Below are 56402 nucleotides of genomic sequence, written 5' to 3' on the forward strand. Positions count from 1 at the left end.
GGTCCCGGTGGGCGTCCACGCGACCCGTGCCGGGCTGCGGTAGAACTCGATCAGGCCGCCGTACTGCGCCGCGTTCTTGGTGAGGTAGTCGTGGTGGATATCGCTGTCGCGGATAAAGGTCAGGCCGGTGAGCGACTTCTTCAGCGATACCGTCTTCGAGGTCACGAACTGCGCGTAGAGCCACGCCGCCGCGAGTCGGTTGGGATCGGTGTTCTTAAAGAAGGTCCAGGAGCCTACGTCCTGGTAGCCGTTCTGCATGCCCTGCTTCCAGTACGGGCCATAGGGCGACGGCGCCATGCGCCATTTGGGCGTGCCATCGGCGTTGACCACCGGCAGGCCCTTCTTGGTCATATCGGCGGTGAACGCCGTGTACCAGAATATCTGCTGCGCCACCTGCCCTTGCGCCGGCACCGGGCCGGCTTCGGAGAAGGTCATGCCCATGGCCTGCGGCGGCGCGTACTTCTTCATCCAGTCGATGTACTTGGTGAGCGCATAGACCGCGGCCGGGCTGTTGGTGGCGCCGCCCCGCGATACCGAAGCGCCCTCCGGCGTGCACTTGTCGGTGCCCACGCGGATGCCCCACTCGTCGACCGGCATGCCGTTGGGCAGGCCTTTGTCGGCCGAACCGGCCATCGACAGCCAGGCGTCGGTGAAACGCCAGCCGAGCGACGGATCCTTCTTGCCGTAATCCATATGGCCGAAGACCTTCTTGCCGTCGAGTTCCTTGACGTCGTTGGAGAAGAAATTGGCGATGTCCTCGTACGCGGACCAGTTGGTGGGCACACCCAGGTCATAGCCGTACTTGGCCTTGAACTTGTCCTGCAGGTCCTTGCGCGCGAACCAGTCGGCACGGAACCAGTACAGGTTGGCGAACTGCTGGTCAGGCAACTGGTAGAGCTTGCCGTCCGGCGCCGTGGTGAACTTGGTGCCGATGAAGTCCTTCACGTCCAGCCCCGGATTGGTCCACTCCTTGCCGGCGCCGGCCATATAGTCGGTCAGCGGCAGGATGGCGCCATAGCGGTAGTGGGTGCCGATCAGGTCCGAGTCGGAAATCCAGCCGTCGTAGATGGACTTGCCCGACTGCATGGAGGTCTGCAGCTTCTCCACCACGTCGCCTTCCTGGATGATGTCGTGCTTGACCTGGATGCCTGTGATTTCCTCGAAGGCCTTGGCCAGCGTCTTGGATTCGTACTCGTGGGTGGTGATGGTCTCGGAAACCACGCTGATCTGCGTGACGCCCTTGGCCTTGAGCTTGGCGGCCGCGTCCATGAACCACTTCATCTCGGCGAGCTGCTTGTCCTTGGAGAGCGTCGACGGCTGGAACTCGCTGTCGACCCACTTCTTGGCCTCGGCCTCGCCCGCCCACGCGGCGTGGCCGCAGGCGAGCGCCGCCGCGCAGGCCAGCGCCGTCATGCCCAACTTCACGTGCACCTTCATGAACGTCTCCTCGAGAATCCCCCTCCCTGCTCTTTATTTGGGACGCGGTCCGGGGAAGGTGCAGGCCGCCATGCCCATTGACGAAAAATCCGTCGCTTTATTCTTGCCGGCCCGGGTTGCCGGCGAACCGTGCGAGCCTCAGCCCTTGCGCATCACCAATGCCAGCGCAAGCATCGAAATCACCAGGCTGATCCAGATCGAAGGCTCCTCCGCCAGCGAAAACCACACCATCATCTTCTCCCCCAGGCCCACCCAGGCCAGGTTGATCCAGGCGGCGCACATCAGTCCGATGAACAGCCGGTCGCCCCGCGTGGTGGCGATGGGCAGGAAGCCCTTGCGCTCCATGGTGGGCGCGCGCGTCTCCCACACCGTCATGCCCACCAGCATCAGTGCGATGCAGACGAAGAACACGGCCACCGGGGTGGTCCATACCATCCAGCTGAACATGCGTTCTCCTCCTTACACGCGGCCCATCGCGAAGCCCTTCGCGATGTAATGCCGCACAAACCAGATCACGATGCCGCCGGGCACGATGGTCAGCACCCCGGCCGCGGCCAGCACGCCCCAGTCCATGCCGGAGGCCGACACCGTGCGCGTCATGGTGGCGACGATGGGCTTGGCGTTGACCGATGTCAGCGTGCGCGCCAGCAGCAGTTCCACCCAGCTGAACATGAAGCAGAAGAATGCGGCCACGCCCACGCCCGCCTTGATCAGCGGCAGGAAGATGGTCATGAAGAAGCGCGGAAAGGAGTAGCCATCCACATAGGCGGTCTCGTCGATCTCGCGCGGCACGCCCGACATGAAGCCCTCCAGGATCCACACCGCCAGCGGCACGTTGAACACCAGGTGGGCCAGCGCCACGCCCAGGTGCGTATCCATCAGGCCGATCGTCGTATAGAGCTGGAAGAACGGCAGCAGGAACACCGCCGGCGGCGTCATGCGGTTGGTCAGCAGCCAGAAGAACACATGCTTGTCACCGATGAACTGGTACCGCGAAAACGCATAGGCAGCGGGCAGCGCCACGGTGATCGAGATCACTGTGTTCATCGCCACGTAGATCATCGAGTTGATATAGCCCGAGTACCAGGACGCGTCGGTGAAGATGGTCTTGTAGTGCTCCAGCGTGAAATCGTTTGGCCACAGCGACAGCGTGGAGACGATCTCTTCGTTGGACTTGAACGACATGTTCAGCATCCAGTAGATCGGCAGGATGGCGAACACCAGGTACCCCAGCAGGAATACCGCGCGCCAGTAGGTGGCGTTCCGATTGGCTTCACGCATGAGGCATGTCCTCGCTGCCGGCGGTGCCCGCGCGCTGCATCCAGTTATAGAGGATGAAACACGTGAGCAGGATGATCAGGAAGTAGATGATGGAAAACGCCGCGGCCGGCCCGAGATCGAACTGGCCCACGGCCTTCTGCGTCAGGAATTGCGACAGGAAGGTGGTGGCGTTGCCGGGGCCACCGCCGGTCAGCACGAAGGGCTCGGTGTAGATCATGAAGCTGTCCATGAAACGAAGCAGCACCGCGATCATCAGCACACCACGCAGCTTGGGCAGCTGGATGTAGCGGAACACCGCCAGGCGCGAGGCGCCGTCGATCTGCGCGGCCTGGTAGTAGGCATCGGGAATCGCGCGCAGGCCGGCATAGCACAGCAGCGCCACCAGCGGCGTCCAGTGCCAGACATCCATCACCAGCACCGTGAACCAGGCGTCCACCGCGCTGCCGGTGTAGTTGTAGTCGAACCCCATCCCGGCGAGGGCCGCGCCCAGCAAGCCGATGTCGGTACGTCCGAAGATCTGCCAGATCGTGCCCACCACATTCCACGGGATCAGCAGCGACAGCGCGATCACCACCAGCACCGCCGATGCCTTCACCCCCTTGGCCGGCATCGACAGCGCCAGCAGGATGCCCAGCGGGATCTCCACCACCAGCACCGCCAGCGAGAAGCCGAGCTGGCGCAGCAGCGCATCGTGCAGCTCGCCGTCGCGCAGCACCGTGCGGAACCATTCGGTGCCGACGAACACGCGGCGCTCGGGCGAGATGATGTCCTGCACCGAGTAATTGACAATGGTCATCAGCGGCAGGATGGCGGAGAACGCCACGCACAGCACCACCGGGATCACCAGCAGCCAGGCCTTCTGGTTGACGGGCTTCAGCGTGCTCATGCCACCAGCTCCTCGTTGACGTAGTAACAGGTATGATGGTTGAACACGGACAGCCACACGGTCTCGCCCGCCTGCAGCGCCGCGCCCTCGTTGCCGAGCCGCCCGCGCACCGTGGCAGCGTTGCCGGACGCATCCCGCACGGTGGCGGTGACCAGCCAGTAGGTGCCGATGTCCTGCGCGCGCTCCACCCGCGCCGGCACGGCCTGCGGATCGGTGCTGGCGGCCATCCGCAGGTACTCGGGGCGCACGCCCACCTTGAACGTGCCGGCGGCCTGCAGGGCCCCGGCGATGGCCGGCGCCAGCTCGGGGAAATAGCGCCGCCCGGCGATCTCGATGGCTCCGTCGCGCCATTGGCCCGCCAGGAAATTCATGCCCGGCGAGCCGATGAAGTTGCCGACGAAGGTATGCGCCGGCCGCTCGAACAAGGCATCGGCCGATCCCACCTGCACCGCCTTGCCGCGCGACATCACCAGCACTTGCTCGGCGAAGGTCAGCGCCTCGGTCTGGTCATGCGTGACGTAGATCAGGGTCAGCCGGAACTCGTGGTGGATTTCCTTGAGCTTGCGGCGCAACTGCCATTTGAGGTGGGGATCGATCACCGTGAGCGGCTCGTCGAACAGGATGGCCGATACGTCCTGGCGCACCAGCCCGCGCCCGAGCGAGATCTTCTGCTTGGCATCGGCTGCCAGGCCGCTCGCGCGGCGGTCCAGCGAGGTGGACAGGTCGAGCATCTCGGCCACGCGGCCAACGCGCTCCTTCACCTGCGCCGGTGCCACGCCGCGGTTGCGCAGCGGAAAAGCCAGGTTTTCGCCTACCGTCATGGTGTCGTAGATCACCGGGAACTGGAACACCTGGGCGATATTGCGCGCCTGCGGGGTGGCCGCGGTCACGTCGCGGCCATCGAAGGAGACGGTGCCGTGCGAGGGCCGCTGCAGGCCGGAAATGCAATTGAGCAGGGTGGTCTTGCCGCAGCCGGAAGGCCCGAGCAGGGCGTAGGCGCCGCCGTCGTTGAAGGTGAACTTCAACGGCAGCAGCGCATAGTCTTCATCCGATTGCGGTTCGGGCCGGTAGGAATGGGACAGGTCGAGGTCGATGCGCGCCATCTCAGGCTCCCAGCTCGGCAGCCGCCGGCGCCACCCTGCCCGGCCGCCTGGGCGCGTGGATGCGCGCGCCACCGGCATCGAACAGGTAGAGCTGCGCGGGATCGAGATGCAACGTGAGCGGCGCGCCCAGCTCCAGGTCGACCACGCCAGGAAACTGCGCCACCAGGTTGCCCACCGGCGAGTCCATATGCACGAAGGTATCCGATCCGGACAGCTCCGCCAGCGCCACGCGGCCAGCCACCGGCACGGAGCCGGACACGGCATCCAGCCGCAATGCGCCGGCCCGCACGCCAACCGTCACCGCGCCGGCGTGACCCGCCGCTTCGGGCAGCGGGAGAGTAATGCCGCCCGCCAGCGCGAGCGCGCCTGCCTGCATCTCGCCCGCCATCAGGTTCATCGGAGGATCGCTGAAGGCGCGCGCCACGCGCAACGAGGCGGGATAGTGGAAGACCTCCGGCGTCGGCCCGTACTGCAACAGTTCGCCCGCATCCAGCACCGCGGTGTGGCCGCCCAGCAGCAATGCCTCCGACGGCTCCGTGGTGGCGTAGATCACCGTGGCATTGCCATGGGCGAAGAGCTGCGTCAGCTCCTCGCGCAGTTCTTCGCGCAGCTTGTAGTCCAGATTGACCAGGGGCTCGTCCAGCAGCATCAGCGGCGCGCCCTTGGCCAGCGCGCGCGCCAGTGCCACGCGCTGCTGCTGCCCGCCGGAGAGCTCCGCGGGAAGGCGGTCGAGCAGGTGCTCGATATGCAGCCGGGCGGCGAGCGCGCGCACCTGCCCATCGATGTCCTTGGCGCGGCGCAGCTTGAGCGGCGAGGCGATATTGTCGAAAACGGTCAGCGAGGGGTAGTTGATGAACTGCTGGTAGACCATGGAGACGTTGCGCTCCCGTACCGGCATGCCGGTCACGTCCACGCCGTCCACCTCTACCCGGCCGGCGCTGGGCCGGTCCAGCCCCGCCATGACCCGCATCAATGAAGTCTTGCCGGCCTGCGTGGCACCGAGCAGAATAGTCACCGCGCCCGGCACGGGCGACAAAGACATGGGATACAGATACGCCTGCGAGCCTGCCTGCTGGGCGATGGCTTCCAATCTGAGCTGCATCGGGTCTCCGGGTTTCGACATGCTGTTCCGCGCCGCCGGACCTGCATCGACGCAGACGCACAAATCTTTGCTTCCGCTCGTTTTAGTTCAAAAACGAACATAAAACAATCATGCACTGCATCATTTGTTTTCGTTTGTGTTTGAACTAGAATGCCGGCATGACGCTAAATCCACGCCAGACCGCCCTGCTTGAAGAGGTTCGCAACCAGGGCTTCGCTTCCATCGACGAGCTTGCGCGCAAGTTCGGCGTGACCCTGCAGACAGTTCGCCGCGACGTCAACATGCTGGCCGAAAGCGGCATGCTGGCGCGCTTTCACGGCGGCGTGCGGGTCGAAGGCTCGACGGTGGAGAACATCGCCTATCGCCAGCGCCAGGTGCTCAATGCCGAAGGCAAGGCGCGCATTGCGCGCGCCGTGGCCAGCGCGGTGCCCGAGGGTTGCTCGCTGATCCTCAATATCGGCACCACGGTGGAGGAAATCGCGCGCGAGCTGATGCATCACCGTGGGCTGCGCGTGATCACCAACAACCTGAACGTGGCCAGCATCCTGGCCGACAACCCCGATTGCGAGGTCATCGTCGCCGGCGGGGTGCTGCGCTCGCGCGACCGCGGCATCGTAGGCGAGGCCACGGTGGAATTCATCAGTCAGTTCAAGGTGGATATCGGCCTGATCGGCATCTCGGGCATCGAGGCCGATGGCACGCTGCGCGACTACGATTTTCGCGAGGTGAAGGTGGCGCGGACCATCATCGAGCATTCGCGCGAAGTCTGGCTGGCGGCGGATGCCAGCAAGTTCAACCGGCAAGCCATGGTGGAACTGGCGCATCTCTCGGAGATCGACCGGCTCTTCACCGATCAGCCGCTGAAGCCGCCGTTCGAAAGCATGCTGGAAGAAAGCGGAGTGAGCTGTGTGGTCGCGCAGGCGTGAGCACGCCGATCGGCAGCGCCCGAGCCCAGGCTGGCGAGGCGGTGCCGGCGCGGCTGGCGCCGGGCACCTGGTGATGGGCTTACTTGAAGACGACGGTCTTGTGGCCGTTGAGCAGGATGCGGTGCTCGGCATGCCATTTGACGGCGCGCGCCAGGGCCACGCATTCCACGTCGCGGCCCACCGCCGTGAGCTGGTCGGGATCCATGCTGTGGTCCACGCGCTCGATTTCCTGCTCGATGATCGGGCCTTCGTCCAGCGCGGCCGTGACGTAGTGGGCGGTGGCGCCGATCAGCTTCACGCCGCGGTCGTGCGCCTGGTAGTAAGGCTTGGCCCCCTTGAAGCTGGGCAGGAAGGAGTGGTGGATATTGATGGCGCGGCCGGCCAGCTTGCGGCACAGGTCGTCGGACAGCACCTGCATGTAGCGCGCCAGCACCACCAGGTCGATGTTCTGCTCTTGCACGATCTCGAACACCTTGTTTTCCTGCGCGGCCTTCTGCTCGGCCGAGGCGTTCATCATCGGCAGGTGGAAGAACGGAATATCGTACGACGCCGCCAGCTGGTAGAAATCGCGGTGGTTCGACACGATGGCGGCGATCTCCACCGGCAGGCCGCTGGCCTTGGCGCGGAACAGCAGGTCGTTCAGGCAATGGCCGATCTTCGACACCATGATCATCACGCGCGGCTTGACGCTGGCGTCGAACAGGTCCCACTGCATGGCGAACTGGTCGCCGACCGGCGCGAAGGCGGCCTTCAGCGTGGGCAGGTCGGGGCCGCCGGCGGCCGGCGTGAAGTGCACCCGCATGAAGAAGCGGCCGGTGAACTCATCGCCGAACTGGTCGGAATCGACGATATTGCAGCCGTGCTGGAACAGCAGGCCCGAGACGGCATGGACGATGCCCGGCTGGTCCGGGCAGGAGATGGTGAGAATGAATCCGGTATTGCTCATCGTGTGTTGTTCTGTCGTGTGCGCGCCGATCATGGGCGGGGGGTGCCGGGCACGCTCCAGCCGCGGCGGTTGAGCGCATCCAGCGTCACCAGGGTCGCATCGACCGTCATGGCGCCATCCGCCATGATAGCAAGCAATGCCTCCGGCTCGATACGGCGGTGCTCGGCCACCTCGCCGTCGCGGTTATGCGGCACGAAATCCGGCGGCAGCGGCAGGTCGTACACATATACGGCTTCCCACTGCACGCCTTCGGGGATTTCGCGCAGGACTTCGATCACGCCGTGTGCCTCGGCACGCCGCGCCAGCGCCGGCGGGATGCCGGATTCCTCGTCGCACTCGCGCACCAGCGTGGCGAGCGGATCGCTGCCGTGCGGCATGCCGCCTGCAACCAGGTTGTCCCACATCCCCGGATCGACCGCCTTGGCCGCACTGCGGCGTGAAATCCACAAGGCGCGTTCGCCGGCAATCACGCCATTCATGTGCGAGGCGAAGGTCAGCAGCCCGAGAAAACGCGCCGCCGCGCGTTCGATGGTGGCAAAGGCCGGCGTTTCCAGCGCGGGCGTGACGGCAAACAGTTCGTCGCGCCAGCCACGCACATGGCCGGCATCCGCCATCCAGCGCGCCAGCACCGCCAGCGCGGCGCTGCGCGCGGCAAAGTCGCCGCATGACGGCAGCAGCGCCACGCTGCCGCCATGCGAATCGCCCAGTACGCCCGGCACCGCCTCCTGCCCACGCAGGATGCCGGCATGCGCGCGCGGCAGCCAGCCAACCTGGCGCCCTTCCACCGTCAGCCGCAGATGGGCTTCAGCATCGAAGGGGCTGCGCGCGGCGAGCAATCCGGTGATGCGGGAAATGGCGGAAACGCCGGTATCGCGGACTTGGCTGTCGGGCAAGGTATCGGACATGAATGATCTCGGCGGCCAGCAAGGCACGCCTGTAAAAGTATTTCCAGGACAAAACGCATGACGCAAATTCAGCCGCCGGGCCTGCCGCAATTCATACTGGCGCTCGACCAGGGCACCAGCAGCTCGCGCGCCATCCTGTTCGATCACGCCGGCAATGTGGCGCGGGTCGCGCAGCGCGAATTCCGGCAATATTACCCGCACCCCGGCCATGTCGAGCACGATCCCTACGAGATCTGGCAATCGCAGCTGGCGGTGGCGCACGAGGTGCTCAACGATGCCGGCGTCTCGGCCAGCCAGGTACGCGCCATCGGCATTACCAACCAGCGCGAGACCACCGTGCTGTGGGACCGCCAGACCGGCGAGCCGATCGGCCGCGCGCTGGTCTGGCAGGATCGCCGCACAGCGCCGATGTGCGAGACGCTGCAGGCCGAGGGCCACGGCGACCTGTTCCGCGACAAGACCGGCCTGATCCTCGACGCCTATTTTTCCGGCACCAAGCTGCGCTGGATGCTGGACAACACGGAAGGCGCGCGCGAGCGCGCCGAGCGCGGTGAGCTGGCCTTCGGCACGGTCGACAGCTGGCTGATCTGGCAGCTCACGGACGGCAAGCGCCACGTCACCGATGTATCCAACGCCTCGCGCACGCTGCTGTTCAACATCCACACCTTCCAGTGGGACGACGCCCTGCTCGGCCTGCTCGATATCCCGCGCAGCCTGCTGCCCGAGGTAGTGCCTTCCAGCGGCGAGGTGGCACGCACTGCACTGAGGTTGTTCGGCGCGGAGATCCCGATCGCCGGCATCGCCGGCGACCAGCAGGCCGCCACCTACGGCCAGGCCTGCCACGCGCCCGGCATGGCCAAGAACACCTACGGCACCGGCTGCTTCCTGCTGATGAACACGGGATCGCAGCCGGTGACTTCGCACAACCGGTTGCTGACCACCATCGGCTGGCAACTGGGCGGAACGGCGCCGGCCGCCAGCCGCACGCAATATTGCCTGGAGGGCGGCGTATTCATGGGCGGCGCCACCATCCAGTGGCTGCGCGACGGCTTGCAGATCATCAACAGCGCCCCCGAAGTCGAACCGCTGGCGCGCCAGTGCGACGACACCGACGGCGTGGTGCTGGTGCCGGCCTTCGCCGGACTGGGCGCGCCGCACTGGGACCCGTTCGCGCGCGGCACGCTGGTGGGCCTCACGCGCGGCAGCGGACGCCCTCAGATCGCCCGTGCCGCGCTGGAATCGATCGCGCTGCAAAGCGTGGACGTGCTGGACGCCATGCAGAAGGACGCCGGCATCTCCCTGGCCGAACTGCGCGTGGACGGCGGCGCTTCGCGCAGCGATCTGCTGATGCAGATGCAGGCCGACCTGCTCGGCACGGCCGTGGTGCGCCCGCGCGTGACCGAGACCACGGCGCTCGGCGCCGCCTACCTGGCGGGGCTGGCCACCGGCTACTGGAGCGGCGAGGAAGAGATCGCCAGCCAGTGGCAGGTGGAGCACCGCTTCGAGCCCAACCTGTCCGCGGATGCGCGCGCTTACCGGCTGTGGCGCTGGCATCGGGCGGTAGAACGCGCGCGCGACTGGGCCCGCGAGGACGGCGCGCCGCCCCGTTCGGCAAACTGAGCGCGGGCCGCCACATCCCGCGCAACGCAATCAGCGCCCGCCATCAGCATTCGCATCAAACAAGGAATCATGCAGAAACTGTCTACTCCCATCTTGCCGCCAGACCGCGCCGCCCTGCTCGCCACCCTCGAGCGCGAGCCGAAGTGGGATGTGATCGTCATCGGCGGCGGCGCCACCGGCCTGGGCACGGCGGTGGATGCCGCCTCGCGCGGCTACCGCACGCTGCTGGTGGAAGCCGCCGACTTCGCCAAGGGCACATCCAGCAAGGCCACCAAGCTGGTCCATGGCGGCGTGCGCTACCTGGCGCAGGGCAATATCAGCCTGGTGCGCGAGGCGCTGCACGAGCGCGGCCTGCTGGCCCGCAACGCGCCCCATCTGGTATGGCCGCTCGGCTTCGTGGTACCGGCCTACCAGTTGTTCGACCAGCCCTTCTACGGCATCGGCCTGAAGCTCTATGACATGCTGGCCGGCGGACTCAACCTGTCCGGCAGCCGCTGGCTGAACCACCGCGAGACGCTGGCGGCGGCACCGACCCTGGCCGAGCACGTAGGGGGCCGGCCCCTGCGCGGCGGCAACCTGTACTTCGACGGGCAGTTCGACGACGCCCGCCTGGCCATCGCGCTGATGCGCACGCTGTTCGACGTGGGCGGCACGGCCATCAACTACCTGCGCGTGAGCGGATTGTCACAGCGCAACGGCGTGATTGACGGCGTCACCGTGCAGGACGTGCTGGGCGGCGCCAGCTTCGATCTCAAGGCATCCTGCGTGATCAACGCCACCGGCGTCTGGGTCGATGCCATCCGCCAGATGGAAGACGGCAACGCGCGCAGCATGGTGGCGCCCAGCCAGGGCGTGCACCTGACGCTGCCGCGCAGCTTCCTGCCCGGCGACCGCGCCATCCTGATCCCCAAGACCGACGACGGCCGCGTGCTGTTCGTGGTGCCCTGGAACGGCCACACCATCGTCGGCACCACCGATACCCCGCGCCAGGATCTGCCGCTGGAGCCCCATGCCGGCGCCGACGATGTCGACTTCATCCTGGAGACCGCCGCGCGCTACCTGTCGCGCACGCCCACCCGCGCCGACGTGACCAGCGTCTGGGCCGGCCTGCGCCCGCTGGTCAAGGCCACCGGCGAAGCCTCCACCGCCTCGCTCTCGCGCGAGCACACCATCCTGGTCTCCAAGGCCGGCCTGATCACCGTCACCGGCGGCAAGTGGACCACCTACCGCAAGATGGCCGAGGACGTGGTGGGCACGGCAATCCAGCGCCAGATGCTGCCGGCCGCGCCATGCGTGACCGCGGAACTGCCGCTGCATGGCTCGCAAGGATTGCCGGCCGACCTGCCCCAGTCCGGCAGCGGTTCGCCCGACCGCTACTACGGCAACGAACTCGGCATGCTGCGCGCGCTGCCTGGCAATGACGAATTGCTGGTGCCCGGCTCCGGGCTCACTGCCGCCCATGTGCGCTTTGCCGCCCGCTTCGAACTGGCGCGGCGGGTCGAGGACGTGCTGGCGCGCCGCAATCGCGCGCTATTCCTGGAAGCCGGCGCCGCCAGCGCGGCAGCGCCCCGGGTAGCCGAGATCCTGGCCGAAGAGCTTGGTCACGACGCCGCCTGGCAATCGGCCGAGGTGGACAGTTTCCGAGGTCTCGCAAGCAGCTATATGCTGGCCTGAAGGCGACCGCCGGCAAGGGTACCTGCCGCCCCACGGGAAACGCTGTCGTCACACCCAGGCCTGTTTGATCGGCACCTGATCACCAAGGGCGACGAAGGCATGCTGGAGGACCTGACCAAGGGCGAGAACGCACCGCCGGTCTACGCCAACTGCCGCGCGGTCAAATAGGCCATCTCCAGAACATTTTGGTGCTGGCGCCCCGGTCGAGCGATAATGCGGGTTATCGAATCAGGGAGAACACCATGGACGAGATTGATGATCTGTCCGATCTGCCGATGCCCCGCTTTATCTGGGGCTTCGCGATCTTCACGCCCAAGGGCGGCGAGGTCATGCATGACGAATTTGAATATCTGACCCATACCCGCGCGCCGCGCTTCACGTGCCGGGTAGTCGAACTGGAAGACATGCCGGTCGACAGCGAGGAGACCGGCATCGACGGGCGCATCGTGCATTACGACGAGCCGGGCCGCCTGTTCTACATCTCCGACGCCGGCATCGCGCTGGTGAACTTTGAGTTGTTCGACAAATTGCCGGAAAAGCAAAAACTCAAGAAAATCTGCGACGAAGCCATCGAAAACTGGATGTTACGGCGCGATTTCCTCGATTCGGAAGAAGGCGAAGAGGACTGAGCGTCCCTTTATCCCTTTGCCCACACCGAGGGATAACGGCCGGCAGGTCGTTATCCCCACGCCCCGCCTTCCGCCTGGCGTCCCCGCCGGGCAGCCGAATTCCCTCGATCCCCCCCGGCCTTCCCGCCGCTCCCGGCTGAGCCATCCCTTGCGCGGCAAACCCGTTGCCCCCGGCATGCGCAGAGTTTCTACATTCGTCAGCCGCGTCCTACAACGCAAGGGGAAGTCACCGGACACCGCGCCAAATCCGCCCTGCTTATAGTGGAACCATGGGAAACACGGAAGAAAGGAAGGAAATCATGCCCTACATCCTCGCCTGGTTGCTCGGTGTCCCGGCCTTCGTGCTGCTGCTGATCTGGCTGTTCGTGCATTAAGTTGCGAGCTTGCCGATCCGGCGCGTAACTCGGACCCCGGATAGCAAAACGCCCGCTGATATTCCAGCGGGCGTTTTGTTTTTGCCATTCAGCGTTTCGCGCCACCCTGTGAATGAAGACGCACATGTTTCAGCGTTTCATCCCAGACCGCGTCCACGCGGATATCAGCCTGCCGCGTCCTGCGCGGGCAGGCCGCGTTCCAGCGCTTCCTTGAGCAGGCCGCTCATGCCACCAGCATGCGCCGGAGCGAGCGCCTGCAGACGCTTGACCAGTTCAGCGTCGAGCTTGCAGGCAAACGGCACCAGGCCTTGTTCCTGGTCGAGCCGGCGCTGTTCGCGGCGATCGACCTTGGCCGGGCCGGTATCGCGCCCGGCGCGGAGGGCGGCGGACAGCTTCAGGCTGTTGGCCAGCTTCAGTGCTTTGTTCTTTTCGAGGTCGGTCTTTTTCACGGCATGTTCCGCTAGAGTCTGTCTGGGGCGGTATTGTACGCAGGTCGGCGGCAGGTCCCGCTTTGTATTGCGCGCGCTGCACAGCGCGCGCACGCCCGGCGCCTGCACCCCATCTCCCGAGACTACCTCGGACTGCGCCTATTCCGCCTCCCTCACCTCGATCAATTCCGCCGCCACACGCTCGATCTCCGCATAGACGGGAAGCGCGTCGTCCGGGCCGGTACAGCCGACGCCGGTCGCACTGGCTTCGTCAGCGCCGGGCGGATGAAAGACAAACGCCATGCCGGGCTGCCACCTCGGATCGTTCTTCAGGCTTTCATTGAGGATTGCCAGATACTGGCCGCGAGTGAACACGTGCTTGGACATCTTCACCTCCGAATAATTTGTCGGGATCGTAGCATGGCGCGAGGCCTGATCCGGGTGAGCCTCGATACACGCGCACGATCATGCATGCGATGATCGCGTGGCTTTTGCCGGAATCGAGCCGCTATCGATGCAACATCGATAAGACATTGCCAAAACAACGATAAGACAAAGGATGAGACAAATGATACGTAGCACATTGCCAGTGCTTGCGGTCGCGTTGCTGGCCGCCTGCGCGGCCCCGGAGTCGACGCAGAGCGCCGCCCCGCTCACGACCCGCTTTTCCGCCTCGCAACTGGACGCCATGAGCGCACGCGTGCGTGCCGATGTCGCGCAGGGCCGTATTCCCGGCGCCGTGTACATGCTCGCCCGCAACGGCAAAATCGTCGACACGCAGTCCATCGGCTGGCAGGATGCGGCCGGCAAAGTGCCGATGCGGTCCGACTCGATCTTCCGCATCTATTCGATGAGCAAGCCGATCGTCTCGGTGGCCGTGATGATGATGGTCGAGGATGGACGCCTGCTGCTTGCCGATCCGGTCTCCAGGTACCTGCCCGAGCTCAAGGGCCTGCAGGTCGGCGTGGAGAAGACCGACGCCGCCGGCAAGCCCGTGCTGGAACTGGTGCCAGCCCAGCGCGAGATGACCGTGCAGGACCTGATGCGCCATACGTCGGGGCTGACCTATGGCGTGTTCGGCAAGTCGCTGGTCAAGGAGGAATACAAGCGCCTGGACGTGGATGCCACCGAGCAAAGCAATACGGAATTCATTAGCCGTCTCGCCAAGGCGCCGCTGCAGTTTCAGCCGGGCACTACCTGGGAGTACAGCCGCTCCACCGATGTGCTGGGCGCCTTGCTGGAACGCGTGTCGGGCCAGACCCTGGCGGCGCATCTGCAGCAGCGCATCTTCACGCCCTTGCAGATGAAGGACACCGGCTTCTGGGTTCCGCAGGCCCAGCAGGCCCGCATTGCCGAGCCCTTTGCCATCGACCCCGACAGCAAGATACCAGTCGGGCTGATCGACGTGCGCCACGCGCCGAAACTCGAATCGGGCGGCGGCGGGCTGGTGTCGACCGCGGCGGATTACTTCCGCTTTGCCCAGATGCTGCTCAACGGCGGCGAAATCGACGGCGTGCGCCTGCTCTCGCCGAAGACGGTCGCCTATATGACCGCCGACCACCTCGGCACGATTGCCGGGCCTTCGCTGGCGCGCGGCCCGGCCTACCTCCCGGGTCCGGGCTATGGCTTCGGCCTGGGTTTCGGCACGCGCACGGGCACTGGCGAGGCAGCCACGCCGGGGTCGGTTGGCGACTACTACTGGGGCGGAGTCGGGGGCACCTACTTCTGGGTCGACCCGAAAGAGAAGACCGTGGCGATCTGGATGATGCAGGCGCCCGGGCAGCGTGAGTATTACCGCGCCTGGTTCCGGAACAAGGTGTATAGCGCCATGACGCCATGACGCCGTGATGCGCGCATGACAGGACCGGCGCGCGCGCACCGGTAGCGATGGCATGGCGGCGCGGCCGCCTGCCGCCGCATTGGAGCGCCGGCGCCAGCCGGCCTCCACCCCTACAGCGCGCTGACGGACTCGCCCGGCACCAGGCCGTTGATGATGTCCTCGCCGAACTTCACCGCGCCGCGGCGCGCGGTGCCGATATTGTCCCAGGGCGCCGCGGCAAGCCGGAACACGCGCGAACGCTCGGTACCCGGCTCATGTCCTTCGCGGCAGATCACCACGGAAGCATTGAAACTGCGATCCGGCCGGCGCTCTGGCCAGGTGCGCTCAGCCTGGTGGCGATAGATCAGCGGATAGAGATCGAAACCCTTGTAGCGGGTGAATGGTCCAGTGTCCAACTTGCGCTCCCCTAGTGATGGTTGAATGGCGCATGCGGCCTGCCGGCGCCGCACCGCAGCGGGTTCGCCTCGCCCTGTTCCCGGGCGATGGCGACAATGCCTTCAGGTTGCCTTCAGGTCTGTATCGACCAGCCAGGCCCCTTGCCGTTCTTGTCGCTCTCGTGCCGCCAGCGGCAACCGCAATCGGCACAGGTGTAGGTGGCAAAGGTGATCGCGGGCTGGCCGCGCGGCTTGATGCGCTGCGTGTCCGTCAATAGCAGCCGGGGATGCCCCGTGCCGCCGATCGAGCCAGGCTGGATCTGCGCACAGGCCTCGCACATGCTCATGATCGCTCCCGCGCCTTGCGCGTGCACTTCGTCCCCGCGTGCCGGCCTCGCACCGCCAGTGCGAGGAACCGCATCGCCCATACGGCGCGGCGGCTATTTATCCGCCGCCATCGCCTTGAGCTGCGCGTCGCCGGCTACGCGCGCAGCGTCCGATGTGGTGAAGGTATCGTCCGAAACAATGGTGCGCTTGAGCAGCTGCGCAGAGAAATCGACCAGGGTGATTACCCATACATAGCGCCCCGCCTGGGGCGCTGTCTGGACAATAGCCTGCAGGTGCGGCGTGGAATCCTTAGCCATGATGCTCCTCCGGAGGATCGCATCAGGGCACTTTAGCACGAGTTGCGCATGAGGCGGCTGCAACGCCTCCTCGGCCGGGACAATCGACGCTCACGGCGCGCTCAGACCACTTGCTGTCCGCGCAGCGTCTCCAGATCGGCCGCCGTCAGGCCCAGTTCGCCGTAGAACGCGTCGTTGTGCTCGCCCACCGCCGGGCCGCTGCGGGGCGCTGGCGGCTGGTGGCCGGAAAACCGCGGCACCATGCAAGGCGCGGGAATCGAGCCGAGATCGGGATCGGGCAAGCGGACGATCGCGCCGCGTGCCTGGAAATGCGGATCCTGCATGATATCGGCGATGGTGAATATCTTGCTGAATGGGATCTCGCGCGCGCCGAGCGCCTGCGCCACAGCCTCGTAGTCATGCGTGGCGAACCATGTCTTGATGACGGCATCGAGCACATCCAGATGGCGCACGCGCTCCGGGTTGCTGGCATAGCGCGGGTCGTCCGCCATGCCGGCCTCGCCGATGGCATGGCAAAGGCGGCGGAAGATCGGGTCCGAGGAGGCTACCAGCGAAACCCAGTGGCCGTCCGCCGTGGCGTACATATTGGACGGCGCGGTGTAGGTGGCACGATTGCCGGCGCGCTGGCGCACCTGCCCCAGTTGCTCGTACTCCACGGCCAGCGGCTCCAGCAAACGGAACAATGCCTCAGTCGCCGACAGGTCGATCTCGCGGCCGTGCACGCCGTTGCCACGATCCTGCGCGCGCCGGCTGTCGGCCACGGCGGCCGCAATCGAAAACGCACCGAACAGTCCGGCCACCATATCGCCCATCGGATAGTTCATATGCAACGGCGGGCCGGAGGGATCGCCAACCAGGTTGGTGAAGCCGCTCATCGCTTCGAACACGCGCGCAAAACCGGCGCGACCGGCATACGGCCCGATCTGCCCGAAGCCGGTCAGGCGCAAGATCGTCAAGCGCGGGTTGGCGGCGTGCAGCGTCCCGGCATCCAGGCCCCAGCGGTCCAGCGTGCCGGTACGGAAGTTCTCCACCAGCACGTCGAACTGCGGCAGCATCTTGAGAAACAGTGCGCGGCCCTCCGGTTTGCGCACGTCGAGCGTGATGCCGCGCTTGCCGCGATTGGTGACCTTCCAGTAAAGCGGCAGATTGTCCTTGACCGGCGCCAGCCCACGCAGCGGATCGGTGCCGTCAGGCAACTCGAGCTTGACGACTTCCGCGCCCATGTCGGCGCACAGCGTGCTGGCAAACGGGGCCGCCACAACCGTGGCCATGTCGAGGATGCGCACGCCGGCCAGCGGCCCGCCTTGATGCGCGGCAGCCGCGTCGTGATCTGTGTGGTTCATGATGGAGTCGGGGGAAAGAGTCTTGTGTGGTCGGCAATAGCAGGAGCTCGCACAAGCGCTGCCCGGACCAATCGCATTGCGCGGCGTAACGCTGGGCGTATTCGTCATGGCCGCCATGGCCGGACCCTGAAGTTGGCTACGCATACCTGCTGCATATCTGCTTAGTCGAGCGTGGTGCCGGTCGACTTCACCAGCGCAGCCCACCATGCCGTATCGCTACGGATCTGCGCGGCGAACTGCTCGGGCGTATTGCCGACCGGCTCCGCGCCCAGGTCCACCAGGCGCTTGCGCATCTGCGGCCTGGCCAGGATCTTTGCGGTCGCGTCATGCAGCCTGGCAATAATCGGGCGCGGCGTGCCGGCCGGAGCCATCAGCCCCTTCCATGCCGTCACCACGTAGCCCTTCAGGCCGGCCTCCTCCACCGTCGGCACATCGGGCAGCGCACTGGCGCGTTTGTCGCTCGCCACCGCCAGGGCACGCAGGCGGCCCGACTGGACATACGGCAACAGCGCGGGCATGTTGTCGATCATCATCGTAATGTGCCCGGCGATCAGGTCGGCCACCGCGGGGCCGCTGCCCTTGTACGGCACGTGCTGCAGCTTGATGCCCGCGGACTGGTTCAGCAACTCGCCCGCCAGCTGCGCCGGAGAGCCGTTGCCGGGCGAGCCAAAACTGAGCGTTCCGGGCCTGGTCTTGGCGTAGGCGATGAACTCCTTGAGATTGCGCGCCGGAATCGAAGGGTTGACCACCATCAGGTTGTGTTCGCGCGCGACCATCGTGACTGGCGCCAGATCGCGCACCGGGTCATAGGACATGCGAGCGTAAAGGCTGGGGTTGATGACGGTGGCCCCCGCCGCAGCGAGCAGCAGCGTGTAGCCGTCCGGCGCGGCCTTGGCCACCGCATCGCCGCCGATATTGCCGCCCGCGCCGGCCTTGTTCTCCACGACCACGGACTGCCCGAGTTCCTCCTTCAACTGTTCGGCCAGCAAGCGCGCGAGCGTATCGGTGGAGCCGCCCGGCGGGAACGGCACGACCAGCCGGATCACCTTGGCGGGATAAGCCGCCTCGGCCAGCGCGGGTTGCACGAGTCCAAGCGTGGCCAGCAGGACAGCGCCTGCCGCAAGCATGGTTTTCAACATGGTGTCTCCTTGACGGTATGACGCCGCCTGGCACGGCCGCCGGCGGCTGCTCTGTCTTGACGAACCCGGACGACTACGATGCGCTCGCGGCAGCAGCCTGCGCGAGCGTGCGCTTGGCGATATTGAGTTGGTGGATCTGGCTGGTGCCTTCGTACAGCCGGAACAGGCGCACGTCGCGATAGAAGCGTTCGATGCCGAAATCGGCGATATAACCGTAGCCGCCAAACATCTGCACGCAGCGGTCGGCCACGCGCCCGCACATCTCGGAAGCGAAGTACTTGCAGATCGAAGCCTGCATGGTGACGTCCTCGCCGCGATCGCGCTGACGCGCCGTTTCCATGATCAGCGCGCGTGCTGCGTGGATCTCGGTCTGGCAGTCGGCAATCATCGCCTGCACCAGCTGGAATTCCGCCAGCGGCTGGCCGAACTGCTGGCGCCCGGTAACGAACCGGATTGCCTCGTCGAGCATGCGGATGGCCGGCCCGGTGCACAGCGCGGCCAGGTGGATGCGCTGCTTGTTGAGCACCTTCATCGCCGTGCGAAAGCCCTGCCCTTCCTCGCCGCCGATGAGGTTGGCGGCCGGCACGCGGCAGTCGCTGAAATGTACTTCGGACACCGGCGAGCCCTCCTGCCCCATCTTGCGGTAGGGCTGCCCGGTACTCAGTCCCGGCGTGCCGCGTTCGACGATGAATGCCGAGATGCCGGCCGCGCCGGCGCGCGCGGGATCGGTGCGCGCCATGACCGTGAACAAGCCGGCGATGGGCGCGTTGGTGATGAAACACTTGGTGCCGTTGATCACGTAATGATCGCCTTCGCGCCGCGCGGAAGTCGTCAGCGCCGTGGCGTCCGAGCCGGCCTCCGGCTCGGTCAGCGCGAAGGAGCCTGTCAGCTCCCCGCTGGCCAGCAAAGGCAGGTAGCGGCGCTTCTGCGCCGCCGTGCCGTCCGCCACCAGCGCCTCGGAGCCAATGCCGGTATTGGTGCCCACCCGCGCACGAAAGGCCACCGAGCATTGGGACAGCTCCAGCGCCGCCAGCACCAGTTCCTCGGTCGTCATGCCGGCGCCGCCGTACTCCTCGGGAATCGAAAATCCGAACAAGCCCATCCCGGCCATTTCACGCACCAGCGGCTCGGGCACATCGTCCAGCCTGGCGACTTCGGCCTCTCGTGGCACCAGCCGCTCGCGCACGAAACGCCGCAATTCGGCCAGGAAGGCTTGGAAGGCATCCGGTTCCCTGATCATCTGTCTTGCTCCATCCGGTCATTGCCGCCGGGATCGGCCGCATGCAAACCAGCGTAGCAATCCGTGCCTGGAAAGCGGATCGATGTTTTGCTATCTTGAACGCAGGCCATGCGCGCCGGGCGCCTCAATGGCTATGATGGATGCATGCCCCGCCCATGCGGCCTGCCCGTGCCCCCGCCGCTTCCGCCCCGAAATCATGCCGCCCCGTCCCCATCACCCCGACCCCGCCTTCGCCACCACGCTGGCCCACGGCCTGGCGCTGCTGCAGTGCTTCCGGGTGGGCGAGCCGGTCATGAGCAACAAGCAACTGGTGGAACGCACCGGGCTGTCCAAGGCCACCGTCAGCCGCCTGACCTACACGCTGGCGGCACGCGGGCTGCTGCTCTACGACACGGAGCTGCGCCGCTACCGGCTGGGCTCCACCGCGCTCTCGCTGGGCTACCCGCTGCTGGCCAGCCTCAAGGTCAGGCAGCTCGCGCGGCCGCTGATGAAGGCACTCGCCGACCAGGTCGGCGGCTCGGTCTCGCTGGGCCTGCGCGACCGGCTGCAGATGGTCTATGTGGAAACCAGCCGCGGCCACGACGCCATCGCCTTCCGGCCCGATATCGGCGCATCGCTGCCCATGCTCGCCACCGCCATGGGGCGGGCATGGCTGTGCCAGGCGTCCCCTGTGGAACGGGAGCCGGTGCTGGCGGCGCTACGCGCGGCCGACCCCGGGCAATGGCAGGCTCACGCGCCCGCGCTGGACGCCGCGGCACATGATCTCGCCACGGTCGGATTCTGCCTCTCGCGCGGGGAATGGCAGCGCGACGTGCATGCCGTGGCCGTACCGATGCGCGCCGAGATCGATGGCGAGACGCTGGTCTTCAATTGCGGCGTGCCGGGCGCCAGGATGACACCGCGCAAGCTCGAACGCGAGATGGGGCCGCGCCTGCTGCGGCTGGTCCGGCGCGTGGAAAAGGAACTGGGGATATCGTGATGGCAGCGACACCTTCCCAGGTTGCACCCGCAGCGGACCAGGACGATACCGCCGACCGCCAGTTCGCCACCACGCTAGCGCACGGCATCGATATCCTGCTGTCCTACCGTGCCGGCGAGTCCCTGCTCGGCAACAAGGACTTCGCGCAACGCACCGGCCAGTCGCGATCGGCCGTGGCCAGGCTCACGCACACGCTGACCGTGCTCGGCTACCTGCGCCGCGACGCCACCCAGGCCAAGTACCGGCTCGGCGCGCCGGTGCTCTCGCTCGGCTATCCGCTGCTGGCCAGCATGCATATCCGCCAGATCGCGCGGCCACTGATGAAGGAACTCGCAGATCGCGTCGGCGGCGCGGTCTCGCTCGGCATGCGTGACCGCACGCAGATGATCTATGTCGAAACCGCCCGCTCCACCGACAGTCTCGTCGTCACGCCGGACATCGGTGCAGCACTGCCAATGCTCACCACGGCCATCGGCAAAGCCTGGCTGTGCAAGGCACACGCGGCGGAACGCGACAGCGTGCTCAACCGCCTGCGCCTGCAGGATCCGGAAGCCTTCTTTCGATTCCATCCACAGCTAGCGAGCTTGCGCCAGGATTTTGAAGCCAAGGGCTACTGCGTGAATCGCGGTGAATGGCGCAGCGATGTGTATGCCTTTGCGGCGCCGTTATTCAGGCCGGTGGATTCCCAATGGCTGGTCTTCAACTGCGGCGTGTCGGCACAGGCAGGGTCATTTGCCATGCGCGAGCGCGAAGTCGCACCGGGGCTGCTGGCCCTGGTGCGTAGCGTGGAGGGCTTGCTGGGGATGCGGTGAGTGCGCGGGCTCGATGCAGGATGCAGGACACCGGACTCAATGCTCGAAATCGAGCCCGCCGAGCAGCACCGTGGGATCCGCTTGCGAACGCGTCCCGAAGTCGATCTGCCGCGGCATCTGCCACGCGCGCATCTTGCCCGCCAGGGCCGCGAGATAGTGCTCGAACTTTTCCGCGCCGCCGGCAGCGAACAACGCCTCGACCTCGAGACTGTCCCACGACAGGTAGACGTTCAACTGGTGCGCGAACCGCCGCGGTTCATCGAACGGTTCGCCAGAGAGATGGACCCGCGCGGGGCAGTCGGGCTTCTCGTCTGGTATGACCTCCACGCGGATACGCTGCTTGAACAGGTTCGCGATCCTCTCGGCGATTCGCGGGGCAAACTCCGCGTTGAAACGCGGTGCGATGTCATGGCTCACTGAATGTCTCTTCCCGGTTTTTGAGGATCGTAGCACGGGGAGTTTGCCCCGGCGGCGCCGGGATTGCGAGTCGATTTCCAGACGATCGCCGCGTGCGCCAGGAGGCACAGGCGCCCAGGATGTTGTCGCGCAAAAGCAGGTTGACGCCGCCATCTGCTGACCTATACTAAAAATCTGCCGGCTGAGACACGCTGTAGCAATGCGAAGGTAAGCGGCAGAATGATCCTCTGGCCAATATGGCAGTGAGATCAAGCGTGCCAGATAGGCATGCAAGTCCGAACCGGATCCCAGTGAGTTTGCCGACCCGGTTCGGATCCCCCCCCCCGTTGCGGGAAACAACAAGCACCTCCACGAGGTGCTTTTTTATTGCCCGAAGCGAACCTCGTGAACGGACTGCAGACCCAGGCCCTGCTTTCGCAGGCCGGCGCAACACAACGAAGTGGAACTACCGGCGCAAACGCGAACGCGTTGCAACGCTGCAGACAGCAAATCGGGATAGGGGCGGTCAGGTAATCTGACCGGTCCCCTCCCACACCACCTGGCATGCGGGTCCGCACCAGGCGGTTGGAATGGTTGAGGTCGTCAGGCTTGTGTTGCTCCCGACCCGACGCCCAGGCTTGCCTTTGTCCGGTTCGGCGGAACTGATTCCTCGCTGCCGGGGCCTGTCGGGCTTCACCCTATCCACCCTACCGACGAGCTTCGCTCTCGCGAACATCTGAGGCGCTTCACTTCCGATAACCAGAGGGCTCCCCCTCCCATTCCTTCGGCCCTTCGCCGGCAGCTTTAGCTTTCCCAGCCACGCCGCCCAACTACTTTGGCCTCTGCTGACTCCTCGCTCCGACTCGACGTCGTTGCCCTTTCAGGCATGAGGCGAGGCCTCCCCAGGTAAGAACGCACTCCTTCACTGCACAGCCGCTGCATTTACGCCACTTCGCCTTGGTCACAAGAGCTTCGCGGTTTCTTGCCCGCTCGCCCTGCTCGGCAGCGCCTTCTATGCAGTTCTTGTCCATCGGCTCGCGATTTACGCTCCACGCTTCCTCCCCACACTCGGTCGCCCTCATGCGGTTGCGCTTCACTTCATTCGCCGTGACCAGCTTATGGCGGGACTTACACCCGCAGGAGTGCGCCCATGCTGGGCGCACAAGAAAAAGGGCTGGGCCATCGTTTCCAATGACCCAGCCCTTGATCCATGACCCACGGGTTAAGAACCGCTAACCCGCAAAGCCCTACAGTATCGGTGGCGGAGAGACGGGGATTCGAACCCCGGATAGGCTATTAACCTATACACGCTTTCCAGGCGTGCGACTTAAACCACTCATCCATCTCTCCAGCAAGTCCGCGAGTATATCAGAGGGTTAACCGGAAAATCTAGTGTTTCGTGACCCGCCCGGCTAACCACGTCGCAGGTACGTCACCAGCCGGTCGATCACCGGGGCGTTGCGTGGTGTCAGGAGGCTGACCAGGATGGCCACGGCAAACCCGGCTGGCACGCCGAATGCGCCGGAGGCGATCGGGTCCACGCCGAACCAGCGGTTGCCGAAGATGCCCGTCATCCGGGTAAAGAACGGATAGTTGACGAAAATATAGTAGATCGACACGCCCAGCCCCGCCACCATCCCGGCAACCGCGCCCGCGGCGGTGGTGCGGCGCCAGAAGATGGCCAGCACCAGCACCGGGAAGAAACTGGAGGCCGCCAGCGAGAATGCCGCGCCGACCAGGAAAAGGATATTGCCGGGCCGCAGCGACGTGACGTAGGAGGCAAAGAGCGCCACCCCGAGCAGCACGATCTTGGCAGTGGTGACGCGGCGCTGGTGGCTCGCGGTGCGGTCGACCATGTGATAGAAAACATCGTGCGAGAGCGCATTGGCAATGGTGAGCAGCAGGCCGTCCGCGGTGGACAGCGCCGCCGCCAGCGCGCCGGCGGCAACCAGCCCCGAGACCACGTAGGGCAAGCCGGCGATCTCCGGCGCGGCCAGCACGATCATGTCGGGCTGGATCAGGATCTCCGCCCACTGCACGATGCCGTCGCCGTTGACATCGCGAATGCCGAACACGGGCGGGTCGACCTTGCGCCACTGCACCACCCACTGCGGCAACTCCGCGTACGGCGTGCCAACCAGGTGCTGTAAGAATTCGTACTTGACCAGCGCCGCGAGCGCCGGCGCGGAGACGTAGAGCAGCGCGATGAAAAACACCGCCCAGGCCACCGAGTTGCGAGACTCCTTCACTGAAGGCGTGGTGTAGAGCCGGGTAAGGATATGCGGCAGGCTGGCCGTGCCGAGCATCAGGCAGAACACCAGCAACACGAAATTCAGCCGCTTGGTCTTGCGCTCCTCTTCCGAGGGCGACGGGTACGGTTCGGTCGACGGGATGGAGGGTTTGCTGCGCGCCAGGGCTTCCTCGCGCTGCTGGTTCCATTGCTGATGGGCCGCGGCGACATCGCGCGGAAATTCGATCCGTTCGCGCTCGACCGTCTTGATCTCCCGCAGCGGCGCGTTGCGCAAGCGCAGTTCCTGCAGGCGCGCGGACAACGCGTTGCGCTCGTCGTCGAACGATTGCGGCAACCTGGCGATGCGCTCCTGCATCTGGATGGCCTGCTGGCGATAGTGTTCGCGCACGGCCTGCTCGGCCGGGTCGCGCTCTATGCTGCGCTCGCGCGTGTCGATCTGCTGCAGCAGCGTGCCGTAGCTCAATTGCGGCAGCACTTCGTGATGATGCTTCCAGGCAATCATCGAGACCGTCACCAGGAAGGCCACGATCAGCATGATGTATTGCGCGACCTGGGTCCACGTCACCGCGCGCATGCCGCCGAGGAATGAGCAGACCAGGATGCCGGCCAGGCCGAAGAACACACCGACGGCAAACTCCACGCCGATAAAGCGGGTGACGATCAGCCCTACCCCCTGGATCTGCGCCACCAGGTAGACGAAGGAACACAGCGACGCCGCCATCACGGCGATCGCGCGCACCGGCATGTTGCCGCCGGGCTTGCCGTTGCCATAGCGCGCGGCCAGGAAGTCGGGGATGGTGTAGCCGCCATACTTGCGCAGATAGGGCGCAAGCAGGAAGGCAACCAGGCAATAGCCGCCGGTCCAGCCCATCACATAGGCCAGGCCTTCGTAGCCCGACGCGAACAGGATGCCGGCCAGGCCGATGAAGGACGCCGCGCTCATCCAGTCGGCGGCGATCGCCATGCCATTGAACAGCGCGGGGACGCGCCGTCCGGCTACATAGTATTCATTGAGGTCCGAGGTGCGGCAGATCAGCCCGATGCACGCATAGATGGCGATGGTGACGAACAGGAAGACGTAACCGAGCCAGAGCGCATCGCCGCTGGAGCGCTCCAGCAGGCCCATCATGCCGATAAAGACAAACAGGCCGATCGTGAACAAGCCGTAGTACAGCAGCAGCCGTCGGCGAAAGCGCGACTGTTCGTCGGGCATGAGAGCAGTGGTTAAACAGGCGGGGTGGATGAGGAGGAAACCTGCCGGCACGCGCATGGCGCGCCGGCAGGTTGGCCGGGAAGCCCGTTATTGTGCCTGCTTGAGCTGGTCCAGGATGGCGGGGTTTTCCAGGGTGGACGTGTCCTGGGTGATTTCTTCGTTCTTGGCGAGCGAGCGCAACAGGCGCCGCATGATCTTGCCGGAGCGCGTCTTGGGCAGGTTATCGCCGAAGCGGATGTCCTTGGGCTTGGCAATCGGGCCGATCTCCTTGCCCACCCAGTTGCGCAACTCGGCGGCGATCTGCTTGGCCTCTTCCTCGTTCGGACGGGAACGCTTGAGCACCACGAAGGCGCAGATGGCCTCGCCGGTCATGTCGTCCGGACGGCCAACCACCGCGGCTTCGGCCACGATCGGGTTGGACACCAGCGCGGACTCGATCTCCATCGTGCCCATGCGGTGACCCGAGACATTGAGCACGTCGTCGATGCGGCCCATGATGGTGAAGTAGCCGGTGTCCTTGTCGCGGATCGAACCGTCGCCGGCGAGATAAAGCTTGCCCCCGAGTTCTTCCGGGAAGTAGCTCTTCTTGAAGCGTTCCGGGTCGCCCCAGATGGTACGGATCATCGAAGGCCACGGGCGCTTGACCACCAGGATGCCGCCACTGCCGTTGGGCACGTCCTGCCCGGTTTCATCGACGATAGCCGCGATGATGCCGGGCAGCGGCAAGGTGCAGGAACCTGGCACCAGCGGCGTGGCGCCCGGCAGCGGCGTGATCATGTGGCCGCCGGTCTCGGTCTGCCAGAAGGTATCGACGATCGGGCAGCGCTCGCCGCCGATATTGCGGTGGTACCACATCCAGGCTTCGGGGTTGATGGGTTCGCCCACCGTGCCCAGCAGGCGCAGGCTGGACAGATCGTATTGCCTGGGATGGATCTTCTCGTCGGCCTCGGCGGCCTTGATCAGCGAGCGGATCGCGGTCGGCGCGGTGTAGAAGATGCTGACCTTGTGGCGCGCGATCATCTCCCAGAAGCGGCCGGCGTTGGGATAGGTGGGCACGCCCTCGAACACCACCTGGGTAGCGCCGGCGGCCAACGGACCGTAGGCAATATAGGTGTGCCCGGTGACCCAGCCGATATCGGCGGTACACCAGAACATGTCGTCGGGCTTGATGTCGAAGCTCCACTTCATCGTCATCAGCGCCCACAGCAGGTAGCCGCCGGTGCTGTGCTGCACGCCCTTGGGCTTACCGGTGGAGCCAGACGTATAGAGCACGAACAGCGGATGCTCGGCGCTGACGGGTTCCGCTTCGCAGGTCTCCGGCTGGCCGGCTGCGACTTCGTCCATCCAGCGGTCGCGGCCTTCGTTCCAGTTGACCTTGCCACCTGTGCGGCGGTACACGATCACATTCTTCACGGCTTCGCAGCCGCCCAGCGCCAGTGCTTCGTCGGCGATGGCCTTGAGCGGCAGCGCCTTGCCGCCGCGCATCTGTTCGTCGGCGGTAATCAGTGCCACCGCGCCCACGTCGACCAGCCGCTCCTGCAGCGACTTGGCCGAGAAGCCGCCGAACACCACGGAATGGGTCGCCCCAAGGCGGGCGCAGGCCTGCATCGCCACCACGCCCTCGATGGACATGGGTATGTAGATGACGACGCGGTCGCCTTTCTTGACGCCGAGCGCTTTCAGCCCGTTGGCGAACTGGCAGACCTTGGCATGCAGCTCGCGGTACGTCACCTTGCTGACGGTGCCGTCGTCGGCCTCGAAGACGATGGCCGCCTTCTCCGCATTGCCGTTATGCAGGTTGCGGTCCAGGCAGTTATAGGAGGCATTGAGCTCGCCGTCCTCGAACCACTTGTAGAACGGCGCATTGCTCTCGTCGAGCACCTTGGTGAAGGGCTTGGTCCAGTGCAGTTGCTCGCGGGCGTGGCGCGCCCAGAACCCCTCGTAGTCGCGGTCGGCTTCATCGCATAGCGCCTGGTAAGCCTCCATGCTGGGGATCGCGGCTTGCTTGGCGAAGGATTCGGGGGGATTGAAAATGCGATGCTCCTGCATCACCGACTCGATGGCGGACATTTGTTTGTCTCCTGATATAGCGTGGCAGCCTGGCTGCAAGTTACGCTCGACGGCTTACTTAAACCTGACGCTGCAAAAGCGGCCCGCGCGCCTGTCCGCACCGATGTGCCGCCTGCTGCAGCGCAACATGGATCGCCGCCGGGCATTCCGGCGCGGTACGCGACAAGACCTGCGGGCAAGGATGTGCAGCCCTGTCCATTAGGCTAGCACAGCTATAATGCCGCGAGCCCTATTCCGAACATGTCGCTGCGGCATTGCGGATACCGCTTGCAGGGATGCGCCTCGCATCGCCATGTGCACGGCCACCGGATCGCCCCCTCCCATGCGCGCCATCGCGATCCATCGGGCGGCGCACCCCAAATCACCGTAGAAGCGCAGTTCCACCCCAAACCTCGTGCCCATCCACGCCCTCTTCCTGATTGCCGCCATGGCCCTTGTCGGCAGCAATGTCGGTTTGGGCAAGGCCATCGTGGCTTATGTGCCGATCCTGCTGTTCGCGCTGCTGCGCTTCGCCATCGCCATTGTCTGCCTGGCGCCCTGGTACCGTCCGTCGCGCATGCGCGCAGTGTCGCGCGGCGAGTGGCTCAACCTCTTCCTGCAAGCCTTCTTCGGGACGTTCCTCTTCACGCTGCTGATGCTGGGCGGCGTGCGCCTGACCAGCGCCATGGCCGCCGGCGTGATCACCAGCACCATCCCGGCCACGGTGGCCCTGCTCTCCTGGCTGATCCTGCGCGAGCGGCTGTCGCGGCGTACGGTGCTCTCTGTGCTGCTTGCGGTGGCGGGCATCGCGGTATTGAACGTGGCGCGGGGCACGGATCACGGTGGCGGCAGCGGCGGCGAGAACGCCCTGGTCGGCAACCTGATGATCATGGGCGCGGTGATCTGTGAGTCGATTTACGTGATCCTCTCGCGGCGCCTCGCGCAAACCCTGGCCGCCATCGAGATCTGCGCCTATACGCACCTGATCGGCGGGCTGCTGATGCTGCCGCTGGGGCTGGTGCCGCTGCTGAGTTTCGATATGGCATCGGTCCCGACGACCATCTGGCTGATGTTGCTGTGGTATGCGCTGTCGGCCAGCATCTTCTCGTTCTGGCTGTGGATGAAAGGCGTGCGCCACGTGCCTGCGCAACTGGCCGGCGTGTTCACCGCGGTGCTGCCGATCGCGGCCGCCACCTACGGCATCGTCTTCCTTGGGGAAAAGCCGGGCTGGCCGCACGGCGTGGCGCTTGGCTGCGTGCTGGCCGGCATCGCGCTGGCAAGCTGGCCTGGGCCGCTGGCCCGCCGGGCCTGGCGCGCGGACCGGGACGAGGCGCGGCACTGAGACCAGCCTCGCAGGGTGCCGCCTCCGCCGCACGGCGTGCGCCCGGCATCACCCGAGACAATGTCGACACGCGCATGCAGCCCCGGCGCGGGCTCCCTCCTCGGTGTATGATTCCGGGTTGAATTTCCCCTCGACTGTCCTCCCCATAAAATGACTGTCATCAGACAAGAAGACCTCATCCAGAGCGTCGCCGACTCCCTGCAATACATCAGCTACTACCACCCGATGGACTACATCACCAGCCTGGGCCGCGCCTATGAGCTGGAGCAGAGTCCCGCGGCCAAGGATGCGATCGCGCAGATCCTGACCAACAGCCGCATGTGCGCCGAAGGCAAGCGCCCGATCTGCCAGGACACCGGCATCGTGACGATCTTCGTCAAGGTGGGCATGGATGTGCGCTGGGACGGCGCCACCATGGGGCTGTCGGACATGATCAATGAAGGCGTGCGCCGCGGCTACACCAACCCGGACAACGTGCTGCGCGCCTCCATCGTCAATCCGCCCGAAGGCGGCCGCAAGAACACCAAGGACAACACCCCCGCCGTGATCCACTATGAAGTGGTGCCGGGCAACACGGTGGACATCCAGGTGGCGGCCAAGGGCGGCGGCTCGGAGAACAAGTCGAAGTTCGTCATGCTCAACCCGTCCGACTCCATCGTCGACTGGGTGCTCAAGACCGTGCCGACCATGGGCGCCGGCTGGTGCCCGCCGGGCATGCTGGGCATCGGCATCGGTGGCACCGCCGAGAAGGCCATGGTCATGGCCAAGGAATCGCTGATGGACCCGATCGACATCCAGGACGTGATCGCCCGCGGCCCGCAGGACTGGATCGAGGAGCTGCGCGTCGAGCTGTACGAGAAGGTCAATGCGCTGGGCATCGGCGCACAAGGCCTGGGCGGCCTGGCCACCGTGCTGGACGTCAAGATCATGGGCTACCCGACCCACGCGGCTTCCAAGCCGGTGGCGATGATCCCGAACTGCGCGGCTACCCGCCACGTGCACTTCACGCTGGACGGCAGCGGCCCGGCCAAGCTCGAAGCGCCTGACCTGTCGGCCTGGCCGAAGGTCGAGTGGGCACCGAACACCGAAACCTCCAAGCGCGTCGACCTGAACACGCTGACGCCGGAAGAAGTCGCCTCGTGGAAGCCGGGCCAGACCCTGCTGCTCAACGGCAAGATGCTGACCGGCCGCGACGCTGCCCACAAGCGCATCGCCGACATGCTGGCCAAGGGCGAGAAGCTGCCGGTGGATTTCAAGAACCGCGTGATCTATTACGTGGGTCCGGTCGACCCGGTGCGCGACGAAGCGGTCGGCCCGGCAGGTCCCACCACCGCTACCCGCATGGACAAGTTCACTGAGATGATGCTGGCCGAAACCGGCCTGATCTCGATGATCGGCAAGGCCGAGCGCGGCCCGGTGGCGATCGAGGCCATCAAGAAGCACAAGTCGGCCTACCTGATGGCGGTCGGTGGCGCTGCCTACCTGGTGGCAAAGGCCATCAAGGAGGCCAAGGTGGTCGGCTTCGAAGACCTCGGCATGGAAGCCATCTACGAGTTCGACGTCAAGGACATGCCCGTGACGGTGGCCGTGGACAGCGAAGGTACTTCGGTGCACAAGACCGGTCCCGCCGAATGGCAGGCCAAGATCGGCAAGATCCCGGTGGCGGCGCTGTAAATACGGCGTTGTCATTCAAGCCTCGCCGTGACAGTCATGCTGTCAGCGAAAGCCGGGTCATCCGACCCGGCTTTTTGCTACCTAACTTCTTGATTGCCTGATTTGCCTTCTTCCCTTCCCGTGAACAACGCACCCATCGGCATTTTCGATTCCGGCCTCGGCGGCCTGTCGGTATTGCGCGAGATCCGCGCCCTGCTGCCGCATGAATCGCTGATCTACGTGGCCGACTCGAAGTACGCGCCCTATGGCGAAAAGCCCGAGCGTTTTGTCGAAGCGCGCACGCTGCAGGTTTGCGAATGGCTGGTTGCGCAGGGCTGCAAAGCGCTGGTGATCGCCTGCAACACCGCCACCATGCACGCGATCCACACGCTGCGCGAACGGCTGACGCTGCCCATCATCGGCGTCGAACCCGGCCTGAAACCGGCTGCCGCCGCGAGCCGCAGTAAAGTCGTTGGCGTGCTGGCCACGGGCAACACCTTGAAAAGCGCGAAGTTCGGCCGCCTGCTCGCCTCACTGGAAGGCGAGAGCCGATTCCTCTGCGAGGCCGGTGTCGGGCTGGTGCCGCTGATCGAGCAAGGCAACGTGGACGGGCCGGCCGTGCGCGAGAAACTGACCGCCTACCTGTCGCCCATGCTCGAGGCCGGCGCCGACACGCTGGTGCTCGGCTGCACCCACTACCCCTTCCTGTCCGACACCGTGCGCGAGCTGGTGGGAGACCGCCTGACGCTGGTCGATACCGGCGACGCCATCGCACGGCAACTGCGCCGCAAGCTGGCCGAGCACGGCATGACCGCGGATGCCAGTGCCGTGCCCGTCGACCGCTATACCTCCACCAAGGACGCCGCCCACCTGCGCGCCATGGCAACGGCGCTGCTGCATGTGGACACGCAGGCGGAAACGCTGGTGATCGAGCCCGCGCCCGCAGTCGACTGAGGCCCGTGCTATCGCATCCGGCTACTGCAGGAAACCCAGCGGCCGGCGCTGCCGCACATCGGGCTTGACCGCATGTTCCTGGCGCAACTGCGCCAGGAATTCATCGGGGGTCAACGTTTCCCCGAGCAACACGCACTGACGCTTTACCGTGGCAAAGTCGCCCGGCGTCAGGCAATCCATCTTCGCAAGCTCCGCGCGCATGGCCGGGTCCAGGCGGTCGGCATCGGTATCGAGCGCCTCCTCGATGAACATCGCGGTACGCTGGTCCGCCTTGAGCGGCAGGAAGCGGATCTTGAACGAGAAACGCCGCAGCGCCGCCTCGTCGATGCGCTCGAACAGGTTGGTCGTGCAGACGAAGATGCCGTTGAAGCGCTCCATGCCCTGCAGCATCTCGTTGACCTCGGACACCTCGTAGTTGCGCACCGCGTTTTGCCGGCTTTGCATGAAGCTGTCGGCCTCGTCCAGCAGCAGCACCGCGCCGTCCTCCTCGGCACGAGCAAACATCGCGGCGATCTGCTGCTCGGTTTCCCCCACGTACTTGCTCATCAGGTCGGAGGCGCGCCGGATCATCAGCGGCTGTTCAAGCGCGGCCGCGATATGCTCCGCAAGCGCGGTCTTGCCCGTGCCCGGCGGTCCGTAGAAGCACAGCGTGCCGCGCTGTCGGGCCTTGAGCGCCTGCACGATCTTGCCGACTTCGTAGCGCGTTTCCAGGTTGAGGTAATCCAGGCGATAGTGCGTCACCACCGGGCGCCCTTCCACTTCCGGGCGCAAACCCATGGCGCGGTCGGCGTGGTCCAGTTGCCGCAGGATCAGCGCCTCAACCGGTTCGGCCACGCCGGGCCCCGCCAGTTGCACGAAGCGCGCCGCCGACTGCACCTGTGCCGGAGTCAGGGTCTTGCGCGCCGCCAGCGAAGCGATAAAGGCATCGCTCACGTCCAGCGTGCCGAGGTGCTTGCGGATGATGTTCTCGCGCACCAGCGGCGGCGGGATCTTCAGCTCCAGATGAAACTGGAAGCGGCGCAGGTAGGCCGGATCGATCTGGCGAATCGAGTTGGAGATCCAGATCACCGGCACCGGATTCTGCTCCAGGGTCTGGTTGACCCATGCCTTGCCGTTCACGGAGCCACGCGTGTCCTCCTGCCCGAACAAACTGGTCAGCTCGCGCGCGCTGCCCGGGAACACATCCTCGACTTCGTCGAACAGCAGTGCCGTGCGCGGACGGCCGCGCAGGAATGCCTGAGACACCTGCAGCGAGCGATAGCGGTCCTTGCCCGACAGGCTGTTGCCGTCACGGTCCAGGCAGTCCACTTCATACAGCTCGCACCCTGCCTCGCGCGCGAGCAGCCGCGCGAACTCGGTCTTGCCGGTGCCGGGCGGGCCGTAGATCAGCACGTTCACGCCGCAGGCGTGCTGCCGCGTGGCGTTCGCGAGCAAGGCGGAAAGGTAGCGCGCATCGGTCTCGACGTGCGGATAGTCGCCGGTGCCGAGCGTGGGCGCGGCGGCCGGACGCGTAAACACCGCCATCATCTCGGCTTCATTGGCGTAATTGCCGAGCAGCACGTGCAACAAGCGATCCGACAAACGCATGAGGTCCCCGAGATCGGTCACACTGTTCTCGGGCAGTGGCTGCTCGATCAGGTTGAGCGTCTCCAGGCGCGAACCGGGCCGCAGCGAAGCGGCCACCGCAGCGGGGCTGGCACCGGTCAGTCCTGCCAGGATCTGGAAAGCCTCCTGGCTGTGCGCCACCTTGCAATCCACCATCACCGCGCGCAGGTCGCGCTTGTATTTGGCCAGCGCGGCGTAGAGCAGCAGCTTGCGCTCGTGCTCGGGCAAATCCAGCACATGGCTGAGCATGTCGATATTGCGTACCAGCAGCACGCGCTCGCCGTCCAGCCGCGCGGCCAGGGCCGCCGCCGACGCGTCGAAAACGGCAAACATATCCTTGGCGTGGTGCTTGACGTACTCGTCCAGGTAATAAAACAGCGCGCTTTCATCAAAGGCGCTGTTCCATTGTCCGTGCCGCTCCAGGAACTCTTCCGGCGTCAGGCGCGCGGCGCCCTTCCAGGCAGGCATGTCGGCGCAGCGCGCGGCGAGGAAGCGCTGCACGCGCAGCACCACGCCATAAGGCCACACCATCTCCTGGGCGCTGACAGTCAGGATGTCGTTGATATTGCTGCGCAGGTTGAATCTTGGTCCCAGCGAGCACACGACACGCAAGGCGAACTGGGCGCACATCCAGTCAAGCGCGGAAGTGCACGGCGCGCCGGCAGCGGCGCGCAGGAGTGTCGAGCGGTCGTCTTCGGCGAAACGGGTGAAGTCCATGGCCTGGTCCTCTCGCACGGGGGAGCGCCGTCACCGGCGCGGCGAATTGCTCTTCTTTTCCTATGCTAGCGCGCTTTGTGGCAGATCGGGCATTGCCGGCAACCCTGTGCCGTGCGAGAACACGCATTTTGTCGCGGGGCCGGCAAGACACGGCCAAATCGGCGTATAAAGACGACTGCGCGGCAGCGCAAGGATGCAATGCACAAAACGCTACCAAATAAGAATCATTATCGTTTATACTAGCCCCCTGACACGCTGCCTCAAGAGCGGCGCTCCCACCGGCATCACTGTTGAAGGAGCGTTTATCATGGAATTGCTGCTTAGCTTGCTGGTCGGTTGTGGCATCTCGCTGATCCTGTTCTATCGCAAATAGGCCCTATCGCTAATAAAGCCGGCGCCGCGCCATTTCGCCGACATCTGCTGTTTTCTCATGTTCGATCAACGTTTTTTCAAGATCACGCTCGCCGTCCTGCTGTTCCACGCCGGCCTGCTTTACCTGATCCAGAGCGGGCTGGGGCGTAAAATCACGGAGGCCGTGATCTCTCCGGAAATCGTCGCCCGCATCATCCCGCTCGAGCCGCCTCAGAAACCTGCCGTCGAAACACCCAAGGCCAAGCCGGAGACCCCACCCAAGCAAGTGAAGGTCACCACGCCCAAGCCCACCCCGCCGCAACCGCGGCCCACGCCGACGCCGGTGGCTTCGCTGCCGCCGACGCCCAATGCCGTGGAAGCGCCGCCCGCGCCGCCTGCTCCCCCGGCACCTCCGGCGCCCGCCGCCGAGCCTCCCGCACCCGTATCGGCGGCGCCACGCGCGGTTGGCATCGGCGAAATCCAGTGCAGCCCGCCGCAACCCACCTATCCGTCGCAATCGCGCCGCATGGGTGAAACCGGCAAGGCCGTGGTTCGTCTGACCACAGACGAGACCGGCAAGGTGGTCAAGACTGCCGTCGTGAGCTCAAGCGGATCTTCCCGCCTGGACCAGGCTGCCGTGGACGCGGTGCAACGCATGCGCTGCAAGCCATATCTGGACAACGGTCGTGCCGTGGCGGTTACCGCCCAGCAGCCGATCGGGTTCGAACTCAACTGATTTCAATACCGACCTCACCAGGAACCAACATGCAGGACCTCGGACTCTCCCACATCTGGACGCAAGGCGATTTCGTCATGCGTGCCACCGCCATCATTCTGCTCATCATGTCGCTGGCTTCGTGGATCGTGATTCTCACGAAGGCGTGGGATCTCCTCCGGCTGAAGAAAATGGCGCACGGCGCCGAAAAGCAATTCTGGCACTCCGACGATTTCGATCACGCCCTCGAAACGCTCGGCAGCAGCGACGCCAACCCGTTCCGCTCGCTCGCCATGACCGGCAAGGAAGCCGCGCAGCACCACCGCGCCAGCCAGCCCCAGCTGCACGACGTGATGGACATCTCGGACTGGATCACCCGCTCGCTCAAGAGCGCCATCGACGACGCCATCGCGCGCATGCAATCGGGCCTGGCGGTGCTGGCTTCGGTCGGTTCCACGGCCCCCTTCGTTGGCCTGTTCGGCACCGTGTGGGGCATCTATCATGCGCTGATCAACATCGGCGCCTCCGGCGTGCCGACCATCGACAAGGTGGCAGGCCCGGTAGGCGAAGCACTGATCATGACCGCCTTCGGCCTGGCCGTCGCGATCCCCGCCGTGCTCGGCTACAACGCACTGACCCGCGGCAACAAGGGCGTGATCTCGAAGCTCAATCGCTTTGCCCACGACCTGCACGCCTACTTCGTCACCGGTGCCCGTGTGCGTCCGACCAGCGCCCGCCCCGACGACAATAGCGTGCGCCTCGCAGTCAAGAACCAGTAAGGCCGTAGCAAGGCAACAAGGAAGTCATCATGGCATTCGGCACCCTCGATTCGGACGATGATGAGGTAATGAGCGAAATCAACATGACGCCGCTGGTCGACGTCATGCTGGTGTTGCTGATCATCTTCATCATCACCATTCCCGTGATCAACCACGCGGTCAAGATCGATCTCCCGCGGGCGACCAACACGCCCAACGATCCCAAGCCGCAGAACATCAACCTGTCGATCGATGCCAATGGCAAGGTCTTCTGGAACCAGGCGGAAGTAGACGAGCCGACGCTTGAGGCCAACATCGCCCAGGCCGCGCAGCAGCAGCCGCAGCCGGAGCTGCACCTGCGCGCCGATCGCGATGTGCGCTATGAGCGCGTGGCGGAAGTCATGGCCGCCGCGCAGCACGGCGGACTCGGCAAGATCGGGTTCATCACCGAACCCAAGCAGTGACAGCTTGAACGCACCGCATCCGCTGTAGCGGCCGTGCAACGGGCACAAAAAGGGCACTCCATGGAGCGCCCTTTTTGTTTGCCTGGAAAACGCGCCCTACGCAACTTGTAGCGGCGCCAAAATACAGGCCGAGCCTAAGCCACCCGCGATCAAAAATCCCTGTTGTAATGATAACAATTCTCATTTAATATTAGGCGACCTTGAACCCGGTCGTGGCAATACGCAGTCCCGCGTTGACACCACGGACCACCGGACCGGAGCCCACCGATGAGCACCCTGACCCTGCCGCTGTCGCAACCGCATGAAGTCACCCGCCGCCGCCTTTCCTTGCGCCGGGTTGAAGTCACCCCCAGCAAGCCTGCACAAGCGCGCCGCGAGAACCCGGCCAGCGCAGCGATCGAATCGATGAAATCTGCCGTAGCCGGCCTGCCCGCGCGGCTCGAAGCCCTGGTGCGCGATAGCCTCTCCGCGGCGCCGGCGGGCGATGCGGTGCCACTGGAGACGCTGATGCGCGGTAACAACCTGCTGCCCATCCTGCATAACGGCGAGGTCTACACGCTGCGCATCACCCGTTACGGCAAGTTGATTCTGACCAAGTAGTCCCACGGCGGCGCGCCGTGCGCATGCGCTCCCAGCCGCCCTGGCAACGGCCATGCCGCAGGTAGGCGATGTGACGATGGAATGATGCGATGAGGGGGAGTCTGGCTACCGGAACCGGCGGCCTGGCAGCGAAACCCGTCGACAGGCTTCAGCATCGGGCAAGACAAGGACATTCGTCCACAACGAGAGGTGGATGCCGCGACAGTGAGCCTGGCTCACTGTCGGCACTATGCTCTGCTCTGGCTCGCAGGCGAGTCTCAGACGCCCAGGGCAGCGATGCCCGCGCGCGCGATCTGTGCGTCTTCGGTCGACTTCACGCCCGACACGCCAACCGCACCCACGACCTGGTCATTGACCACGATAGGCACACCACCCTCCAGCATGCCTTGCATCACAGGCGCGGTCATGAACGAGTGACGGCCGTTGTTGATCATGTCTTCGTAGACCTTCGACTCGCGACGGCCCAGCGACGACGTGCGTGCCTTCTCGGTAGCGATATAGCTCGAAATCGGCGCAGCGCCATCCAGGCGTTGCAGCGCCAGCAGGTGGCCGCCGTCGTCCACGATGGCGATCGACACCGCCCAGTGGTGATTCTTGGCCTCGAGCTCGGCTGCGGCCAGCACCTTCTTCACATCATCTGCCGTCAGCACGGTTTTTTGCTGCATACCACTCTCCTCGAATATCGTTTCAATGAGCCGGAAGTATAGCGCCACGGCCCTTGGCATGACCATGGCCCGGCGGTCCGCGCCAGGCCCGCAAAAAGCAAAAGACCCGCGCCTGGCGGGCCTTTTGCTTTTCTACGGTTGCCGTGTGCGGACTGCCGCGGCCCTCGAGTGCCACGGACTTGCATCCTGCAAACTCAGGCTCCGTCGCTGAACTGGTCGCGGCGATCGCCAACCTTGGCGCCGTCGGTGAACGGATCCACCTTGCGAGCGCCGTCGGTAAAGGGATCGACCTTGCCCATCTTGGCGCCATCGGTGTAGGGATCGACCTTGCCAATCTTGGCGCCATCGGTGTAGGGATCGACCTTGCCAATCTTGGCGCCATCGGTGTACGGGTCACGCTTGTTGACGCCTGCGGCAAAAGCGGATGCGGAGAGTGCGGTGAGGGCGGTCAGTGCTGCAATCGCCACCAGGGTGTTCTTGATTTTCATGGGCGGGTCCTCTTGGGAATCGTGCTGGCTGGAAGGGCACCGGATGCGATAGCTTTGCGGAATCTTTTCATCACGGTGTCACAGCAGCAGTATAGGTGAAAACCCTAATAACGATATGAGCAACGGTTTGATCTGACTCTTCAAATTTTTTGACCCTACTTCCGACTATGGAACCTTAGCCGTCTAGCCGCTCCCAGTTTGCCTTTCCAAGCTGCACCCGAAATACAAAAGGGCCCCGGAGGGCCCCTTTTAACAACCTGCGTGGCGCAGGTCATTCATGCTTATCGCCAGTGGCGATGGCCATGTCCATGTCCCGGTGGGCCATAGTAGCCTCGTCCATAATAGCCACCGCCATAGTAGCGCGGACCGTAGTAGGCAGGGCCAGGACCGTAATAAACGGGGGCGGGGCGCACCACGACCGCGGGCGGTCCGTAATAGACCGGCGCCGGTGCCATGACCACGGGCGGCCCGGCGACATAGGCAGGCGGCGGATAATAAGCCGGGCCACCCACGACCACGCCAGGCACACCGATCGCCACGCCAACGCTCACGTGAGCCATTGCCGCACCCGATGCCAGCGCTCCAAGCAAAGCGAGTCCTGCGAGCAACCAACGTTTCATGATCCTTGCCTCTTGCAAGTCGTTATTTGATAAGCCGTATTGTAGGTTCTTGGAAAATTCCAGGTGAAACCGTGCGCGCTACATTGTTACCAGGCGTAACAACAGACACTTGGCCGCGTTCCGCCTCAGCACCTGACGCCAATCCGGGCAAACACCCGCGCGGAGCTTGCATCACCGCGCCCAACCGACCACAATACCGGGCTTGCCGTGCGGCCGTGGAGAAATTGGTAGACTCAGCAGACTTAAAATCTGCCGCCTTTACGGGCTTACGGGTTCGACCCCCGTCGGCCGCACCAGCATCCACCTCGCCAGCCCCGCCCAATGCATCCGGCCCGCGACGGCATCAGCCCGATCAGGCCACCGCAGCGCACAGCAGCGCACCCCCCACCACCAGGAATACAAACAGCAGGCCAGCCAGCACCAGGGGCTTGCGTCCGGCGCGCAGCAAGGTGCCGATGCGGGTGTGCAGGCCAATCGCCAGCATCGCGCAAGCGAGCAGCCAGTTATCGAACGCCAGCAGGGTGGGCTTCCAGTCCTCGGGCACAAGGCCGGCGGAATGCACCGCCATGACCGCCACGAAGCCCACGGCGAACCACGGCACGGCCTTCAGGATCGCGCCCCAAGGCCGCGCGCCGGCCGCCCTTGCACCCTCGGCCCCGGTGGCACCCTTCGGCCACAGTGCGAGCACCAGCAGCAACGGCCCCAGCGCCAGTACGCGCACCATCTTCGTGACTACCGCGGCGTCCGCAGTGGCATCGCTGACCATCTTGCCCGACGCGATTACCTGAGCCACCTCGTGCAGGGTGGCGCCGGTATAGATACCGAACGTGCGCTCACTGATTGCCAGGTGCCAGTGCTGCGTGGCCAGTTCAAACAGATAGGGATACAGCAGCATGCCCGCCGTGCCAAACAACACCACGGTGGCCACGGCGACAGCCGTCTGACGGTCGTCGGTGCGTACGACCGACGCGACCGCGATGGCCGCAGCGGCTCCACAGACCGCGCTGCCCGCGCTGACGAGGATCGCTTCCCGGCGGGTCAGTCCAAGCAGCGAGGAACCGATCCAGACGCCCAACAGCATGGTCGACACCAGCATGGCCAAAGGTACCAGCACGCCGGCAAGGCCAAGGTCGGCAATGGCGCCGAAGGTCAGCCGCAGGCCGTACAGCGCCACGCCGAGCCGCAGCAACTGCTGTCGCGCCAGTTGCATGCCGGGCCCCAGCGGGGTCAGCCAGCGCTGCGGCAAGGTATTGCCGGCCACCATGCCGGCAAACATGGCTAGCGTCAGCGCGCTCAAGCCGAGGTGCGAGAAGGCCGGGTGGGCCGAGAAGACCATGGCCAGCCAGGCGATGAAACCCAACGGCACCAGGGTCAGGATCCTTGTCGGCCATGATGGCGGCTGGGCGCCGAGACTGGCAACTGCGGTCGAAGAGGTGGTGGACATGGCGGGATCCCTTACCCCTGCAGCCGGAGGGCTTCGGGGCGCAAATTGAGCATGTCCCAAGCCTACTTAGCTGGCGAAAACCTGTAAAACAGGTAATATCGTTATACGTTACCTGAATTTCAGATATGAACCAGCGCCCTCTCCGCCTGACCCTGCGCCAGCTCTCCGTCTTCGTTGCGGTTGCGCAGCACGGCAGCACTGTCGCGGCGGCCGACGCGCTGGCGATGTCTCAATCCGCCGTGAGCGCGGCACTGGCAGATCTGGAGAGCGCGCTGGGCGGCGCATTGTTTGACCGGGTTGCGCGCCGCCTCAGCATCAATGAGACCGGACGCCTGTTTTTCCCGCGTGCGCTTTCGCTGCTGGATCAGGCCCATGAACTCGAGCGCTTCACCGTCCAGCCCGGCGTCCAACTGCGCATTGCCGCCAGCAATACCATCGGCAGCTATATCCTGCCCGGCTTGCTCGCGGGCTTTCGCCACGCGCAGAGCGGGCCTTGCGCGCTCGACATGCGTATCGGCAACACCCGCGAAGTGCTGCAGGCGCTGCTCCAATTCGAAGCGGATATCGGGCTGATCGAAGGCACCTGCCACGAGCGCGACCTGCGCAGCGCCCATTGGCGCGACGATGTGATGGTGGTAGTGGTCAGTCCCGCACACCCGCTGGCAAGCAGGCAGGGCGACCTTGAAGCCTTGCGCGATGCGGACTGGATTGTGCGCGAACCCGGCTCGGGGACACGCGAGATCATCGAGCAACGCCTGGCCCCCCTCTTGGGCGAACTACGTTTTGCCCTGGAACTGGGCAATTCCGAGGCCATCAAACGTGCCGTGATGAGCGGCTATGGTGTGAGCTGCCTGTCACTACAAGTCGTGGAAGACGAATTGCAGCGGGGTACCCTGGTAGCACTGCGCGAAGGCTTGCCCGAGGTAGTGAGACCGTTGCATCTGGTGGTCCACCAGGACAAATACCCGACGCAGGGCCTGCTGGCCTTCACCGAGTATCTCCGCCGCGACGCTGCCGGCGGCCACTGAACGGCCGCGCTCCTGCGCTCAGGCCGGCTGCGGATCGCCCTCGTCCGCTTGCCTGGCGTTGTAGCGGTCGAGCAGGTGGAACAACAGCGGATTGAGCACGATGGACAGCAGCGCGCCAGCCAGGATGAGTGCCTGCCCGCGCTCGGGCAGGATCTTCAGGTAGACGCCAAGGCCGGCAAGGATAAAGGAGAACTCGCCGATCTGAGCCAGGCTGACCGCGATGGTCATGCCGGTACGGGTGGAATGCCCGAACACCCGCACGATGCAAAGCGCGGCGAGCGATTTACCCACCACGATGATAAACAGCGTGGCCAGCACGCCCCAGGGATCGGTGATCAGCACCATGGGGTTGAACAACATCCCGACCGAAACGAAGAACAGCACCGAGAACGCATCGCGCAGCGGCAGCGACTCCTCGGCCGCGCGATGGCTGAACTCGGACTCCGCCAGCACCATGCCGGCAAAGAATGCCCCAAGCGCGAACGACACGCCGAACAGCGAATAGGCGCCGAAGGCCACGCCAAGCGCGGTAGCCAGCACCGCGAGCCGGAACAACTCACGGCTGCCGGTCCAGACGATGCGCTCCAGCATCCACGGAATAAAGCGTCGGCCGATCACCAGCATGACGGCGACGAAGGCGGCCACCTTGCCCAGGGTGGCAAACACGGTGAACAAGATCTCGCCAGAGCCTGGCGCCGCGGCATCTGTGCCCGCCACATCGCCAGACGGCATCAGCAAGCCGGCGAGTGCCGGCAGCAGAACCAGTGTCAGCACCATGGCCAGGTCTTCCACGATCAGCCACCCGACCGCGATCCGGCCCTGCGGCGACTCAACCAGTTCGCGCTCCTGCAGCGCCTTGAGCAGCACCACGGTGCTCGCCACCGAAAGCGCCAGCCCAAAGACCAGGCCGGGCCCCCACTCCCACCCAAAGCCCCAGGCCGCGCACATGCCGAGCATGGTGGCGATGGCGATCTGCACCACAGCGCCAGGAATGGCGATCTTCTTTACCGCCATCAGGTCCTTGAGGGAAAAATGCAGCCCAACTCCGAACATCAGCAGGATCACCCCTAGCTCCGCCAACTGGGGAGCCAGCGCCTGGTCAGCGGTATAGCCCGGCGTATGCGGTCCAACCACGATCCCCGCGCACAGGTAGCCGATCAGCGGTGGCAGCTTGAGCCGGTTGGCCAGCGCGCCAAGTATAAACGCCAGGACGAGGCCGCCGACGATGGTGCTGATGAGCGGGGTAGCGTGATGCATGCGTTCTGGGTTCCTCGTAGGTGGCCATGGTGGCGTTGACTGGATGACCTCGCCCGCCCTCCCCCGCAAGCACCTGGCGGGGACCACAAAGCAGCCCCTTGCCTTGCTTGCGGCGTCGAGCGCCGCGCAGTGGCCAGGAGGTACCGCGCTGATTGAGGGAAAACGGGAACGGGAGTCTTACAGAGCCCGGGGGCAATCGCGCGGCAGTGATCCATCCGGACAATGGCGCACAGTTCAGGCCGGATATGCCCTGAACGCCCCGCGAAGACTACAATATGGAATGTAACACGATCATCACTGCGGCAAAACGTGGAACCGGAGTGGATGTAGCCCTTTCATGTTCCGGCTTGCGCGCACGGCACCGAACAGATGCGTATTGAGGGAGCGCACCGCAGTGGTGACAACCGGGTAGGAAGACAACAGCACCGCGGGACAGGCCCGGAGACCGGCCGGATATCGCACCCGCCGCCACCGAGCCCGTCTTTCACTAAATCGTGGCCAGCCGGAACGTCGCCACCGTATCGCGCAACTTGTGGGCCTGCTCGTCCAGCGACTGCGCAGCAGCGGCTGCCTGCTCCACCAGGGCGGCATTCTGCTGCGTCACCTGATCCATCTGTCCGACAGCCTGGTTGACCTGCTCGATCCCCGTGCTCTGTTCCCTGGAAGCAGTGGCAATCTCGCCGATGATGTCCGACACCTTTTTCACCGCCAGGCGGATCTCATTCATGGTTCGCCCGGCATCCTCCGCCTGCGCCGAGCCGGTGCATACCGTATTGACCGCCATATCGATCAGGTCCTTGATCTCCTTGGCCGCGCTGGATGAACGCTGCGCCAGGCTCCGCACCTCGCCAGCCACCACCGCGAAGCCGCGTCCCTGTTCGCCGGCGCGTGCCGCTTCCACGGCAGCATTGAGCGCCAGGATATTGGTCTAGAAGGCAATGCCTTCGATCAGCGAGGTAATTTCGGCGATGCGGGTGGAACTCGTGCTGATCGCACCCATGGTATCCACCATCTGCTGCACCGCCGTGCTGCCGTGCACCGCCACGTCGGCTGCATTGTCTGCCAGGCCGCTGGCCTGACGCGCATTGTCGGCATTCTGCCGCACGGTCGTCGCCAGCTCCTCCATGCTCGCTGCGGACTGTTCCAGCGATGCCGCCTGCTGTTCCGTGCACGAGGAAAGGTCCGCATTGCCGGCGGCGATCTGATGGGCCGCCGTGCTTACCGAATCGGTCGACATGCGCACCTCCGCCAGCGCCGAGGCGACGCGCCCCATCAATTGATTGAAGGCAATCGCCGTCCGCCCGATCTCATCCTCGTGCCGCACCGGCACGCGCCGGCCGAGGTCCAGCGATTCGCTGACGTAGTGCAAGGTTTGCTCGACCTCCGCAAGGCTGCCGTGGATTCGGCGATAGAGCGAAAAGCCCATCGCGCCGGTGACCACGAAGGCGGCCGCGATAATCGCGCAGAACACCGTCAGCGCCAGGTCGTACGCCTTGCGGTTGCGCTCGACCACCTGCTCGCCCAAGGCGGCGTTGTAGGCAACGTGTTCATTGATGGCCGTGCCCAACGCTGTCGCGGCCTTGAAGAGCGAGCCACCCAGCAGCATGCCCCGCGCCGTCTTGGCATCGCCCGCCGCAGATTTCTCCAGGAAACGCTCCCGCTCCACGCGGTACCGCTTCACCGCGGCCCGGTCGGCTTCCAGCAGCGCCCGGTCCTTCTCATCGGAGATGTCGTTGCGTTCATAAGCGGCAGCAATCGTATCGAAAGACTGGTCAGCCTTCGCCAAAGCCGCCACGGCTTCCGCGCGCCCGCTCGCCTCGTCCGACAAGGCATAGGCGTAAAGCGACACGCGCATGCCGTTGACATTGGCCCAGAGGTCATCCAGCGTGCGTACGCTGACCAACGTGTTGTCGTTGCGGTAAGAAAAGCGGTCCTGCGATGCGCGGAGTTGCCAGATGCCACCGATACCAAGGGCAAGTATGGCGAACAAGGCCAGCAACAGGGTGGCCAGCAGGCGTTGAGTGATATTCATGGCACATAGTCGGCGCGCGCCACAGAGCGGGCGCCGATTCCTGGAAAGAAAGACGTTGAAATTGTGCCCATGGGTAGCGTGCGCGGTTCCTGCCGCGCCAAACCACTCATAGGACCAGACAAATCTACTTTCGAAGCGCGCTTGCAAAGTCTTCAGATCCGGGAGCTGTCTTTTGAACGGCTCTTACTACCGCCTTTACGGCATCCGGCGGCACTTGCTGAAGCAAAAATGCCGGAAAAACGAAAATAGGCGACGATATTAGGAAAAGTCATAAAAATGGCGAAAGATAGGCGACAAAGAAGAAGCTGCGAACGGGCGGCGCTTGAAGGTACCGTGGGAGCCCTGCCGACAGTGCGGCCATGCGGGGCGTGCAGCGCGGGGTGAAATTGGAACGAGCGAGACGGGATTTGCCGGGCAGTCGATGGGCGACAAGAGGGAGCAGGAGGACGAGTTCGTGTTGCCAGACAGGCTTGCCCCCTTTGGAGCAGAGGATACTCGGGGGACGTCGCCCTTTTTGGGCGAGTGCCGCTGCTCGACTCACCAAAACGCAAAAGCGCTACCGGTTAAGGCAGCGCTTGGTACTTAACGATCTGAGCCACGATCGGAATCGAGCCGGAAAGCACGGCTTTGCAGGCCACCCACCATTTTATCAATCAATGACTTAGCGCATTGCGCCCCGCAGTGCGCCCCTTATGTCTCGCTGGACCCCTCTACCGCAAATATCAGGCGAGCAACCCGTTCCACCAGATCGGGCGGCGCATGGTAGATCGTCGCCAGGGTACGCATCCGTTGCACCGCTTGCTCAACCTCCTCCGGCATGCGCGCGTTCGCCAGCGTTGCCGCGAGCCGCATCCGCTCGCCAAGCAAGTCCACCAACTCTGCGTCGAGCGACGCGATCATTTCCAAGGTACTCGGCAGGGACAACGTACGTTCTCCAAATAAAGAAGGCGCCCGCAGGCGCCTTCAGCTCAAATGTAACGCTTTATGAATTAAGGGCAATCGCCTTGGCCGGGCTTCAGACCACGATTGACATCGCAGATTGAGCCCGTGTTCAACCACGTCATGTTCGCAGCGCCGGCCACCGGGAGAGTCGGGGTGTCAATGATCGTCAGAGGTGCGCCCGCGGCGGTGGTAGCGCCGGAGGTCATCATAATAACGCCATTGGTAACTGACGTTATCACCGTGAGGTTCTTCGAGACAGCCGGCGTCGGAACATAGCCGTTTGCCGCTCCCATGTCGCAGCCGGTAAGCGCGCCCGTCTCTTGAAGACACATAGCCACGCCGGTCCTGACGGAGGCCAATTCCGCCATTGCGCCAGCCGCCTTGGTGCGGGATGTGTAGTCGCTGTACTGCGGAATCGCGATAGCGGCGAGGATACCAATGATCGCGACCACGATCATCAGTTCGATCAGCGTGAAGCCCTTCTGTACCCGCTTGATTCCCATCCGTGCTTTTTTCATAAGATTGACCCCTAATTATTTGTAGGCAGCAACTTGCTGCGCAAGCCTTGTATGCAACCCCCGTGCCAGGCCAAATCAGCTCGAAAATCGCGTCATTGTGACAAAGTGCGTCAGTTGTAACCGCATGTATCTGCCGCACCGTGACAAATTACGTCAGTTCCGGTGACGAATTCCGGCATACGCAGTAAGCCGCCCGGCGCGCGTCGGAAGTTGGGCTATGACTCACCCTGCGCGACCATTCCCTCGCTAGACCAATGGCAGCGAAACCTTCAGCCCTCTTTCCAACCGGGTTCGACAGGATGACGAGCAGAAAGCAAAAAAGAATAAAGCCCTGAATGATCAGGGCTTTATATTTGGAGGCGGGGGTCGGAATCGAACCGGCGTACACGGCTTTGCAGGCCGCTGCATGACCACTCTGCCACCCCGCCGGGTGACGGCTGCTGGGATTGTAGCCGCATTCGCTTGACCCTGCCGGGCCGCGCACGCGCACCACCATCGCAAACAAAAAGGGAAGCGCTGCTTCCCTTTGGGATTGGAGCGGGAGACGAGGCTCGAACTCGCGACCTCAACCTTGGCAAGGTTGCGCTCTACCAACTGAGCTACTCCCGCATTTACTACTCTGCGTGCCAATCTGGAACTACTCGGTATGCACCGGGCTTTCCAGATGCAACGGAAACCTGGAGCGGGAGACGAGGCTCGAACTCGCGACCTCAACCTTGGCAAGGTTGCGCTCTACCAACTGAGCTACTCCCGCAGGATCCTGCTGACTTCTTACTTAAAACGCAACTTTTGTGCCGATACCGCTCACATCACGCTGCGTTCTTGCTGCTTTTCGCTTCGTTCGGTTTGTTTCGTCAGAAGCGAGAACAGGATTATTGCAAACCGGCTCGGCATTCGTCAAGCATATTTTTCACCAGATCTTCATTTTTGTGCGGTGGCTTCTCCACTCAGGCCACTGCGCTCGCGGATCTGCGGCCACGCCAGCTTCATGTAATAGAACATCGACCACAGGGTCAGCACAGCCGCCACGTAGATCATCCACGCGCCCAGCACCGAGGCGTCGACGATACCCAGCAGGCTGTCGTTGAAGAGCAGCAGCGGTATCGCGATCATCTGGAAAGTGGTCTTGAGCTTGCCCAGAAAATTCACCGCGACGCTCTTGGAGGCCCCGATCTGCGCCATCCATTCGCGCAGCGCCGAGATGGTGATCTCGCGGCCGATGATCACCAGCGCGATCAGGTCGGCGACCCGGCCCAGTGCGAGCAGGGACAGCAATGCCGCGGCCACCATCAGCTTGTCGGCGACCGGATCCAGGAAAGCGCCGAAGGACGATGTCTGGTTCCAGCGCCTTGCCAGGAAGCCGTCCAGCCAGTCGGTGACCGCTGCAATGATGAAGAAACCGGCTGCCGTCATGTTCTTGGCATGCATTGGCAGCCATGCCTCGGGCAGGTAGTAGACGCCCACCACGAGGGGAATCATGGCAACACGGAGCCAGGTCAGCAGGATCGGTATATTCAGCGGCATGGGGGCTCGAAACGAGACAGCGGCAATGGGCAACCCCGAGATTGTCGCCTATTTCAACGGGAACCGAGCATTTCCTGCCACACAGGTCTCGGATTTGAATGAATCAATGCAGCTGCCGATAGATTTCCTCGGCCAGCGCATGTGAAATGCCGTCGACGCTGGCCAGTTCGTCGATGCTGGCCGCAATGACGCCTCGCAGGCCGCCGAAGCGCGTGAGCAGCTTTTGCCTGCGGCGGGCGCCGACGCCTTCGATCTCCTCCAGCCGCGAGGTGGTGCGCACCTTGGCGCGGCGCGCACGCATGCCGGTGATGGCAAAGCGGTGCGCCTCGTCGCGGATCTGCGCTACCAGCATCAGGGCCGCGCTGCCCTGACCCAGTTCCAGCGAGGGACGGCCGTCGGCAAATATCAGCCTCTCCAGTCCGACCTTGCGGCCCTCGCCCTTGGCCACACCGACCAGCAGGCCGATATCGAGGCCGAGTTCTTCAAATACCTGGCGCGCGACCTCCACCTGGCCCTTGCCGCCATCGATCAGGACCACGGTGGGCATCAGCGTCGACCCGGCAGGCGTGCCCGCCGCATCGGGCATATCGCCCTGCCCGCCTTCGGGGACGGCGTGCTGCGCCTGCTCCATCAGCTCCACCAGCTTCTGGTAGCGGCGCGTCAGCACCTGGCGCATGGCGGCGTAGTCGTCTCCGGGCGTGATGTCCTGGATGTTATAGCGGCGGTATTCGGCGTTCTGCATCTCGTGATGGTGGAAGACCACGCAAGAAGCCTGCGTCGCCTCGCCCGCGGTGTGGCTGATGTCGAAACACTCCACGCGCAGCAGCGCCAGGTCCTCCATGTCAATGCCGATCGTGTCCGCCAGCGCGCGCGTACGGGCCTGCTGGCTGCCCTGCTCCGCCAGGCGGCGCGATAGCGCGAGTTCCGCGCCTTTCTGGGCCATCTCCAGCCAGGCCCGGCGCTGCCCCTGCGGCTGGCGGACCAGCGTGACCTTGCGCCCGGCCTGCATCGACAGCGCCTCCAGCAGTGCCTTGCCCGGCGGCAGGTGGCTGACCACCAGGATCGGCGGCACGGCCTGGTCCAGATAGTGCTGCGCCATGAAGGCGGACAACACCTCGGCGGCAATGCGCTCGACCGGAATGCCAGCGGGACCGGCCGCCGCCGGCGCGTTTTCATCGCCTGCCTCGGCCACTGCGCCCGCAGCGGCTTCGTCCTCATCCTCCACGATCATCGCGCCTTCCTCGACGTGCGCCGGGAAGTATGCCTTGTCACCCAGGTGCCGCCCCCCTCGGATCATCGCCAGGTTGACGCAGGCGCGGCCGCCCTCCACAGCTACCGCGAGCACGTCGATGTCGCTGGCCTGACCGACCTCTTCCACCGCCTGCCGCTTCAGCACGGTGGACAACGCCCCGATCTGGTCCCGCACCGCAGCCGCCTGCTCGAATTCCAGACGCCCTGCATGCTCTTCCATTTTCGCCTGCAAGCCTTCGAGCACCTCGTTCTGCCGCCCCTGCAGGAAGCGCGCCGCGTTGCTGACGTCGCGCGCGTAATCCGCCTCGCTGATGGCGCCCACGCATGGGCCGGTGCAGCGATGAATCTGGTGCAGCAGGCACGGCCGCGTGCGGTTGGCGAAGACCGTATCCTCGCAGGTGCGCAACTGGAACACCCGCTGCAGGATCTGCATGCTCTCCCGTACCGCATGGGCGCTCGGGAACGGTCCGAAGTACTGGTGCTTGCGGTCGGTGGCGCCGCGGTAATAGGCCATGCGCGGGAAGCGATGGCCGGTCAGCTTGACGAACGGATACGATTTGTCATCACGGAACAGGATGTTGTAGCGCGGCGCTAGCGCCTTGATGAGGTTGTTTTCCAGCAGCAGCGCCTCGGCCTCGGTACGTACTACCGTGGTCTCGATGCGCACGATCCTGGCCACCATCATGGCGATGCGCGGCGACAAGAGCGTCTTGTTGAAATAGCTGGCGACACGCTTCTTCAGGTCGCGTGCCTTGCCTACGTAAAGGACATTGCCGTTCGCGTCGAAGTACCGATAGACGCCTGGCAAGCCAGGCAATTGCGCGATCACCGCCTTGGCATCGAACGGCGCCTCCGCCTGTGCCTCGGATGCGGGTTCGTGCGTCGCTTCGCCCGGCGCCGCGGGCAGTCCTTCGGGCTGAGCGGCAGCGGGCGCGCCTTGATCGTGAGTTTCGGGTTCCTGCTGCGACATCGGGAGGGAGTTGGCCGTGAGGGGCCCGTTTCGCACGTGGCCAGCGGGGCCATGCGCAACAGGCTCTAAAATCGCAAGTTTAGAGCAAATCCTTGCCGAAACACGCCGCCATGCCTGTCCACCCCGACCGTGCCATCCGTTCCTGGGACATCTTCTGTACCGTTATCGACAATTTCGGCGATATCGGCGTCTGCTGGCGGCTGGCACGCCAGCTGGCACAGGAGCATGGCCACGCCGTACGCCTTTGGGTGGACGATCTCGCCAGCTTTGCACGCCTTGCCCCCGGCCTCGATACAGGTGCGCCCCGGCAGGAGCTTGCCGGCGTGACGATCCTTCCATGGCGGCGACCGGACCAGGAAAGCGCGCAGGAGAGCACGGCCAGCTTTGCGGGCGTCACGCCGCACGATGCGGTCATCGAAGCCTTCGCATGCGACCTGCCCGAGCCATTCCTTGCCGCCATGGCCGCGCGCGCGCCAAAGCCGGCGTGGCTCAACCTCGAATACCTCAGCGCCGAGCCCTGGGTGAGAGAACACCACGGCATGGCCTCGCCGCATCCGCTCCTGCCGCTGGTCAAGCACTTCTTCTTCCCGGGCTTCGAGCCCGGCACAGGCGGTGTGCTGCGCGAGTCCATGCTGGGCATGCAGCGGGAGCACTTTCGCGCCAGCCCCGCCGCACAGGCTTCGCTATGGCACCGCCTTGGCTTCGAGCCCATCGAAGGCGCCCTGAAGGTCAGCCTGTTCGCCTACCGCAATGCCGCCCTGCCCGCGCTGCTGACCCAATGGCGTGATGGCCCGGAGCCGGTCCAGTGCCTGGTGCCGGCGGGCCTGGCCGCGCGGCAGGCCAGCGAATGGTTCGGCGAGGCCGATTGCGCGCCCGGCAGCGTTTTCAGGAGTGGCCGCCTGACCGTGCAGGTCGTGCCCTTCGTGCGCCAGGAGCACTACGACGAACTCCTGTGGCTATGCGACCTCAACTTCGTGCGAGGCGAGGACTCATTCGTGCGCGCGCAATGGGCTGGCCGGCCTTTCGTCTGGCAGATCTACCCGCAATCCGACGCGGCGCATATGGTCAAGCTCGACGCCTTCCTCACGCTAATCGTGCAACGGATGGAACGCAGTGGCCAACCGGAGGCGGCCGGTGCACTTGCGAACTTCTGGCACAACTGGAACAAGGACAATGGATCACCTGACTGGCCCGGACTGCGCGCGCACCTCCCTGCCCTCGCCCATGCCGCCGAGCAATGGCAGCGCAGTCTGCTGCACCTTGGCGACCTGGCAGCAAATCTGGTGGCTTTTTGCGAAAATCGGGTAAAATAGTGGGTTGATTTAATCTTAATGGCGACCGGGCCGGAAGACGGATGCGCCCTGTGCGAGCGATCGGCCCTGGCATGCGCCACGGTACAAGCGGCGCGGGGCCTTAGCGTAAAGGGCACGGGTCGCGCGCACGGACACCGCTAGCGCCGTGCGTCGGCAGCGCGCCTTCGCCATACCGAATTCCGAGACATTCTTTTTCAGGAAATTAGTTCAGATGAAAACCGCACAAGAACTCCGCGTCGGCAACGTATTCATGATCGGCACCGACCCGATGGTCGTGCAGAAGGCTGAGTACAACAAGTCGGGCCGCAACTCCGCCGTGGTCAAGATGAAGTACAAGAACCTGTTGACGGAAGCCCCGGGCGAAGCCGTCTTCAAGGCCGACGACAAGTTCGAAGTCGTGATGCTCGAGCGCCGCGAATGCACCTACTCGTACTTCGCCGACCCGATGTACGTGTTCATGGATACCGACTTCAACCAGTATGAAGTCGAGCAGGACAGCATGGGCGACTCGCTGAACTACCTCGAAGACGGCATGACCGTCGAAGTGGTGTTCTACAACGACAAGGCCATCTCGGTGGACATGCCCACCACGCTGGTGCGCGAGATCATCTACACGGAACCGGCCGTCAAGGGCGATACTTCGTCGGGCAAGGTGCTCAAGGGCGCCAAGATCAACACCGGCTTCGAACTGCAAGTGCCGCTGTTCTGCAATATCGGCGACAAGATCGAAATCGACACCCGTACCGGCGAATACCGCAGCCGCGCCAACTAAGCACAGCTTGTTCGCCGCCATCCCCACGCGGATGGCGCAACGAAAAAAGGGCAGCCCAGGCTGCCCTTTTTTATTCTTTTGCCCCTTTCGTCCCTTTCGCGGGTCAGGCGATCAGGTCGTGTGACTTGAGCACGCGCAGTGCCGCAGCGTACTCCGGCTCCTGCATCAGCCTGTTCCAGTCCAGCGGCTTGCGGCGTCCGAACAAACGGCGGATGCGGCGTTGCGAATCCTTGCCGATGCGTACGTCGAGTTCGCCGAGCAACTGGTCCGCCCGCTCAGGATGGTTGCAGATCAGCACCATGTCGCAGCCGGCGCCAAGGGCTGCGCGTGCGGCTTCGGTCACCGTGCCCGCGACGCTTGCGCCTTCCATGCTCAGGTCGTCGCTGAAGATCACGCCCTCGAAGCCAAGCTGGGTGCGTAGCACGTCCTGCAGCCAGTAGCGCGAAAAACCGGCAGGATGCGGATCCACCTTGGGATAGATCACGTGCGCCGGCATCACAGAGGACAGCGCCATCCCCATCCACTCATAGGGACGCGCATCCTGCGCGAGGATCTCGTCGAGACCGCGCTCGTCCACCGGCACCGCCACATGCGAATCGGCGGCAACAAAGCCGTGGCCTGGGAAGTGCTTACCGCAATTGGCCATGCCGGCCAGCAGCAGGCCATGGGTCAGGTGGTTGGCGAGCATCGTCACCACGCGCGGGTCGGCGTGGAAGGCGCGGTCGCCGATCACAGCGCTGAGCCCGTAGTCCAGGTCGAGCACCGGGGTGAAGCTCAGGTCGATATCGCAAGCCCGCAACTCTGCTGCCAGCACATAGCCGCAGCTGACGGCAGCCTTGGTTGCCGCGAGCACGTCGCGGTCCCACAGCGCGCCCAGCCGGGCCATCGCGGGCAGGTGCGTGAAGCCGTCGGTCTTGCAGCGCTGCACCCGGCCGCCCTCGTGATCGATGCAGATCAGCACGTCATCGCGCACGGCACGGATCTCGCGCGTCAGCGCCTGCAACTGCGAGCGCGACTCGAAGTTTCGCGCAAACAGGATCACGCCGCCGGTCAGCGGATGGGAAATGCGGCGGATATCGTCCGCATCGAGGTGCTTTCCTTTGACATCGAGTACAACCGGGCCCGGCCGTTTGCCGGAAATCTTCTTGATCATTTGAAATCTTCGCTAGGCTTGGGAGCGAGCGGCAGGCCGGCGCGGACGTCGGCACCGCCGGGCTCGGCGATCGCAAAGGCGACCGCATAATCGTGTTCGTCGCTGACGCTGACCCGGACCACGAGGCCGCGTTCCCGCAACCAGGTGTCGAGCTCGCCATGGCAATGCGTATAGGGCTCGCCGGAAGGCAGGTTCAGCAGTTCCATGGCACGCCAGGTCATCGGCCAGCGCATGCCCAGGCCGATGGCCTTGGAGAAGGCCTCCTTGGCGGCAAAGCGCGTCGCCAGGAACGCGAGCCCGCGTTTTTCGGAGCGCGCCTTGCGTGCATGGTACTTCTGGAGTTCCTGCGGCCCGAGCACCTTTTCCGCAAAACGTCCGCGCGTGCGCTCCATCACGCCCTGCACGCGGTCGATCTGGATGATGTCGGTGCCGAGGCCGTAGATCACGCTGCGGCGTCCGGACGGGGATAGGTGGTGCCCAGGCGCGCCGCCACCATGATGGCTTTCATCTCGCGCACAGCGTTCTGCCAGCCGACAAAGACTGCATGGGCAACGATGGCGTGGCCAATATTCAACTCCTTGATGCCATGCAGTGCCGCGACCGGCTGCACATTCGTGTAGTGCAGGCCGTGGCCGGCATTGACCACCAGCCCGAGCCGCACGCCCGCGTCGACGCCTTCGGCGACGCGGCGAAGTTCGGCGGCCTGCTCCGCGGCGGAATGCGCGTCGGCATAGCGGCCGGTATGCAGTTCCACCACCGGCGCGCCACACGCGGCGGCCGCTTCGATCTGGTCAGCCTGCGCATCGATGAAGAGCGAAACGCGGATGCCCGCATCGGCAAGCTGGCGGCAGGCAGCCTTGACCTGCTCGAAACGCCCGGCTACGTCCAGCCCGCCCTCGGTGGTGACTTCCTCGCGCCGCTCGGGCACCAGGCAGACATCCTGCGGACGGATCGTGCAGGCGATGTCGAGCATTTCCTGGGTGATCGCGCACTCCAGGTTCATGCGCGTGGCCAGCAGCGGCCGCAGCGCATGCACGTCGGCGTCGCGGATATGGCGGCGGTCTTCGCGCAGGTGCAGGGTGATCAGGTCGGCGCCGGCCTGCTCGGCCTGCAGTGCTGCCTGGATAGGATCGGGATAGACCGTGCCGCGCGCATTGCGCAGCGTGGCCACGTGGTCGATATTGACGCCAAGGTCGATGACGCCGGGATGCGCGTGGAAAATCATGCGGGAGGGCTCGAAAGGCTCGGAGATATTCTCAGAGATAGTGCAAATCGATCAGGATCTGGCGCGTCTTCAACGGCGCGCCTTGCAGATAATAATGCAGCAGGAAGCGCATCAGCGCACGACTTTGCGTGACAGTTTGTGTCCGTCGATAGTCGTCCTGCGACATATCGAGCAGCGTCTGCCCGGAGACCACCGGCCACGAGGACGGATCGCTGGCCTGCGCGCGGCGTACGCCACGCTCTGGCTGATAGACATAGTCCAGCCCCGGCTCGACCGTCTCGCCCGAATTGGCGCATTCATCGAAGGCCACCGCAAAGCCGGTTTCCTGCAGCAGCACGCGCTCGAAGCCGCGCAGCACCAGGCCGGCCTGCTCGCCATGCGAAAGCCGGGTGAGCGTGGCCATGTACTGGCGGAACAGGGCAACGTGCGCATCTTCGCGGGCGCAGAAACGCAGCAGCAGTTCGTTGAGATAGAAACCCGAGAGCAAGGCGTCGCTGGCCAGCGGCAGCATGCCGCCGACCCACTCCGCGCGCGTCAGCGTCTTGACTTCGCCGCGGCCGCTCCAGGATAGCGAGATCGGCTGAAAATGCTGAAGCACCGGGCGCAGCGCCGAATGCGGCCGCTTGGCGCCCTTCGCCACCATGGCCACGCGGCCGTAATCGCGCGTGAACACGTCGAGGATCAGGCTGGTCTCGCGGTAGGGCCAGGCGTGCAACACGAAGCCGGGCTGGTTGGCCACGCGCAGTTCGGTGCGCGCCGGCACGATGCGCAACGCGCGATCCATCATCGCGCGCTGCTCGGCCACTTCCATGCCGGGCACAGCATGGCTGTCCAGCAGTTCGGCCGCTTCTTCCACCACCGGGTCTATGCGGCGGGCCTTCAAGGCAGGCCCGCCAGCTCTGTCACTCATAGCCGTAGGCGCGCAATCCAGCTTCGTTGTCGGCCCAGCCGCTCTTTACCTTGATAAACATTTCCAGGTAGACCTTGCCGTCGAACAGCTTCTCCATGTCGATGCGGGCTTCGGTGGAAATGGTCTTGAGCTTGGCACCCTTGTTGCCGATGATCATGGCCTTGTGCCCGTCGCGCTCGACCAGGATGGTGGCGAAGATACGCCGCAGCCGGCCTTCCGTCTCGAACTTTTCGATGATGACCGTGCTGGTGTACGGCAATTCATCGCCGGTCCAGCGGAACACCTTCTCGCGGATGATCTCCGAGGCCATGAAGCGCTCGCTGCGATCGGTCATGGAGTCGGCGTCATACATCGGCTCGCCTTCCGGCAGGTACGGCCGGATGATCGCCAGCAGACGCTCGATGTGGTCTTGCGTCTTGGCCGACATCGGCACCACTTCCGCGAACTGGAACTGGTGGCCCATCTTTTCCAGGAAGGGCATCATCACCTCAGCCCGGTCCGCGCCAAGGCGATCGAGCTTGTTGGTGACCAGCAGCACCGGCACTTTCTTCGGCAACAGCGAAAGCACCTTCTCGTCGTCGGCGCCGTAGTAGCCGGCTTCCACGACGAACAGCACCAGGTCCACCGACGACAGCGTCGAGGTGACCGCGCGGTTCAGCGAGCGGTTCAGCGCGCTGGCATGGCGTGTCTGGAAGCCCGGCGTATCGACGAACACGTACTGGGCATCCTCGGTAGTCTGAATGCCGACAATGCGATGGCGCGTGGTCTGCGCCTTGCGCGAGGTGATGCTGATCTTCTGACCAACCAGCGCATTCATCAGGGTGGACTTGCCGACGTTGGGACGCCCGACAATGGCCACGGTGCCGCAGCGGAACGCCGCGGATGGGGTACCCGCGGCGGCTTGCCGCGGATCGGTAGATTCGGTCATTCCTTCAACCTGAGAGACAACTGGGGATCGGGTGGCACCGGTTGCTTGCGCGTCTTGCCGGTGCGCTCGGCCCGGCTGCGCTTGAGCAACTGGGGCACGAGCTTCTGCACCTCGTCGAGCGCCAGCTTGGCGGCGGCCTGTTCGGCGGCGCGGCGCGACGCGCCGGTACCGAACACCCGCACTTCCAGTTTAGGCACGGTGCACTCGACTTCAAACTGCTGGTTATGCGCGGCGCCATGTGTGGCGATCACGTTATATTGCGGCAGGGCTATCTTGTGGCCTTGCAGGTACTCCTGCAGCAGCGTCTTGGCGTCCTTGCCCAGCGTGCGCGGATCGACCTGCTCGAGGATGGGGATATAAAGCTTGCGGATCAGCGTGCGTGCGCCCTCGAAGCCGGCATCGAGGAAGACGGCGCCGACGATCGCTTCCAGCGCATCGGCCAGGATCGACGGGCGGCGGAAACCGCCGCTCTTCAGTTCCCCCTCGCCCAGGCGCAGCGCCTCGGACAATTGCAGCATCTGCGCAATTTCATACAGCGCCTGCTGCTTGACCAGGTTGGCGCGCACGCGGGACAGGTCGCCTTCGTCTAGCTTGCTGAACATGCCGTACAGC

52 protein-coding genes, 5 tRNA genes and 1 pseudogene (2 of these 58 running past the window's edge) are annotated in these 56402 nt (G+C 64.7%); 18 read left to right on the top strand and 40 right to left on the bottom strand.

The features are described 5' to 3' along the window. The 6 genes from ACZY0R_RS29860 to ACZY0R_RS29885 all read right to left on the bottom strand — a co-directional run. Positions 1-1425, bottom strand: the 5' portion of a protein-coding gene (locus tag ACZY0R_RS29860; RefSeq protein WP_488866259.1) for an ABC transporter substrate-binding protein. The gene continues 306 nt to the left of window position 1, outside the view; only the first 1425 of its 1731 coding nucleotides appear in the window; it begins with the start codon at positions 1423-1425; its stop codon lies off the left edge, out of view. Positions 1426-1575: 150 nt separating this feature from the next. Beyond that, complete coding sequence (locus ACZY0R_RS29865; protein ID WP_488863474.1) at positions 1576-1884, bottom strand: DUF2160 domain-containing protein; 309 nt, start codon at positions 1882-1884, stop codon at positions 1576-1578. 12 nt (positions 1885-1896) lie between these two features. Next, the gene (locus tag ACZY0R_RS29870; RefSeq protein ID WP_276289910.1) at positions 1897-2718 is read right to left on the bottom strand and encodes a carbohydrate ABC transporter permease; all 822 of its coding nucleotides are present in this window, start codon (positions 2716-2718) and stop codon (positions 1897-1899) included. Continuing rightward, the gene (locus tag ACZY0R_RS29875) at positions 2711-3595 is read right to left on the bottom strand and encodes a carbohydrate ABC transporter permease (RefSeq protein ID WP_156176916.1); all 885 of its coding nucleotides are present in this window, start codon (positions 3593-3595) and stop codon (positions 2711-2713) included. Before ACZY0R_RS29875 ends, ACZY0R_RS29870 begins: the two co-directional genes overlap by 8 nt. Before the next feature lie 5 nt (positions 3596-3600). Continuing rightward, positions 3601-4707 (bottom strand): ABC transporter ATP-binding protein, encoded by a 1107-nt coding sequence (locus ACZY0R_RS29880; protein WP_488863476.1) that lies wholly within the window; start codon positions 4705-4707, stop codon positions 3601-3603. 1 nt (position 4708) lies between these two features. Further along, entirely contained in the window at positions 4709-5809 is a 1101-nt protein-coding gene (locus ACZY0R_RS29885) for an ABC transporter ATP-binding protein (RefSeq protein WP_488863478.1), read from the bottom strand. 158 nt (positions 5810-5967) lie between these two features. Here ACZY0R_RS29885 and ACZY0R_RS29890 point away from each other — a divergent pair, with 158 nt between their 5' ends. Further along, positions 5968-6735, top strand: coding sequence for a DeoR/GlpR family DNA-binding transcription regulator (locus ACZY0R_RS29890; RefSeq protein ID WP_045235533.1), 768 nt, complete (start codon positions 5968-5970; stop codon positions 6733-6735). Positions 6736-6814: 79 nt separating this feature from the next. Here the strand turns inward: ACZY0R_RS29890 and purU are convergent, their stop codons facing one another. Further along, positions 6815-7681 carry a formyltetrahydrofolate deformylase gene (gene purU / locus ACZY0R_RS29895; RefSeq protein ID WP_488863480.1) on the bottom strand — a complete coding sequence of 289 codons (867 nt, stop codon included), beginning with the start codon at positions 7679-7681 and terminating at the stop codon, positions 6815-6817. Between the two features lie 29 nt (positions 7682-7710). Then, complete coding sequence (locus ACZY0R_RS29900) at positions 7711-8586, bottom strand: NUDIX hydrolase (RefSeq protein ID WP_488863482.1); 876 nt, start codon at positions 8584-8586, stop codon at positions 7711-7713. A 57-nt stretch (positions 8587-8643) separates the two neighbouring features. On the opposite strand from ACZY0R_RS29900, the gene glpK reads away from it, so the two are divergent. The 3 genes from glpK (at position 8644) to ACZY0R_RS29915 (ending at position 12509) form a co-directional block, all read left to right on the top strand. Further along, complete coding sequence (glpK, locus tag ACZY0R_RS29905; RefSeq protein WP_488863484.1) at positions 8644-10206, top strand: glycerol kinase GlpK; 1563 nt, start codon at positions 8644-8646, stop codon at positions 10204-10206. A 69-nt stretch (positions 10207-10275) separates the two neighbouring features. Continuing rightward, on the top strand, positions 10276-11880 hold the full coding sequence (locus ACZY0R_RS29910) for a glycerol-3-phosphate dehydrogenase/oxidase (RefSeq protein WP_488863486.1): 1605 nt from the start codon (positions 10276-10278) through the stop codon (positions 11878-11880). Positions 11881-12122: 242 nt separating this feature from the next. Next, on the top strand, positions 12123-12509 hold the full coding sequence (locus ACZY0R_RS29915; RefSeq protein WP_477121596.1) for a hypothetical protein: 387 nt from the start codon (positions 12123-12125) through the stop codon (positions 12507-12509). Between the two features lie 538 nt (positions 12510-13047). On the opposite strand, the gene ACZY0R_RS29920 is transcribed toward ACZY0R_RS29915, so the two are convergent. Together ACZY0R_RS29920 and ACZY0R_RS29925 are read right to left on the bottom strand one after the other, a co-directional pair. After that, positions 13048-13332, bottom strand: coding sequence for a hypothetical protein (locus tag ACZY0R_RS29920; protein ID WP_045235539.1), 285 nt, complete (start codon positions 13330-13332; stop codon positions 13048-13050). Between the two features lie 138 nt (positions 13333-13470). After that, a complete protein-coding gene (locus ACZY0R_RS29925) occupies positions 13471-13698 on the bottom strand; it encodes a hypothetical protein (protein ID WP_045235540.1) in 228 nt (75 codons plus the stop codon). Between the two features lie 181 nt (positions 13699-13879). On the opposite strand from ACZY0R_RS29925, the gene ACZY0R_RS29930 reads away from it, so the two are divergent. Beyond that, positions 13880-15151, top strand: coding sequence for a serine hydrolase domain-containing protein (locus ACZY0R_RS29930; protein ID WP_488863489.1), 1272 nt, complete (start codon positions 13880-13882; stop codon positions 15149-15151). Between the two features lie 110 nt (positions 15152-15261). Here ACZY0R_RS29930 and ACZY0R_RS29935 read toward each other — a convergent pair whose 3' ends face one another. The 6 genes from ACZY0R_RS29935 to ACZY0R_RS29960 all read right to left on the bottom strand — a co-directional run bounded on the left by ACZY0R_RS29935 (position 15262) and on the right by ACZY0R_RS29960 (position 19891). Then, positions 15262-15546 (bottom strand): hypothetical protein, encoded by a 285-nt coding sequence (locus tag ACZY0R_RS29935; RefSeq protein ID WP_045235542.1) that lies wholly within the window; start codon positions 15544-15546, stop codon positions 15262-15264. 113 nt (positions 15547-15659) lie between these two features. Beyond that, positions 15660-15872 (bottom strand): hypothetical protein, encoded by a 213-nt coding sequence (locus ACZY0R_RS29940; protein WP_045235623.1) that lies wholly within the window; start codon positions 15870-15872, stop codon positions 15660-15662. 93 nt (positions 15873-15965) lie between these two features. Further along, on the bottom strand, positions 15966-16169 hold the full coding sequence (locus ACZY0R_RS29945; protein WP_045235543.1) for a hypothetical protein: 204 nt from the start codon (positions 16167-16169) through the stop codon (positions 15966-15968). Between the two features lie 101 nt (positions 16170-16270). Continuing rightward, positions 16271-17512 (bottom strand): CaiB/BaiF CoA transferase family protein, encoded by a 1242-nt coding sequence (locus ACZY0R_RS29950; protein ID WP_488863492.1) that lies wholly within the window; start codon positions 17510-17512, stop codon positions 16271-16273. Positions 17513-17673: 161 nt separating this feature from the next. Further along, positions 17674-18651, bottom strand: coding sequence for a Bug family tripartite tricarboxylate transporter substrate binding protein (locus ACZY0R_RS29955; protein WP_488863494.1), 978 nt, complete (start codon positions 18649-18651; stop codon positions 17674-17676). Positions 18652-18724: 73 nt separating this feature from the next. After that, on the bottom strand, positions 18725-19891 hold the full coding sequence (locus ACZY0R_RS29960; RefSeq protein WP_488863496.1) for an acyl-CoA dehydrogenase family protein: 1167 nt from the start codon (positions 19889-19891) through the stop codon (positions 18725-18727). Positions 19892-20087: 196 nt separating this feature from the next. Here ACZY0R_RS29960 and ACZY0R_RS29965 point away from each other — a divergent pair, with 196 nt between their 5' ends. Together ACZY0R_RS29965 and ACZY0R_RS29970 are read left to right on the top strand one after the other, a co-directional pair. After that, complete coding sequence (locus ACZY0R_RS29965; RefSeq protein WP_488863498.1) at positions 20088-20870, top strand: IclR family transcriptional regulator; 783 nt, start codon at positions 20088-20090, stop codon at positions 20868-20870. Then, positions 20870-21682 carry an IclR family transcriptional regulator gene (locus tag ACZY0R_RS29970; RefSeq protein WP_488863500.1) on the top strand — a complete coding sequence of 271 codons (813 nt, stop codon included), beginning with the start codon at positions 20870-20872 and terminating at the stop codon, positions 21680-21682. The genes ACZY0R_RS29965 and ACZY0R_RS29970 overlap by 1 nt, the downstream gene beginning before the upstream one ends. Positions 21683-21718: 36 nt before the next feature. Here the strand turns inward: ACZY0R_RS29970 and ACZY0R_RS29975 are convergent, their stop codons facing one another. The 4 genes from ACZY0R_RS29975 to acs form a co-directional block, all read right to left on the bottom strand. Next, positions 21719-22099, bottom strand: a complete 381-nt coding sequence (locus tag ACZY0R_RS29975) for a DUF5594 family protein (protein WP_488863502.1) — start codon at positions 22097-22099, stop codon at positions 21719-21721. 1238 nt (positions 22100-23337) lie between these two features. Further along, positions 23338-23428 (bottom strand) — tRNA-Ser (locus tag ACZY0R_RS29980). A 62-nt stretch (positions 23429-23490) separates the two neighbouring features. Further along, positions 23491-25542, bottom strand: a complete 2052-nt coding sequence (locus ACZY0R_RS29985) for a VC_2705 family sodium/solute symporter (RefSeq protein WP_488863504.1) — start codon at positions 25540-25542, stop codon at positions 23491-23493. 87 nt (positions 25543-25629) lie between these two features. Then, a complete protein-coding gene (gene acs / locus ACZY0R_RS29990) occupies positions 25630-27612 on the bottom strand; it encodes an acetate--CoA ligase (RefSeq protein WP_488863506.1) in 1983 nt (660 codons plus the stop codon). A 394-nt stretch (positions 27613-28006) separates the two neighbouring features. Between acs and ACZY0R_RS29995 the strand changes: the two genes are divergently transcribed. The 3 genes from ACZY0R_RS29995 to murI all read left to right on the top strand — a co-directional run bounded on the left by ACZY0R_RS29995 (position 28007) and on the right by murI (position 31540). Continuing rightward, on the top strand, positions 28007-28933 hold the full coding sequence (locus ACZY0R_RS29995; protein ID WP_488863508.1) for a DMT family transporter: 927 nt from the start codon (positions 28007-28009) through the stop codon (positions 28931-28933). 150 nt (positions 28934-29083) lie between these two features. Then, positions 29084-30607, top strand: a complete 1524-nt coding sequence (locus tag ACZY0R_RS30000; protein WP_045235553.1) for a fumarate hydratase — start codon at positions 29084-29086, stop codon at positions 30605-30607. A 120-nt stretch (positions 30608-30727) separates the two neighbouring features. Then, positions 30728-31540, top strand: a complete 813-nt coding sequence (murI, locus tag ACZY0R_RS30005) for a glutamate racemase (protein WP_488863510.1) — start codon at positions 30728-30730, stop codon at positions 31538-31540. Between the two features lie 21 nt (positions 31541-31561). Here the strand turns inward: murI and ACZY0R_RS30010 are convergent, their stop codons facing one another. Further along, complete coding sequence (locus tag ACZY0R_RS30010) at positions 31562-33862, bottom strand: AAA family ATPase (RefSeq protein WP_488863512.1); 2301 nt, start codon at positions 33860-33862, stop codon at positions 31562-31564. Between the two features lie 430 nt (positions 33863-34292). Here ACZY0R_RS30010 and ACZY0R_RS30015 point away from each other — a divergent pair, with 430 nt between their 5' ends. From ACZY0R_RS30015 to ACZY0R_RS30030, 4 genes are all read left to right on the top strand, one after another. Next, the gene (locus ACZY0R_RS30015) at positions 34293-34949 is read left to right on the top strand and encodes an energy transducer TonB (RefSeq protein WP_488863514.1); all 657 of its coding nucleotides are present in this window, start codon (positions 34293-34295) and stop codon (positions 34947-34949) included. 29 nt (positions 34950-34978) lie between these two features. Further along, a complete protein-coding gene (locus ACZY0R_RS30020) occupies positions 34979-35707 on the top strand; it encodes a MotA/TolQ/ExbB proton channel family protein (protein ID WP_488863516.1) in 729 nt (242 codons plus the stop codon). Between the two features lie 29 nt (positions 35708-35736). Beyond that, positions 35737-36150: an ExbD/TolR family protein gene (locus ACZY0R_RS30025; protein WP_045235558.1), complete on the top strand. Its 414-nt coding sequence runs from the start codon at positions 35737-35739 to the stop codon at positions 36148-36150. Between the two features lie 267 nt (positions 36151-36417). Next, positions 36418-36750, top strand: a complete 333-nt coding sequence (locus ACZY0R_RS30030) for a hemin uptake protein HemP (RefSeq protein WP_441632573.1) — start codon at positions 36418-36420, stop codon at positions 36748-36750. 257 nt (positions 36751-37007) lie between these two features. Here the strand turns inward: ACZY0R_RS30030 and ACZY0R_RS30035 are convergent, their stop codons facing one another. From ACZY0R_RS30035 to ACZY0R_RS30045, 3 genes are all read right to left on the bottom strand, one after another. After that, positions 37008-37415, bottom strand: a complete 408-nt coding sequence (locus tag ACZY0R_RS30035) for a heme-binding protein (protein ID WP_276287392.1) — start codon at positions 37413-37415, stop codon at positions 37008-37010. Positions 37416-37609: 194 nt separating this feature from the next. Continuing rightward, positions 37610-37903 (bottom strand): hypothetical protein, encoded by a 294-nt coding sequence (locus ACZY0R_RS30040; protein WP_488863519.1) that lies wholly within the window; start codon positions 37901-37903, stop codon positions 37610-37612. Positions 37904-38184: 281 nt separating this feature from the next. Beyond that, positions 38185-38523, bottom strand: a complete 339-nt coding sequence (locus ACZY0R_RS30045; protein WP_488863521.1) for a hypothetical protein — start codon at positions 38521-38523, stop codon at positions 38185-38187. A gap of 209 nt (positions 38524-38732) precedes the next feature. Between ACZY0R_RS30045 and ACZY0R_RS30050 the strand changes: the two genes are divergently transcribed. Continuing rightward, positions 38733-38819, top strand: a tRNA-Leu gene (locus ACZY0R_RS30050). A 56-nt stretch (positions 38820-38875) separates the two neighbouring features. Here the strand turns inward: ACZY0R_RS30050 and ACZY0R_RS30055 are convergent. Next, positions 38876-39967 (bottom strand): YeiH family protein, encoded by a 1092-nt coding sequence (locus ACZY0R_RS30055; protein WP_488863523.1) that lies wholly within the window; start codon positions 39965-39967, stop codon positions 38876-38878. 125 nt (positions 39968-40092) lie between these two features. Between ACZY0R_RS30055 and ACZY0R_RS30060 the strand changes: the two genes are divergently transcribed. Continuing rightward, entirely contained in the window at positions 40093-40995 is a 903-nt protein-coding gene (locus ACZY0R_RS30060; protein ID WP_045235563.1) for a LysR family transcriptional regulator, read from the top strand. Between the two features lie 18 nt (positions 40996-41013). Here the strand turns inward: ACZY0R_RS30060 and ACZY0R_RS30065 are convergent, their stop codons facing one another. The 9 genes and pseudogenes from ACZY0R_RS30065 to uvrC form a co-directional block, all read right to left on the bottom strand. After that, positions 41014-42252 (bottom strand): cation:proton antiporter domain-containing protein, encoded by a 1239-nt coding sequence (locus ACZY0R_RS30065; protein ID WP_488863525.1) that lies wholly within the window; start codon positions 42250-42252, stop codon positions 41014-41016. A gap of 487 nt (positions 42253-42739) precedes the next feature. Then, positions 42740-44284, bottom strand: a pseudogene (locus ACZY0R_RS30070) (methyl-accepting chemotaxis protein). 690 nt (positions 44285-44974) lie between these two features. Continuing rightward, positions 44975-45184 (bottom strand): chorismate mutase, encoded by a 210-nt coding sequence (locus ACZY0R_RS30075; protein WP_488866262.1) that lies wholly within the window; start codon positions 45182-45184, stop codon positions 44975-44977. Positions 45185-45273: 89 nt separating this feature from the next. Further along, positions 45274-45744, bottom strand: a complete 471-nt coding sequence (locus tag ACZY0R_RS30080) for a pilin (RefSeq protein WP_488863527.1) — start codon at positions 45742-45744, stop codon at positions 45274-45276. A 354-nt stretch (positions 45745-46098) separates the two neighbouring features. Beyond that, a tRNA-Cys gene (locus tag ACZY0R_RS30085) sits at positions 46099-46172 on the bottom strand. Positions 46173-46277: 105 nt separating this feature from the next. Continuing rightward, positions 46278-46353 (bottom strand) — tRNA-Gly (locus ACZY0R_RS30090). 69 nt (positions 46354-46422) lie between these two features. Next, positions 46423-46498: transfer RNA gene (locus ACZY0R_RS30095), tRNA-Gly, on the bottom strand. A 167-nt stretch (positions 46499-46665) separates the two neighbouring features. Beyond that, positions 46666-47268, bottom strand: coding sequence for a CDP-diacylglycerol--glycerol-3-phosphate 3-phosphatidyltransferase (pgsA, locus tag ACZY0R_RS30100; protein ID WP_441629841.1), 603 nt, complete (start codon positions 47266-47268; stop codon positions 46666-46668). 103 nt (positions 47269-47371) lie between these two features. Continuing rightward, on the bottom strand, positions 47372-49489 hold the full coding sequence (uvrC, locus tag ACZY0R_RS30105) for an excinuclease ABC subunit UvrC (RefSeq protein ID WP_488863529.1): 2118 nt from the start codon (positions 49487-49489) through the stop codon (positions 47372-47374). 110 nt (positions 49490-49599) lie between these two features. On the opposite strand from uvrC, the gene earP reads away from it, so the two are divergent. Continuing rightward, entirely contained in the window at positions 49600-50802 is a 1203-nt protein-coding gene (earP, locus tag ACZY0R_RS30110; protein WP_488863531.1) for an elongation factor P maturation arginine rhamnosyltransferase EarP, read from the top strand. Positions 50803-51013: 211 nt separating this feature from the next. Next, on the top strand, positions 51014-51574 hold the full coding sequence (gene efp, locus ACZY0R_RS30115; RefSeq protein WP_488863533.1) for an elongation factor P: 561 nt from the start codon (positions 51014-51016) through the stop codon (positions 51572-51574). Positions 51575-51677: 103 nt separating this feature from the next. Here the strand turns inward: efp and nagZ are convergent, their stop codons facing one another. The 6 genes in view from nagZ to rnc are tightly spaced (at most 31 nt apart) and all read right to left on the bottom strand, a layout consistent with a single transcriptional unit that may run on beyond the window. Beyond that, the gene (gene nagZ / locus ACZY0R_RS30120) at positions 51678-52727 is read right to left on the bottom strand and encodes a beta-N-acetylhexosaminidase (protein ID WP_488863535.1); all 1050 of its coding nucleotides are present in this window, start codon (positions 52725-52727) and stop codon (positions 51678-51680) included. Next, positions 52724-53173: a holo-ACP synthase gene (acpS, locus tag ACZY0R_RS30125; protein WP_045235572.1), complete on the bottom strand. Its 450-nt coding sequence runs from the start codon at positions 53171-53173 to the stop codon at positions 52724-52726. Before acpS ends, nagZ begins: the two co-directional genes overlap by 4 nt. After that, entirely contained in the window at positions 53170-53952 is a 783-nt protein-coding gene (gene pdxJ, locus ACZY0R_RS30130; RefSeq protein ID WP_488863537.1) for a pyridoxine 5'-phosphate synthase, read from the bottom strand. The genes acpS and pdxJ overlap by 4 nt, the downstream gene beginning before the upstream one ends. A gap of 31 nt (positions 53953-53983) precedes the next feature. After that, positions 53984-54862: a DNA repair protein RecO gene (gene recO / locus ACZY0R_RS30135; RefSeq protein ID WP_488863539.1), complete on the bottom strand. Its 879-nt coding sequence runs from the start codon at positions 54860-54862 to the stop codon at positions 53984-53986. Continuing rightward, a complete protein-coding gene (gene era, locus ACZY0R_RS30140) occupies positions 54855-55790 on the bottom strand; it encodes a GTPase Era (protein ID WP_045235575.1) in 936 nt (311 codons plus the stop codon). The genes recO and era overlap by 8 nt, the downstream gene beginning before the upstream one ends. After that, positions 55787-56402: the 3' portion of a ribonuclease III gene (gene rnc, locus ACZY0R_RS30145; RefSeq protein WP_020205117.1), read on the bottom strand. 155 nt of this gene lie beyond the right edge of the window; 616 of the gene's 771 nt are visible here — the last part of the coding sequence; its start codon lies beyond the right edge, outside the window; its stop codon occupies positions 55787-55789. Before rnc ends, era begins: the two co-directional genes overlap by 4 nt.

This window comes from Cupriavidus sp. F041 (assembly GCF_057814235.1).

What these genes read in the sequence shown, in the direction of transcription:
- ACZY0R_RS29865 (WP_488863474.1), bottom strand. Translation starts at nt 1,884, where the DNA reads ATGTTCAGCTGGATGGTATGGACCACCCCGGTGGCCGTGTTCTTCGTC.
- ACZY0R_RS29870 (WP_276289910.1), bottom strand. Translation starts at nt 2,718, where the DNA reads ATGCGTGAAGCCAATCGGAACGCCACCTACTGGCGCGCGGTATTCCTG.
- ACZY0R_RS29880 (WP_488863476.1), bottom strand. Translation starts at nt 4,707, where the DNA reads ATGGCGCGCATCGACCTCGACCTGTCCCATTCCTACCGGCCCGAACCG.
- ACZY0R_RS29885 (WP_488863478.1), bottom strand. Translation starts at nt 5,809, where the DNA reads ATGCAGCTCAGATTGGAAGCCATCGCCCAGCAGGCAGGCTCGCAGGCG.
- ACZY0R_RS29890 (WP_045235533.1), top strand. Translation starts at nt 5,968, where the DNA reads ATGACGCTAAATCCACGCCAGACCGCCCTGCTTGAAGAGGTTCGCAAC.
- purU (WP_488863480.1), bottom strand. Translation starts at nt 7,681, where the DNA reads ATGAGCAATACCGGATTCATTCTCACCATCTCCTGCCCGGACCAGCCG.
- ACZY0R_RS29900 (WP_488863482.1), bottom strand. Translation starts at nt 8,586, where the DNA reads ATGTCCGATACCTTGCCCGACAGCCAAGTCCGCGATACCGGCGTTTCC.
- glpK (WP_488863484.1), top strand. Translation starts at nt 8,644, where the DNA reads ATGACGCAAATTCAGCCGCCGGGCCTGCCGCAATTCATACTGGCGCTC.
- ACZY0R_RS29910 (WP_488863486.1), top strand. Translation starts at nt 10,276, where the DNA reads ATGCAGAAACTGTCTACTCCCATCTTGCCGCCAGACCGCGCCGCCCTG.
- ACZY0R_RS29915 (WP_477121596.1), top strand. Translation starts at nt 12,123, where the DNA reads ATGGACGAGATTGATGATCTGTCCGATCTGCCGATGCCCCGCTTTATC.
- ACZY0R_RS29925 (WP_045235540.1), bottom strand. Translation starts at nt 13,698, where the DNA reads ATGTCCAAGCACGTGTTCACTCGCGGCCAGTATCTGGCAATCCTCAAT.
- ACZY0R_RS29930 (WP_488863489.1), top strand. Translation starts at nt 13,880, where the DNA reads ATGATACGTAGCACATTGCCAGTGCTTGCGGTCGCGTTGCTGGCCGCC.
- ACZY0R_RS29940 (WP_045235623.1), bottom strand. Translation starts at nt 15,872, where the DNA reads ATGAGCATGTGCGAGGCCTGTGCGCAGATCCAGCCTGGCTCGATCGGC.
- ACZY0R_RS29945 (WP_045235543.1), bottom strand. Translation starts at nt 16,169, where the DNA reads ATGGCTAAGGATTCCACGCCGCACCTGCAGGCTATTGTCCAGACAGCG.
- ACZY0R_RS29950 (WP_488863492.1), bottom strand. Translation starts at nt 17,512, where the DNA reads ATGAACCACACAGATCACGACGCGGCTGCCGCGCATCAAGGCGGGCCG.
- ACZY0R_RS29955 (WP_488863494.1), bottom strand. Translation starts at nt 18,651, where the DNA reads ATGTTGAAAACCATGCTTGCGGCAGGCGCTGTCCTGCTGGCCACGCTT.
- ACZY0R_RS29960 (WP_488863496.1), bottom strand. Translation starts at nt 19,891, where the DNA reads ATGATCAGGGAACCGGATGCCTTCCAAGCCTTCCTGGCCGAATTGCGG.
- ACZY0R_RS29965 (WP_488863498.1), top strand. Translation starts at nt 20,088, where the DNA reads ATGCCGCCCCGTCCCCATCACCCCGACCCCGCCTTCGCCACCACGCTG.
- ACZY0R_RS29970 (WP_488863500.1), top strand. Translation starts at nt 20,870, where the DNA reads ATGGCAGCGACACCTTCCCAGGTTGCACCCGCAGCGGACCAGGACGAT.
- ACZY0R_RS29985 (WP_488863504.1), bottom strand. Translation starts at nt 25,542, where the DNA reads ATGCCCGACGAACAGTCGCGCTTTCGCCGACGGCTGCTGCTGTACTAC.
- acs (WP_488863506.1), bottom strand. Translation starts at nt 27,612, where the DNA reads ATGTCCGCCATCGAGTCGGTGATGCAGGAGCATCGCATTTTCAATCCC.
- ACZY0R_RS30000 (WP_045235553.1), top strand. Translation starts at nt 29,084, where the DNA reads ATGACTGTCATCAGACAAGAAGACCTCATCCAGAGCGTCGCCGACTCC.
- ACZY0R_RS30010 (WP_488863512.1), bottom strand. Translation starts at nt 33,862, where the DNA reads ATGGACTTCACCCGTTTCGCCGAAGACGACCGCTCGACACTCCTGCGC.
- ACZY0R_RS30015 (WP_488863514.1), top strand. Translation starts at nt 34,293, where the DNA reads ATGTTCGATCAACGTTTTTTCAAGATCACGCTCGCCGTCCTGCTGTTC.
- ACZY0R_RS30020 (WP_488863516.1), top strand. Translation starts at nt 34,979, where the DNA reads ATGCAGGACCTCGGACTCTCCCACATCTGGACGCAAGGCGATTTCGTC.
- ACZY0R_RS30025 (WP_045235558.1), top strand. Translation starts at nt 35,737, where the DNA reads ATGGCATTCGGCACCCTCGATTCGGACGATGATGAGGTAATGAGCGAA.
- ACZY0R_RS30030 (WP_441632573.1), top strand. Translation starts at nt 36,418, where the DNA reads ATGAGCACCCTGACCCTGCCGCTGTCGCAACCGCATGAAGTCACCCGC.
- ACZY0R_RS30035 (WP_276287392.1), bottom strand. Translation starts at nt 37,415, where the DNA reads ATGCAGCAAAAAACCGTGCTGACGGCAGATGATGTGAAGAAGGTGCTG.
- ACZY0R_RS30040 (WP_488863519.1), bottom strand. Translation starts at nt 37,903, where the DNA reads ATGAAAATCAAGAACACCCTGGTGGCGATTGCAGCACTGACCGCCCTC.
- ACZY0R_RS30045 (WP_488863521.1), bottom strand. Translation starts at nt 38,523, where the DNA reads ATGAAACGTTGGTTGCTCGCAGGACTCGCTTTGCTTGGAGCGCTGGCA.
- ACZY0R_RS30055 (WP_488863523.1), bottom strand. Translation starts at nt 39,967, where the DNA reads ATGTCCACCACCTCTTCGACCGCAGTTGCCAGTCTCGGCGCCCAGCCG.
- ACZY0R_RS30060 (WP_045235563.1), top strand. Translation starts at nt 40,093, where the DNA reads ATGAACCAGCGCCCTCTCCGCCTGACCCTGCGCCAGCTCTCCGTCTTC.
- ACZY0R_RS30065 (WP_488863525.1), bottom strand. Translation starts at nt 42,252, where the DNA reads ATGCATCACGCTACCCCGCTCATCAGCACCATCGTCGGCGGCCTCGTC.
- ACZY0R_RS30075 (WP_488866262.1), bottom strand. Translation starts at nt 45,184, where the DNA reads ATGATCGCGTCGCTCGACGCAGAGTTGGTGGACTTGCTTGGCGAGCGG.
- ACZY0R_RS30080 (WP_488863527.1), bottom strand. Translation starts at nt 45,744, where the DNA reads ATGAAAAAAGCACGGATGGGAATCAAGCGGGTACAGAAGGGCTTCACG.
- pgsA (WP_441629841.1), bottom strand. Translation starts at nt 47,268, where the DNA reads ATGCCGCTGAATATACCGATCCTGCTGACCTGGCTCCGTGTTGCCATG.
- uvrC (WP_488863529.1), bottom strand. Translation starts at nt 49,489, where the DNA reads ATGTCGCAGCAGGAACCCGAAACTCACGATCAAGGCGCGCCCGCTGCC.
- earP (WP_488863531.1), top strand. Translation starts at nt 49,600, where the DNA reads ATGCCTGTCCACCCCGACCGTGCCATCCGTTCCTGGGACATCTTCTGT.
- efp (WP_488863533.1), top strand. Translation starts at nt 51,014, where the DNA reads ATGAAAACCGCACAAGAACTCCGCGTCGGCAACGTATTCATGATCGGC.
- nagZ (WP_488863535.1), bottom strand. Translation starts at nt 52,727, where the DNA reads ATGATCAAGAAGATTTCCGGCAAACGGCCGGGCCCGGTTGTACTCGAT.
- pdxJ (WP_488863537.1), bottom strand. Translation starts at nt 53,952, where the DNA reads ATGATTTTCCACGCGCATCCCGGCGTCATCGACCTTGGCGTCAATATC.
- recO (WP_488863539.1), bottom strand. Translation starts at nt 54,862, where the DNA reads ATGAGTGACAGAGCTGGCGGGCCTGCCTTGAAGGCCCGCCGCATAGAC.
- era (WP_045235575.1), bottom strand. Translation starts at nt 55,790, where the DNA reads ATGACCGAATCTACCGATCCGCGGCAAGCCGCCGCGGGTACCCCATCC.